The 53939-nt window shown below is 55.9% G+C and carries 65 protein-coding genes (1 of these 65 running past the window's edge); 39 read left to right on the top strand and 26 right to left on the bottom strand.

Annotated elements, in window-relative coordinates; all coding sequences use genetic code 11:
- The 11 genes from ACXWTF_RS11615 to ACXWTF_RS11565 all read left to right on the top strand — a co-directional run.
- Positions 1 to 131, top strand: the end of a protein-coding gene (locus tag ACXWTF_RS11615) for a hypothetical protein (RefSeq protein ID WP_461715151.1). It extends 268 nt beyond the left edge of the window; only the last 131 of its 399 coding nucleotides appear in the window; its start codon lies off the left edge, out of view; its stop codon occupies positions 129 to 131.
- 103 nt (positions 132 to 234) lie between these two features.
- Entirely contained in the window at positions 235 to 369 is a 135-nt protein-coding gene (gene rpmH, locus ACXWTF_RS11610) for a 50S ribosomal protein L34 (protein ID WP_231018503.1), read from the top strand.
- A gap of 11 nt (positions 370 to 380) precedes the next feature.
- Positions 381 to 698, top strand: a complete 318-nt coding sequence (gene rnpA / locus ACXWTF_RS11605) for a ribonuclease P protein component (RefSeq protein WP_461715150.1) — start codon at positions 381 to 383, stop codon at positions 696 to 698.
- The gene (gene yidD, locus ACXWTF_RS11600) at positions 695 to 1021 is read left to right on the top strand and encodes a membrane protein insertion efficiency factor YidD (RefSeq protein ID WP_461715149.1); all 327 of its coding nucleotides are present in this window, start codon (positions 695 to 697) and stop codon (positions 1019 to 1021) included. Before rnpA ends, yidD begins: the two co-directional genes overlap by 4 nt.
- 3 nt (positions 1022 to 1024) lie before the next feature.
- The gene (gene yidC, locus ACXWTF_RS11595) at positions 1025 to 2644 is read left to right on the top strand and encodes a membrane protein insertase YidC (protein ID WP_461715148.1); all 1620 of its coding nucleotides are present in this window, start codon (positions 1025 to 1027) and stop codon (positions 2642 to 2644) included.
- A gap of 2 nt (positions 2645 to 2646) precedes the next feature.
- Positions 2647 to 3426, top strand: a complete 780-nt coding sequence (locus ACXWTF_RS11590; protein ID WP_461715147.1) for a Jag N-terminal domain-containing protein — start codon at positions 2647 to 2649, stop codon at positions 3424 to 3426.
- Positions 3423 to 4772, top strand: coding sequence for a tRNA uridine-5-carboxymethylaminomethyl(34) synthesis GTPase MnmE (mnmE, locus tag ACXWTF_RS11585; RefSeq protein WP_461715316.1), 1350 nt, complete (start codon positions 3423 to 3425; stop codon positions 4770 to 4772). The genes ACXWTF_RS11590 and mnmE overlap by 4 nt, the downstream gene beginning before the upstream one ends.
- A gap of 3 nt (positions 4773 to 4775) precedes the next feature.
- Complete coding sequence (gene ruvX / locus ACXWTF_RS11580; protein ID WP_461715146.1) at positions 4776 to 5189, top strand: Holliday junction resolvase RuvX; 414 nt, start codon at positions 4776 to 4778, stop codon at positions 5187 to 5189.
- Between the two features lie 5 nt (positions 5190 to 5194).
- Positions 5195 to 5893, top strand: a complete 699-nt coding sequence (locus ACXWTF_RS11575) for an SDR family NAD(P)-dependent oxidoreductase (RefSeq protein ID WP_461715315.1) — start codon at positions 5195 to 5197, stop codon at positions 5891 to 5893.
- Between the two features lie 48 nt (positions 5894 to 5941).
- Positions 5942 to 6925 carry an SPFH domain-containing protein gene (locus ACXWTF_RS11570; RefSeq protein ID WP_461715145.1) on the top strand — a complete coding sequence of 328 codons (984 nt, stop codon included), beginning with the start codon at positions 5942 to 5944 and terminating at the stop codon, positions 6923 to 6925.
- Positions 6926 to 6932: 7 nt separating this feature from the next.
- Positions 6933 to 7577: a TFIIB-type zinc ribbon-containing protein gene (locus ACXWTF_RS11565; protein WP_461715144.1), complete on the top strand. Its 645-nt coding sequence runs from the start codon at positions 6933 to 6935 to the stop codon at positions 7575 to 7577.
- On the opposite strand, the gene ACXWTF_RS11560 is transcribed toward ACXWTF_RS11565, so the two are convergent.
- Positions 7563 to 8243 (bottom strand): hypothetical protein, encoded by a 681-nt coding sequence (locus tag ACXWTF_RS11560; RefSeq protein ID WP_461715143.1) that lies wholly within the window; start codon positions 8241 to 8243, stop codon positions 7563 to 7565. The genes ACXWTF_RS11565 and ACXWTF_RS11560 overlap by 15 nt on opposite strands.
- Before the next feature lie 194 nt (positions 8244 to 8437).
- On the opposite strand from ACXWTF_RS11560, the gene ilvC reads away from it, so the two are divergent.
- Positions 8438 to 9460, top strand: coding sequence for a ketol-acid reductoisomerase (gene ilvC, locus ACXWTF_RS11555; protein ID WP_461715142.1), 1023 nt, complete (start codon positions 8438 to 8440; stop codon positions 9458 to 9460).
- 179 nt (positions 9461 to 9639) lie between these two features.
- Positions 9640 to 10788 carry a polynucleotide adenylyltransferase gene (locus tag ACXWTF_RS11550; RefSeq protein ID WP_461715141.1) on the top strand — a complete coding sequence of 383 codons (1149 nt, stop codon included), beginning with the start codon at positions 9640 to 9642 and terminating at the stop codon, positions 10786 to 10788.
- Positions 10789 to 10807: 19 nt separating this feature from the next.
- Here ACXWTF_RS11550 and ACXWTF_RS11545 read toward each other — a convergent pair whose 3' ends face one another.
- The 3 genes from ACXWTF_RS11545 to ACXWTF_RS11535 form a co-directional block, all read right to left on the bottom strand.
- Positions 10808 to 11419 carry a transglutaminase-like domain-containing protein gene (locus ACXWTF_RS11545; protein WP_461715140.1) on the bottom strand — a complete coding sequence of 204 codons (612 nt, stop codon included), beginning with the start codon at positions 11417 to 11419 and terminating at the stop codon, positions 10808 to 10810.
- The gene (locus ACXWTF_RS11540; RefSeq protein ID WP_461715139.1) at positions 11416 to 12195 is read right to left on the bottom strand and encodes a PhzF family phenazine biosynthesis protein; all 780 of its coding nucleotides are present in this window, start codon (positions 12193 to 12195) and stop codon (positions 11416 to 11418) included. Before ACXWTF_RS11540 ends, ACXWTF_RS11545 begins: the two co-directional genes overlap by 4 nt.
- Before the next feature lie 71 nt (positions 12196 to 12266).
- Positions 12267 to 13886: a cation:proton antiporter domain-containing protein gene (locus ACXWTF_RS11535; RefSeq protein ID WP_461715138.1), complete on the bottom strand. Its 1620-nt coding sequence runs from the start codon at positions 13884 to 13886 to the stop codon at positions 12267 to 12269.
- A 211-nt stretch (positions 13887 to 14097) separates the two neighbouring features.
- Between ACXWTF_RS11535 and ACXWTF_RS11530 the strand changes: the two genes are divergently transcribed.
- The 4 genes from ACXWTF_RS11530 (at position 14098) to ACXWTF_RS11515 (ending at position 16787) form a co-directional block, all read left to right on the top strand.
- Positions 14098 to 14310 (top strand): hypothetical protein, encoded by a 213-nt coding sequence (locus tag ACXWTF_RS11530; protein WP_461715137.1) that lies wholly within the window; start codon positions 14098 to 14100, stop codon positions 14308 to 14310.
- 92 nt (positions 14311 to 14402) lie between these two features.
- Positions 14403 to 15389 carry a divergent polysaccharide deacetylase family protein gene (locus ACXWTF_RS11525; protein ID WP_461715136.1) on the top strand — a complete coding sequence of 329 codons (987 nt, stop codon included), beginning with the start codon at positions 14403 to 14405 and terminating at the stop codon, positions 15387 to 15389.
- Positions 15382 to 16155, top strand: coding sequence for a DNA-processing protein DprA (locus tag ACXWTF_RS11520; protein ID WP_461715135.1), 774 nt, complete (start codon positions 15382 to 15384; stop codon positions 16153 to 16155). The genes ACXWTF_RS11525 and ACXWTF_RS11520 overlap by 8 nt, the downstream gene beginning before the upstream one ends.
- A gap of 89 nt (positions 16156 to 16244) precedes the next feature.
- Entirely contained in the window at positions 16245 to 16787 is a 543-nt protein-coding gene (locus tag ACXWTF_RS11515) for a nitroreductase family protein (protein ID WP_461715134.1), read from the top strand.
- Between the two features lie 4 nt (positions 16788 to 16791).
- Here ACXWTF_RS11515 and ACXWTF_RS11510 read toward each other — a convergent pair whose 3' ends face one another.
- Entirely contained in the window at positions 16792 to 17331 is a 540-nt protein-coding gene (locus ACXWTF_RS11510) for a lipocalin family protein (protein WP_461715133.1), read from the bottom strand.
- A gap of 109 nt (positions 17332 to 17440) precedes the next feature.
- Here ACXWTF_RS11510 and ACXWTF_RS11505 point away from each other — a divergent pair, with 109 nt between their 5' ends.
- Entirely contained in the window at positions 17441 to 17944 is a 504-nt protein-coding gene (locus ACXWTF_RS11505; protein WP_461715132.1) for a GlcG/HbpS family heme-binding protein, read from the top strand.
- 8 nt (positions 17945 to 17952) lie between these two features.
- Here ACXWTF_RS11505 and queA read toward each other — a convergent pair whose 3' ends face one another.
- The 4 genes from queA to hemW form a co-directional block, all read right to left on the bottom strand.
- Positions 17953 to 18999 (bottom strand): tRNA preQ1(34) S-adenosylmethionine ribosyltransferase-isomerase QueA, encoded by a 1047-nt coding sequence (queA, locus tag ACXWTF_RS11500; RefSeq protein ID WP_461715131.1) that lies wholly within the window; start codon positions 18997 to 18999, stop codon positions 17953 to 17955.
- Positions 18950 to 19750 (bottom strand): twin-arginine translocase subunit TatC, encoded by an 801-nt coding sequence (gene tatC, locus ACXWTF_RS11495; RefSeq protein WP_461715130.1) that lies wholly within the window; start codon positions 19748 to 19750, stop codon positions 18950 to 18952. The genes queA and tatC overlap by 50 nt, the downstream gene beginning before the upstream one ends.
- Positions 19751 to 19753: 3 nt before the next feature.
- A complete protein-coding gene (tatB, locus tag ACXWTF_RS11490) occupies positions 19754 to 20182 on the bottom strand; it encodes a Sec-independent protein translocase protein TatB (RefSeq protein WP_461715129.1) in 429 nt (142 codons plus the stop codon).
- A 109-nt stretch (positions 20183 to 20291) separates the two neighbouring features.
- A complete protein-coding gene (gene hemW, locus ACXWTF_RS11485; protein WP_461715128.1) occupies positions 20292 to 21347 on the bottom strand; it encodes a radical SAM family heme chaperone HemW in 1056 nt (351 codons plus the stop codon).
- 172 nt (positions 21348 to 21519) lie between these two features.
- Between hemW and ACXWTF_RS11480 the strand changes: the two genes are divergently transcribed.
- Genes ACXWTF_RS11480 through ACXWTF_RS11455 form a run of 6 tightly spaced genes read left to right on the top strand, consistent with a single transcriptional unit; the run spans position 21520 to position 27113 of the window.
- Complete coding sequence (locus tag ACXWTF_RS11480) at positions 21520 to 21990, top strand: RNA pyrophosphohydrolase (RefSeq protein WP_461715127.1); 471 nt, start codon at positions 21520 to 21522, stop codon at positions 21988 to 21990.
- Between the two features lies 1 nt (position 21991).
- Positions 21992 to 23203 carry an aspartate kinase gene (locus tag ACXWTF_RS11475; RefSeq protein ID WP_461715126.1) on the top strand — a complete coding sequence of 404 codons (1212 nt, stop codon included), beginning with the start codon at positions 21992 to 21994 and terminating at the stop codon, positions 23201 to 23203.
- Between the two features lie 6 nt (positions 23204 to 23209).
- Positions 23210 to 23758, top strand: a complete 549-nt coding sequence (locus tag ACXWTF_RS11470) for a HobA family DNA replication regulator (protein ID WP_461715125.1) — start codon at positions 23210 to 23212, stop codon at positions 23756 to 23758.
- Entirely contained in the window at positions 23751 to 24374 is a 624-nt protein-coding gene (locus ACXWTF_RS11465) for a DNA polymerase III subunit delta' (RefSeq protein ID WP_461715124.1), read from the top strand. The genes ACXWTF_RS11470 and ACXWTF_RS11465 overlap by 8 nt, the downstream gene beginning before the upstream one ends.
- A complete protein-coding gene (folP, locus tag ACXWTF_RS11460; RefSeq protein ID WP_461715123.1) occupies positions 24364 to 25506 on the top strand; it encodes a dihydropteroate synthase in 1143 nt (380 codons plus the stop codon). The genes ACXWTF_RS11465 and folP overlap by 11 nt, the downstream gene beginning before the upstream one ends.
- Positions 25507 to 25526: 20 nt before the next feature.
- A complete protein-coding gene (locus ACXWTF_RS11455) occupies positions 25527 to 27113 on the top strand; it encodes an inorganic phosphate transporter (RefSeq protein ID WP_461715122.1) in 1587 nt (528 codons plus the stop codon).
- A gap of 6 nt (positions 27114 to 27119) precedes the next feature.
- Here ACXWTF_RS11455 and ACXWTF_RS11450 read toward each other — a convergent pair whose 3' ends face one another.
- Positions 27120 to 27659 carry a peptidylprolyl isomerase gene (locus ACXWTF_RS11450; RefSeq protein WP_461715121.1) on the bottom strand — a complete coding sequence of 180 codons (540 nt, stop codon included), beginning with the start codon at positions 27657 to 27659 and terminating at the stop codon, positions 27120 to 27122.
- Between the two features lie 74 nt (positions 27660 to 27733).
- On the opposite strand from ACXWTF_RS11450, the gene ACXWTF_RS11445 reads away from it, so the two are divergent.
- Positions 27734 to 28240 (top strand): outer membrane beta-barrel protein, encoded by a 507-nt coding sequence (locus tag ACXWTF_RS11445; RefSeq protein ID WP_461715120.1) that lies wholly within the window; start codon positions 27734 to 27736, stop codon positions 28238 to 28240.
- Here the strand turns inward: ACXWTF_RS11445 and msrB are convergent.
- The 4 genes from msrB to ACXWTF_RS11425 form a co-directional block, all read right to left on the bottom strand.
- On the bottom strand, positions 28237 to 28635 hold the full coding sequence (msrB, locus tag ACXWTF_RS11440; RefSeq protein ID WP_461715119.1) for a peptide-methionine (R)-S-oxide reductase MsrB: 399 nt from the start codon (positions 28633 to 28635) through the stop codon (positions 28237 to 28239). The two genes, ACXWTF_RS11445 and msrB, sit on opposite strands and share 4 nt — an antisense overlap.
- 140 nt (positions 28636 to 28775) lie before the next feature.
- Positions 28776 to 29060, bottom strand: coding sequence for an HU family DNA-binding protein (locus ACXWTF_RS11435; RefSeq protein WP_416768341.1), 285 nt, complete (start codon positions 29058 to 29060; stop codon positions 28776 to 28778).
- A 335-nt stretch (positions 29061 to 29395) separates the two neighbouring features.
- Positions 29396 to 29641 (bottom strand): helix-turn-helix domain-containing protein, encoded by a 246-nt coding sequence (locus tag ACXWTF_RS11430; RefSeq protein ID WP_461715118.1) that lies wholly within the window; start codon positions 29639 to 29641, stop codon positions 29396 to 29398.
- 234 nt (positions 29642 to 29875) lie between these two features.
- Complete coding sequence (locus ACXWTF_RS11425) at positions 29876 to 30511, bottom strand: hypothetical protein (protein ID WP_461715117.1); 636 nt, start codon at positions 30509 to 30511, stop codon at positions 29876 to 29878.
- Between the two features lie 95 nt (positions 30512 to 30606).
- Here ACXWTF_RS11425 and ACXWTF_RS11420 point away from each other — a divergent pair, with 95 nt between their 5' ends.
- The 3 genes from ACXWTF_RS11420 (at position 30607) to ACXWTF_RS11410 (ending at position 32441) form a co-directional block, all read left to right on the top strand.
- Positions 30607 to 31155 carry a hypothetical protein gene (locus ACXWTF_RS11420; protein ID WP_461715116.1) on the top strand — a complete coding sequence of 183 codons (549 nt, stop codon included), beginning with the start codon at positions 30607 to 30609 and terminating at the stop codon, positions 31153 to 31155.
- A gap of 63 nt (positions 31156 to 31218) precedes the next feature.
- Positions 31219 to 31785 carry an elongation factor P gene (efp, locus tag ACXWTF_RS11415; RefSeq protein ID WP_416768338.1) on the top strand — a complete coding sequence of 189 codons (567 nt, stop codon included), beginning with the start codon at positions 31219 to 31221 and terminating at the stop codon, positions 31783 to 31785.
- Positions 31786 to 31877: 92 nt separating this feature from the next.
- Positions 31878 to 32441 (top strand): DJ-1 family glyoxalase III, encoded by a 564-nt coding sequence (locus tag ACXWTF_RS11410; protein WP_461715115.1) that lies wholly within the window; start codon positions 31878 to 31880, stop codon positions 32439 to 32441.
- Between the two features lie 6 nt (positions 32442 to 32447).
- Here the strand turns inward: ACXWTF_RS11410 and ppnP are convergent, their stop codons facing one another.
- From ppnP to ACXWTF_RS11385, 5 genes are all read right to left on the bottom strand, one after another.
- The gene (ppnP, locus tag ACXWTF_RS11405; RefSeq protein WP_461715114.1) at positions 32448 to 32765 is read right to left on the bottom strand and encodes a pyrimidine/purine nucleoside phosphorylase; all 318 of its coding nucleotides are present in this window, start codon (positions 32763 to 32765) and stop codon (positions 32448 to 32450) included.
- 48 nt (positions 32766 to 32813) lie between these two features.
- Entirely contained in the window at positions 32814 to 33935 is a 1122-nt protein-coding gene (locus ACXWTF_RS11400; protein WP_461715113.1) for a glycosyltransferase, read from the bottom strand.
- Positions 33932 to 35281 carry an FAD-dependent oxidoreductase gene (locus tag ACXWTF_RS11395; RefSeq protein WP_461715112.1) on the bottom strand — a complete coding sequence of 450 codons (1350 nt, stop codon included), beginning with the start codon at positions 35279 to 35281 and terminating at the stop codon, positions 33932 to 33934. Before ACXWTF_RS11395 ends, ACXWTF_RS11400 begins: the two co-directional genes overlap by 4 nt.
- Positions 35282 to 35361: 80 nt before the next feature.
- Positions 35362 to 36039 (bottom strand): TIGR01621 family pseudouridine synthase, encoded by a 678-nt coding sequence (locus ACXWTF_RS11390; RefSeq protein ID WP_461715111.1) that lies wholly within the window; start codon positions 36037 to 36039, stop codon positions 35362 to 35364.
- 13 nt (positions 36040 to 36052) lie between these two features.
- Positions 36053 to 36274, bottom strand: a complete 222-nt coding sequence (locus ACXWTF_RS11385) for a hypothetical protein (protein WP_461715110.1) — start codon at positions 36272 to 36274, stop codon at positions 36053 to 36055.
- 167 nt (positions 36275 to 36441) lie between these two features.
- Here ACXWTF_RS11385 and dnaE point away from each other — a divergent pair, with 167 nt between their 5' ends.
- Positions 36442 to 40062, top strand: coding sequence for a DNA polymerase III subunit alpha (gene dnaE / locus ACXWTF_RS11380; RefSeq protein ID WP_461715314.1), 3621 nt, complete (start codon positions 36442 to 36444; stop codon positions 40060 to 40062).
- A gap of 21 nt (positions 40063 to 40083) precedes the next feature.
- On the opposite strand, the gene ACXWTF_RS11375 is transcribed toward dnaE, so the two are convergent.
- Both ACXWTF_RS11375 and ACXWTF_RS11370 read right to left on the bottom strand, forming a co-directional pair.
- The gene (locus tag ACXWTF_RS11375) at positions 40084 to 40782 is read right to left on the bottom strand and encodes an SDR family oxidoreductase (RefSeq protein ID WP_461715109.1); all 699 of its coding nucleotides are present in this window, start codon (positions 40780 to 40782) and stop codon (positions 40084 to 40086) included.
- Positions 40779 to 41639 (bottom strand): NAD(P)-dependent oxidoreductase, encoded by an 861-nt coding sequence (locus ACXWTF_RS11370; protein ID WP_461715108.1) that lies wholly within the window; start codon positions 41637 to 41639, stop codon positions 40779 to 40781. The genes ACXWTF_RS11375 and ACXWTF_RS11370 overlap by 4 nt, the downstream gene beginning before the upstream one ends.
- A gap of 117 nt (positions 41640 to 41756) precedes the next feature.
- On the opposite strand from ACXWTF_RS11370, the gene ACXWTF_RS11365 reads away from it, so the two are divergent.
- Positions 41757 to 42200 carry a thioredoxin family protein gene (locus ACXWTF_RS11365; RefSeq protein ID WP_461715107.1) on the top strand — a complete coding sequence of 148 codons (444 nt, stop codon included), beginning with the start codon at positions 41757 to 41759 and terminating at the stop codon, positions 42198 to 42200.
- Between the two features lie 273 nt (positions 42201 to 42473).
- Here ACXWTF_RS11365 and ACXWTF_RS11360 read toward each other — a convergent pair whose 3' ends face one another.
- Positions 42474 to 46175 carry a tetratricopeptide repeat protein gene (locus ACXWTF_RS11360; protein ID WP_461715106.1) on the bottom strand — a complete coding sequence of 1234 codons (3702 nt, stop codon included), beginning with the start codon at positions 46173 to 46175 and terminating at the stop codon, positions 42474 to 42476.
- A gap of 468 nt (positions 46176 to 46643) precedes the next feature.
- On the opposite strand from ACXWTF_RS11360, the gene ACXWTF_RS11355 reads away from it, so the two are divergent.
- Positions 46644 to 47897 carry a M18 family aminopeptidase gene (locus ACXWTF_RS11355; RefSeq protein WP_461715105.1) on the top strand — a complete coding sequence of 418 codons (1254 nt, stop codon included), beginning with the start codon at positions 46644 to 46646 and terminating at the stop codon, positions 47895 to 47897.
- A gap of 97 nt (positions 47898 to 47994) precedes the next feature.
- Here ACXWTF_RS11355 and ACXWTF_RS11350 read toward each other — a convergent pair whose 3' ends face one another.
- Genes ACXWTF_RS11350 through ACXWTF_RS11335 form a run of 4 tightly spaced genes read right to left on the bottom strand, consistent with a single transcriptional unit; the run spans position 47995 to position 49803 of the window.
- Positions 47995 to 48501: a hypothetical protein gene (locus ACXWTF_RS11350; protein ID WP_461715104.1), complete on the bottom strand. Its 507-nt coding sequence runs from the start codon at positions 48499 to 48501 to the stop codon at positions 47995 to 47997.
- Positions 48502 to 48521: 20 nt separating this feature from the next.
- Complete coding sequence (locus ACXWTF_RS11345; RefSeq protein ID WP_461715103.1) at positions 48522 to 49166, bottom strand: hypothetical protein; 645 nt, start codon at positions 49164 to 49166, stop codon at positions 48522 to 48524.
- A gap of 3 nt (positions 49167 to 49169) precedes the next feature.
- Positions 49170 to 49415 (bottom strand): hypothetical protein, encoded by a 246-nt coding sequence (locus tag ACXWTF_RS11340; RefSeq protein WP_461715102.1) that lies wholly within the window; start codon positions 49413 to 49415, stop codon positions 49170 to 49172.
- The gene (locus ACXWTF_RS11335; RefSeq protein WP_461715101.1) at positions 49408 to 49803 is read right to left on the bottom strand and encodes a NifB/NifX family molybdenum-iron cluster-binding protein; all 396 of its coding nucleotides are present in this window, start codon (positions 49801 to 49803) and stop codon (positions 49408 to 49410) included. Before ACXWTF_RS11335 ends, ACXWTF_RS11340 begins: the two co-directional genes overlap by 8 nt.
- 80 nt (positions 49804 to 49883) lie before the next feature.
- Between ACXWTF_RS11335 and ACXWTF_RS11330 the strand changes: the two genes are divergently transcribed.
- The 8 genes from ACXWTF_RS11330 to ACXWTF_RS11295 all read left to right on the top strand — a co-directional run bounded on the left by ACXWTF_RS11330 (position 49884) and on the right by ACXWTF_RS11295 (position 53741).
- Entirely contained in the window at positions 49884 to 50783 is a 900-nt protein-coding gene (locus ACXWTF_RS11330) for a NifU family protein (RefSeq protein WP_461715100.1), read from the top strand.
- A 10-nt stretch (positions 50784 to 50793) separates the two neighbouring features.
- Positions 50794 to 51243: a TOBE domain-containing protein gene (locus ACXWTF_RS11325; protein WP_461715099.1), complete on the top strand. Its 450-nt coding sequence runs from the start codon at positions 50794 to 50796 to the stop codon at positions 51241 to 51243.
- 27 nt (positions 51244 to 51270) lie between these two features.
- The gene (locus ACXWTF_RS11320; protein ID WP_461715098.1) at positions 51271 to 51663 is read left to right on the top strand and encodes a 4Fe-4S dicluster domain-containing protein; all 393 of its coding nucleotides are present in this window, start codon (positions 51271 to 51273) and stop codon (positions 51661 to 51663) included.
- A 172-nt stretch (positions 51664 to 51835) separates the two neighbouring features.
- Entirely contained in the window at positions 51836 to 52216 is a 381-nt protein-coding gene (locus ACXWTF_RS11315; protein WP_461715097.1) for a NifB/NifX family molybdenum-iron cluster-binding protein, read from the top strand.
- 70 nt (positions 52217 to 52286) lie between these two features.
- Positions 52287 to 52679, top strand: a complete 393-nt coding sequence (locus tag ACXWTF_RS11310) for a 4Fe-4S dicluster domain-containing protein (protein WP_461715096.1) — start codon at positions 52287 to 52289, stop codon at positions 52677 to 52679.
- 10 nt (positions 52680 to 52689) lie between these two features.
- Positions 52690 to 53085 carry a 4Fe-4S dicluster domain-containing protein gene (locus tag ACXWTF_RS11305; protein WP_231018428.1) on the top strand — a complete coding sequence of 132 codons (396 nt, stop codon included), beginning with the start codon at positions 52690 to 52692 and terminating at the stop codon, positions 53083 to 53085.
- A gap of 10 nt (positions 53086 to 53095) precedes the next feature.
- Entirely contained in the window at positions 53096 to 53371 is a 276-nt protein-coding gene (locus ACXWTF_RS11300) for a hypothetical protein (protein WP_461715095.1), read from the top strand.
- A 19-nt stretch (positions 53372 to 53390) separates the two neighbouring features.
- Positions 53391 to 53741 (top strand): hypothetical protein, encoded by a 351-nt coding sequence (locus ACXWTF_RS11295; RefSeq protein WP_461715094.1) that lies wholly within the window; start codon positions 53391 to 53393, stop codon positions 53739 to 53741.
- Positions 53742 to 53939 lie beyond the last annotated feature (198 nt).

The raw sequence follows: 53939 nt of genomic DNA, 5'->3' as shown, positions 1-53939 counted from the left end.
GCGGATGCCGGGACTGCCACGTGCAGATCAAGGAGGCCCTCAGCGATATCGCAACGCCGAAGGATCAGTCGGTCATGCCGCCGCTGAAAGATCTGCTCATCCCGCCTGCCGACACGAACGGCGGCTTTTAAACCATTAAGATGGGGAAAAAAGGGAGAATTTCCCTTATCCTTAAATAAGCATTAAGTATGAATTAGGCATAATTGCGCACTAAATTTTCAGAGAGGAATGGTCATGAAAAGAACATACCAACCGCATAACACGCCTCGTAAACGTACCCACGGTTTCCGTGCACGTATGGCGACAAAAAACGGCCGCAAGATCATCAACGCACGTCGTGCCAAGGGCCGCAAGAAACTGGCCGCCTGAGTTCGTTCGCAGTGCTGAAGCACAATCGCGAGTTTCAGCTGGTCTACCGCAAGGGCAAAAGCGCACATTCACCTGCGCTTGTCCTCTTCTACCTCCCCAATACCCCTTTTGTATCCGTCGGATTCACTGCCAGTAAAAAGGTCGGAAATGCCGTCAAGCGCAACCGAGCCAAACGCCGTATGCGTGCACTTTTTTATGGACTGGAGCCCCGGCTTGCCGCCGGCAGCTATATCCTCGTCGCCAAGGCGGCGACGGTGGAGACGCCCTATGCCGTCATGGAAAAAGCGCTCGGCAAAATGGTCGAACGGGTCGGAGCGCTGAAGGCATGATCCGACGGCTGGTGCTCGCCCTCATCTGGATCTACCAGCGCAGTTTCACGCTGATCGGCCGGGGGAGCTGCCGCTACTACCCCAGCTGCTCGGAGTACACGCGCCAGCAGTTCGAACAAAATCCCCTCCTGTACGCTTTTTACTATTCGACGAAACGCATCATGACTTGCAACCAGCTGTTCCCCGGGGGAATAGATTATGTCGAGGTGTCGAAATTACGTCCGAATCCGCAAGATTTAACCATTAATAGGATAAAGTACTGGCTCGTTCCGAAAGCGGGAAACCGCTTTTATCTCATCAAGAATTTTTCGTTTAAAGGCTAACGTGTGTTTGAAAAAATGAGTCCCAACCAGCGGCTGATCCTGGCCGTGGTCCTTTCATTTGTCTTCTTTATTGTCTATACTGCGATCTTCCCGCCGGAGATGCCGGAGAGCGCAGAGCAGAACGTCACGCTCACAGAGCGGGTAGGTGCCGAGGCGGCGACCCCGGCGGTTGCTGACGGCGGTGTCGGTCATGCGGTGGCGGCCAGCGAAAAAGTGGCCAACCCCGATGCTACCAAGCTGGTCACGGTGGAGTCATCCGAGTTCACCCTCAAGATCGACACCCTCGGCCGTATCGTTTCCAAGGTGCTCAAAGACGAGAAGTACTATGTCGACGACAAGCCGACGGAACTCATTGCCCAGGAGGGCGCGCAGCCGCTCTTCATCCGTTTTGCCGACGAGGCGGTCAACGCGGAGGCGCTGAAAGTACCGTACCGCGCGGATACAAGCACGCTGACACTGGACACCGCTGGGACGAAAACCCTGACGCTCACGCAGACTCTTTCACAGCTGACGGTCACGAAAACGCTGACCTTCTACGCCGACGGCCACTACGACATCAAGGTCTCCCTCTCCAAGCCGATGCGCTACTTCCTCTATGTCGGGCAGCACGCAGAGCACAAAGGACAGATGATGATGGCCGTGCACGGCGTCATGGCCTATACGGCCGACGGTGTCTCCAATATCTTTGAAGACGGCGATGTCGAGGGACGCACCGCGCTGCGCGACGTGCAGCTGCTCTCGGCCTTTGACCAGTATTTCGCCTCCATCTTCTACGGGTTCGACCCGGAGCTGATCATCAATGTCGACCGGGACCGCAGCGACAACCCGATCGCCTATATCGAAGCCTCCGACTCCCTGAGCTTCAACGGCTTTATCGGTCCGAAGGATTACCGCCTGCTCGAATCGATCAATCCGGTGCTCGTCAACGCCATCGAGTACGGCTGGTTCACCTGGGCGGCGAAACCGCTCTTCAGCTTCCTGCTCTTCTTGCACGGTATCTTCGGCAACTGGGGCTGGGCGATCGTCGTCCTCGTGATCGCGATCCGTCTCGTGCTCTACCCGCTGACCTACAAGGGAATGGTCTCCATGCAGAAGATGAAAGACCTCGCCCCGAAAATGAAAGAGCTTCGCGAGAAGTACAAGGGTGACCCGCAGCGCATGAATGCGGCGGTGATGGAGCTCTACAAGAAAAACGGGGCCAACCCGATGGGCGGCTGTCTGCCGCTGCTGCTGCAGATCCCCGTCTTCTTCGCGATCTACCGCGTACTGCTCAATGCCGTTGAGCTTCAGGGCGCACCGTGGATGTTCTGGATCGATGACCTCTCCCGCATGGACCCGACCTACATCCTGCCGATCCTGATGGGGGCATCCATGTACTTCCAGCAGAAGATGACGCCGAACAACTTTACCGACCCGATGCAGGAGAAGATCTTCAAATACCTGCCGGTCGTCTTTACCTTCTTCTTCGTCACTTTCCCGTCGGGGCTGGTCCTTTACTGGCTGACGAACAACCTGCTCTCCATTGCACAGCAGTACATGGTGAACAAGCAGTATGCGAAGATCAAAGCGGCACGCCACGAAGCACATCTGGCGCAAAAAGAGCATCACGGGGATGAGGCCTGAACATGAAGAAGATCGAAGCGCCGACACTTGAAGCGGCGTACAGCGAGGCTTCCAAACAGTTCAGCTGCTCGGTGACGGAACTCGACATCGTCGTCGTCCAGCACCCGAGCAAGGGGTTCCTCGGTCTGCTGCGCAAGCAGGCCGTCATTGTTGCCCGCCTGAAGGCGGCCGCGGACGAAGCCGAGGATGAGACGGCGCTGCTGACGGAAGATGAAGCGCCGGAGCCGCTGGAACCGATCGCGTATCCCGAAGACGATGAAAGCGAATACGAAGAGGTCTACGCAGACGAAGAGCACTATACCGAAGGTGAGGATGACGATCTCGATGCGATCGCCGAAGAGGTCGAGACGAAACTCAATGCCCTCTTTGAGACGATCTGCTTCAAACTCGACGCTATCCATGTCTCGGTTTACGATGACAATACGCTGCTCGTGGAGTTCAACGGAGAAGACGCGGCGCTGCTGATCGGCAAAGAGGGGTACCGTTACAAGGCGCTCTCCTACATGCTCTTCAACTGGATCAATGCCGAGTACCAGCTGCAGCTGCGTCTCGAAATCGCCGAATTCCTCCAGAACCAGGAGGAGTCGGTGGCGCGCTACCTGACCGGGGTTTTTGAGAGCATCGACCGCGACGGCCATGCTCAGACACGGGTCCTGGACGGGGTGCTCGTGCAGATCGCGTTGAAGCAGCTGCGCGACCGTTACCATGACAAGTATGTTGCCATCCGGACGACCCGTGACGGCGGAAAATACATCATCATCAACGATTACCACAACTACTGATCATGAACGATACGATTGCCGCCATTGCGACCGCGCACGGGATCGGCTCCATCGCCATCATCCGCATCAGCGGTGAAGAGGCGACGGCGATCGCGTCAAAGCTGACGGGCCAGCGCCCCCTTGAAGACCGGCGCGCCCACCTCTACCCCCTCTATAATCCCCAGCACGAGCTGATCGACGAAGCAATCGTCCTCTTTTTCCGCGGTCCGCGCAGTTTCACCGGCGAGGATGTCGTCGAACTGCAGTGCCACGGCGGACAGATCGTCGCCGAAGAGGTGCTCAAAGCGGCCCTGGCCGGCGGTGCGCGCCTGGCGACGCCGGGCGAGTTCAGCCGCCGCGCCTTCCACAACGGCCGGATCGACCTGACCGAAGCGGAGGCGATCGCCCGGCTTATCGAGGCGCGGAGTGAAGATGCTGCGAAGATCCTGGCCAAGCAGATGAAGGGTTCGCTGCGCACCTTCGTCGAAGGCAACCGCGACGCCTTGCTGGAGATCCTCGCCTATTCGGAGGTCTCTATCGACTATGCCGAGGAGGACCTGCCCCAGGACCTGATCGACCAGATCGTCAAAAAGCTCGAGAGTATCGCCGCCGCCCTGCGCCGCACCCTGGCATCGAGCGAACGCCGAAGAGGGCTGATGCAGGGGTTCAAGGTCGCTATCATCGGCAAACCCAATGTCGGGAAAAGTTCGTTGCTTAACAGCCTGCTCGACTACAACCGCGCCATCGTCAGCGATATCGCCGGGACGACCCGCGACACGATCGAGGAGCAGGTGCGCATCGGCAGCCACCTGATCCGGATGGTCGACACGGCGGGGATCCGTGAGGCCGGCGACGAGATCGAGCGGATCGGGATCGAACGCTCCATCGAGGCGGTGAGCGAGAGCGACATCGTTATTGCGCTCTTTGACGGCAGTCGCGCGCTCGACGGCGAGGACAAGGCGATCCTCTCGCTGATGGAGGAGCATAAAGATGCACGCGAGTTCATTGCCGTGCTGAACAAGACCGACCTGCCGCAGCGTTTTGATGAGACGCCGCTGAAGGGGTACACCCCGCTGCGCATGAGTTGCAAGCAGGACACTTCGGTCCTGATCGAGGCGCTGCAGTCGCGGATGGACCGGCAGAACGTCTCCGAAGAGACGATGCTTATCTCCCAGCGCCAGACCGATGCCGTCAAAGGGGCGCTCATCGCGATTGAAAACGCCTTTATGCCCCTGGAGGAGCAGGAGCTGGAACTCTTCTCCTTCCACGTCGGCGAGGCGATCCAGTCCCTGGCCTCCATTACCCGCCCCTTTGACAACGAAGAGATGCTCGACAAGATGTTCGGCAGCTTCTGCCTCGGGAAATAGGGGATGGCGATCCAGTTCCCGCTTTTGGCCATCGACCTGGGGCTCAAGCGGATCGGTCTGGCCTACAGTGCGGACGGGACGCTCGTCACCCCGCTGTCGGCCGTGGAGCGCAAAAACCGGAACCAGGCGTCGCAGGCGGTACGCGACGTCATCGCGGAGTGGGGCATCAAACAGGTCATCGTCGGCATTCCCATAGGCGGCTCCAGCGAAGAGGAGATGCGGCGCCGCGTCGCGCATTTCATGAACCTCGTCGATTTCGGCGGTCCCGTCGCCTACCAGGACGAAAGCGGCAGCTCCCTGGAGGCGGAGGCGATGATGAAAGGCGAGATCCGCTACAAACGCGACGGCCGCGTCGACTCCCTCTCGGCCAAGGTAATCCTGGAGCGCTATCTTCGCGAAGGAGGCACGGCACTGTGAAGGTCATGATTACGGGCAGCAGCAGCGGACTCGGGTCAGCGCTGGCGGCGCACTATCTGCAAAAAGGGGCGGAACTCTACGGCCTCAGCCGCCGTACGCCGGAGAACGCGCACGCCTACAGCTTCGTCGCCTGTGACGTTTCCGATTTCGACGCCCTCCAAAAGGCCCTCGATACCCTCCTTGACGGTGTGACGGCGCTGGATCTCGTCTACCTCAATGCCGGCACCCTCGGGCGTATCCAGGATATGAGCCGCTGCTCCATGAAGGAGCTCAAAGCGCAGATGGATACCAACCTCTGGGCGAACAAGGTGATCCTCGACTACCTCATACAGCACAAGATCGCCGTCGGGCAGGTCGTTGCGATCTCCAGCGGTGCGAGCCAGAGCGGCAGCCTGGGGTGGAACGGCTATTCGCTTTCGAAAGCGGCGCTCAATATGATGATAAAACTCTACGCCAATGAAATGCCCCGTACCCACCTCTGCGCCCTGGCCCCGGGCCTGATTGAGACCCCGATGCTGGGCACCATCCTTTACGGTGATCACGACACCGAGCGCTACACGACGGTCGAGCGGTTGCGCCGAAGCAAAGAAGATGGGCTGGTCCTGAGCCCGGAGGCGTGCGCGGCACTGATCGACGGTGCATTGGACAAACTGACCACATTTCCCAGCGGGGAATACATCGACATACGGCACCTTCCCAACTGATTTTCACTTCGGCTGTGTTATAGTGGAACAAACTTTTCTGGGAGTGTCATGATGGGCCTTTGGGACGGTGTTAAACGGCAGCTTCGTTCGGTCATTGAGTGGGAGAATCCCGGCGAGAATGATCTCTTTTACCGTTGGTCGGATAACGGGGACGAGATCAAAAATGCGTCAAAGCTGATCGTCGGTCCGGGGCAGGGGTGTCTTTTCGTTTACGAGGGACGGGTGGTCGCCGTGCACGAAAACGAGGGGATGACGTCGCTGCGGACGGACAATATCCCCTTTTGGACAACCGTCATCAAAGTGCTGCAGGCCTTTGAAAGCGAACACAAAACCGGGTTCTATTTCTACAAACGTACCGAGATCCTGAATCAGAAGTGGGGGACCCGCTCCCCGATCAAATACAGCGACCCCGTCTACAACTTTCCCGTGGCCCTGCTGGCATTTGGGAACTGCTCGTTTCGCATCACGGACCCGAAGCGCTTCTTTGTCAATATCGTCGGGGGGAAAGCGCATTTCGGCATCGAGGCGTTCCGGGAAGCGATGGTGTCGCGGATGATCCAGCCCATCAGCGACTTCCTGGCCGAATCGCAATACTCCTATATCCAGATCGACGCCCAGCGTAACGAGATCGCACTGGCGCTGCACGGCAAGCTGAATACCGTTTTCGACGAACTCGGTTTTTTTCTCAGTGATTTCCGGATCGAGGGGACTGATTTTGACGAGGGGACCAAAGAGCGCATCGCGCGTATTGCCGATGTCGGTGCCGATGTGCATGCCGCCAAACATGCGGGGGTCTCCTATGCCGAACTGCAGCGTCTCAGCGCCATGCGCGACGCCGCTGCTAATGAGGTCGGTGCCGCGGGGGTCATGATGGGTATGGGGACGGGCATACAGCTGGCATCGGAGGCCAACGCCTCCCCGTCAGACGATATCGCTTCCAAACTGCGCCAGCTCAAACAGTTTTACGAGGAAGCCCTGATTACCGAAGAGGAGTACAGCCGAAAAAAAGCGGAACTCCTGGAGCGAATGTAACCGTATCATGCAGCGCTGCAAGAGCTGTTCGGCACCGCTTGACGGGATCTTCTGCGACTATTGCGGCAGCCGGAACAATGTTGATCTCGGGCATTTCAAACCCATAAACATCCGGCCGCACCAGCAGCGCCCCTGTCCCGTCTGCCATACCAATATGAGTACCATCGACGTCGGGAAAAAAGTGCCCTTTCTGATCGAGCGGTGCGAAAGCTGTATGGGCCTCTTCTTTGACAAGGAGGAGCTGGAATCGATGATCGACATGACGGTCAAAGGGGGGCGGAACGTCGACCTGAAACTGCTGCAGGAACTGACGGAAAATCCGCGTTACGTGGACGTCGTCGTCTACCGCCGCTGCCCGGTCTGCCGAAAGCACATGCAGCGCAAAAACTTCGGCCGGCGCAGCGGGGTCATCATGGACGAATGCGTCGAACATGGCATCTGGCTCGATCCGGGGGAGCTGCGGCAGATCATGGAGTGGGTCAAGGCCGGGGGGGTGAAGCGGGCAGATGCACTGGACCAGTCCCGTGCATCTTCTGCCGAACGTCTTGCCGCGGCCCGGCGAAAAACGAAACGTTCGCACCACTACCATGAGCGGGAGCGTGAAAACACTCCGGCGATGTGGGAGGAGCTTTTCGCGCTATTGCGCGGGTGAGCTCTCGGCGGGGAGGGCGATACCGAAGAACGCCAGCGCCTCCTCCTCGTCGTCGCTCAGCGTCGCGCCGTGGTAGCTTTCATCCTCTTGTAACAGTGTTCCGATCCTCTTGACGCAGTACGCAAAACACTGCTTCCGGGCACAGGCCATGTCGTCGATGAAGCCCATTCCGCTGAAGTGGTAGTTCTCCCCCTCGTTCTCGATACAGAAGAGGGTGCCGTCGCACTGCGTCTCGATCAGTTCGACGAGCTCCCGGTAGTTGATGCCGAACTCCGTCGCCTGCCACCCGATCTCCTCGAGTTCACTGTCGGTAAACTCGGCGACGCCGTCGCCGGTCGTATCGTCATAATCCGCATGGCGGACGTTGTAGCCGATGATCTCCTGCCAGTTGCGCGCGGCCTTGATCAGGATGCGGTCCTCGACTTCGACGACCTGCATGTTTCCGCCGAGCAGTTCGGCAAGGCTTTTGGGTTTTGTCGGCATCAGCGCGGACGGTGCAGGCCGGTCGACGCTGCCCTGGAAAATGTAGCAGCTCCGTGCATCATAGGGGGGATAGTGGATCTCCCCTTTGATCGTGATGCCGAAGGGCTTCCCGCCGTTGACGGCGGCCATCATGGCCGGTTTGTCGATCGCGATGATCTCTTTGACAAGGTTGAATTTTTTCATACGTTCTCTTCCGCAATTTTTCGGAAATTTTAGCATGCCCGGCGCGCGGGGCGATTAAGAAATCACCGTTTTCAAAGGCCTAAGCAGCACCTAAACTACTCTTTCACGACTTTTTGGTACAATGCGCAAAATTTTTGTGGTGCGGGGACCGCCTGAACGGCGGCATGATCGTCCACAATCCAAGGGATTAACTGATGGCATTGAATGTGTACTATGACAAAGACTGCGATCTCAGCATCATCAAGGGCAAAAAAGTCGCGATGATCGGTTTCGGCTCCCAGGGCCACGCACACGCGGAAAACCTCCGCGACAGCGGCGTTGAAGTGATCGTCGGTCTGCGCAAAGGCGGTTCCAGCTGGGCGAAAGCGGAAGCAAAAGGTTTCCAGGTTATGACGGTAGCGGACGCTTCTGCAGCGGCGGACGTCGTGATGATCCTTCTGCCGGACGAAAACCAGGCGGAGATCTACGCGAACGAGATCGCACCGAACCTCAAGCCGGGCGCGACGATCGCTTTCGGTCACGGTTTCTCCATCCACTACGGACGCATCAAGCCGGCAGCCGACATCAACGTCATGATGGTTGCACCGAAAGCGCCGGGCCACACGGTCCGCAGCGAGTTCGTCAAAGGCGGCGGTATCCCTGACCTGATCGCGGTCGGCCAGAACCCGTCCAACATGACCAAGGAGCTTGCACTCTCTTACGCTTCCGCGATCGGCGGCGGCCGTACGGGTATCATCGAAACGACCTTCAAAGACGAAACGGAAACAGACCTCTTCGGTGAGCAGGCTGTTCTCTGCGGCGGTGTCTCTGCACTGATCCAGGCCGGTTTCGAAACCCTGACGGAAGCGGGCTATCCGGAAGAGATGGCCTACTTCGAGTGTCTGCACGAGATGAAGCTGATCGTCGACCTGATCTTCGAAGGCGGTATCGCCGATATGCGTTACTCTATCTCCAACACGGCGGAGTACGGTGATATGGTCTCCGGCCCGCGCGTCATCAACGCCGAGTCCAAAGCAGCCATGAAACAGGTGCTCAAAGAGATCCAGAACGGCCAGTTCGCCAAAGACTTCGTCCTCGAAGGCCAGGCAGGCTATCCGCGCATGAACGCAGAGCGTAACAACCTCAAAGCGCACCCGATCGAGCAGACCGGTGCACGCCTGCGCGAAATGATGCCGTGGATCAAGGCAAACAAAATCGTCGACCAGGACAAAAACTAATACAGCGGCGCAGCTTCTGCGCCGTTGACCCTTTTATGCTTCCCCCGTACACCTTCTCGTATACCTTTTGCATCTCCATCGTTTTTTCGGTTTCTGCGCGATCTTCTATATAATGGCAGCAATCATCATGCAACGGTCATGACATACCGATGAAGTATCCGTCACTAAAGGAGCAGACAGTGCAGGAAAAGCGAATCTACCTGGTCGGCGCCGCCGTCAGGGATGCACTGATGGGCAGAGGGACAGGCGACAGAGCGTATGTCGCCGTCGGGTACTCGCCGGCCGATTTTGCCCATCTGGAGCAGGCGGAGGGGGCATTCCCGCACTATATCAGAGAAGACGGCGCCATGCTGACGCTCGCTGCACCCGGAGAGAGCATCGAGGGGGAACTGCTGCGGCGGCCCCTGACGATCGATGCCATCGCCTACGACGAGCAGGAAGCGAGCTATGTCGACCCCTGCAACGGGCGTGAGGATACCGAGAAACGGATACTGCGCCACACCTCGGAAGCGTTTACGGACGTGCCGATGAACGTGCTTCGTTTGGCGCGTCTACGCGCGACATTCGGCACCGGCTGGAACATTCATGCCACGACACGGGTCGTGATCTACCGCATGCACGGGGCGCTGAAGCAGCTGCCGCCGGAAGCGGTCTGGGAAGAGGTACAAAAGGTGCTTGCGCTCCCGGAGACCCACCTCTTTTTTGAAACCCTGTTCGAGCTGGGGGTGCTCGACGCCGTCTTCCCCTCACTCTTTGCGCTGACGACCTTCAAAGAGGGGACAAAGTACCACCGCGAGGCCTCCCTCTTCGCACATGTCATGATGGTGCTGCGCGAGCTGAAACATGAGACGCCGCTACTGAAGCTGACAGCGCTCTACCACGATATCGCCAAACCCTACTGTTTCCGGACCTATGGCAACGGTACGCGGCACGGGGAGCCCGATAAGATCGCCCCCCGGATCGACATGGCGATCCCGGAGCCGATAAAAGAACAGATCCTCTTTCTGAGCGAAATGCATACCAAGCTGCCCAAGCTCCCGGAGATGAGCGTATTTCACATTACGGACTTCTTCGAACGTTTCGGCAAGGATGAAACACTGCTTGAAGCGCTCATACGCTTCAAACGGGCTGATGACCAGGGACGGTTTACGGATGTCCCCAGGCCTGCCATTTGGGACCGGGCTATCTTGAAGACCTTTGATGCCATCAGCGCCTACAACCCCGAACCGTGGATCGCCTCCCAGGCGGAAAAACCCGACGCCAAAGCCGTCGCCCTGCATGTGCACCTGCAGAACATCGAGATAGTCAAGCGGACCTTCTTCGCATAGCGTTTCAGCCGTTTGGCATTTACTCCTGCCGGAGATCCGGGAAATGCCCGATCATCGCTTCGTAGTTTCGATAGCTCCGCAACGCGTCGACGACCTCGGGCAGGGGTTCCACAAAACGCCCCTCGACATCATACTCGTTCTCCCCCAGGGTAAAGGCCAGCTGTTCGACCGGAGGGGTGAATTGCGCATCGACACCCTCTTTGTTGCCGCGGGGATCGCAGCGGTACCAGCCGTACGTCTCCAGCCAGACGGCGTTCAGGCCGTGGAGGCAGTAGAGGCCCGGGGTGTATTCAGAACAGCTGAGCCGCTGGTAGCACAGTGCCGCCGGGATGCCGTTGGCCCGCAAAAGGGCGGCGAGGAGGTGGCTCTTCGCGTAGCACCATCCGGTTTGCTGCTCCAGAACTTCGCTTGCTTTGATCGTCGAGACGCCGCAGCCCGCATCGCCGGTATGCGGGATCTTGTCGCGGACATATGCAAAACACTGTCCGGCAATCGCCTCTTTCGTTTCCTGCCCTGCGGCCAAGACTACGGCAAGCTCCGCCACGGCCGGATGCCGGAAGTCGATCAGTGCCGACGCCTGCAAGAAGGGTGCGATGTCCGTATCGGACACCACTGCCGTTTCCCTGCTCATATGAAAATCTTCCCCTGCAGATAGGTGCGCGCCTGGCCGGAGATGAGTACCCTTGTTCCGGCCAGTTCGCACCGCAATTCGCCGCCGCGGGGTGAGACCTGCCTGGCAAGGAGCACTCTTTTGCCGAGCCGCTTGGCCCAGTAGGGGGTCAGCTGGGTATGGGCGGAGCCGGTGACGGGATCCTCGTCGATGCCGAAGTTGGGGGCAAAGAAGCGGCTGGCGAAGTCGTACCGCTCATGCCGGGCGGTAATGCAGACGCCGCGCAGGTCCAGGGCACGGAGGGCATCGAAATCGGGGGTGAGTGCGCTCAGATCCTCCCCGTCGGGAAAAACGACGATATAGTCGCTGGCCTTGAGGACTTCGACCGGCGGTTTTCCGAACGCCTTGACGATCTCCGGCGGTACGGGAACGGCGAGGGGTGCTTCGGCAGGGAAGTCGAGGGAGAGGTATGCCCCCTTTTTTGTGACATGCAGAAGTCCGCTGCGTGAATCGAAGGTGACCTTCTCCCCTTTGAAACCGAGCTGTTCGAAAAGGACATGGGCCGCCGCCAGGGTGGCATGCCCGCAGAGGTCCACCTCTGTCGTCGGGGTGAACCAGCGGATATGGAACCCCTCGCGCTCTTTGACGAAAAACGCCGTTTCGGCAAGGTTGTTCTCCGCTGCGATCCGCTGCATGGTCTCATCATCCAGCCACTGCTCCAGCGGGCAGACGGCGGCAGGATTTCCTTCGAAAATGTGTGCGGCAAACGCATCGATCTGGTAGAGAGGGAGTGTCACGGTTCTGGGCCTTTGGAATTCATGTATCCAAGATTATAAAACGAACGGACGCGCTTGTCAAAACCGGTCCGCTACTGTGTCGTACCGGATGAGGGCAAAGCGGTCGCCTGTTCGACAAGGAGGCTCGAGACCTCAAAGCTCGCATCGATGAAGCGGGCGCCGTCAATACTGCGAAGCTGCCGCCGTTCGGAGGGGGTATCGATCTTCATAATGATTTCGGGCTGGGTGGTAAAAGCGCGGACCGCTTCGCCGATCAGGCGCTTGTTGTGTTCGCTGTTGACTGTCAGAATGACGGCTTTGGCGCTGTCCACGTTGAGCGATTCGAGTACCGGGCGTTTGTTGAGGTGGCCGAAGTAGGCCATGTAGCCGAGTTTGCGCGCATGCAGAACCTGTTTGAGGTTGTCGGTGATGACGATGAAAGAGACCCCCTTGGCCTGCAGGTCCGCACAGACGATCTTGCCCAGCGTCGAAAAGCCGGCGACGACGATGTGGTCGCTGCGGCCGATCGGGGTGATGACGTCGGATTCGAAAAACTCTTTTTCAAAGTAGGAGGAGAGTTTATAGATGTTGTTGACGACGAGGGGGGTGAGAATCATGGAGATGACACTGACGAGGATCAGGAAGCTCGCGGCTTCGCTGCTGATAAGGCCCTCGCTGCCGGCCAGGGCAAAGACGGCGAAGGAGAACTCGCCGATCTGCGCGAGGGCCAGGGCACTCTTGGCCGAGGTGTTCTTGTCGTGATTGCGCCGGATGATGGCGTAGATGACGGCGGCTTTGAAGAGCATGGCGAGGACAAAGACGAAAAGGATGAGATGGATATGCTGCAGGAAATAGATCAGGTCGATCTTGGTGCCGACGCCGAAAAAGAAGATCCCCAGCAGGAGGTCCCGGTAGCTCGCGATATCCGATTCGACCTTGACGCTGTAGTCGGTGTCGGCGATGATCATCCCGGCGATGAAGGCCCCCAGCGAATAGGTAAAGCCCATCCCGTGGGCAAGCAGGGCGGTCCCGATGAGAATGGCGAAGACGGCGCCGAGAAACAGCTCATCGAGCTCTGTGCGCGCGGAGAACTTCAGCAGCGCATTGACGCTCTTGGCCCCGACAGTGAACATGAAAACGATGACGATGGCGGCCGAGACGGCCGTTTTGAGCAGCACCTCGCCCATGGAGAGGTCATGGTTGGAGAGGAAGCTGATCAGCAGCAGGATCGGGATCACCGCCAGGTCCTGGAAAATGAGGATCCCCATCGAGATCTGCCCGTAGGGGGTCAGGATGTCCTTGGACTGTTTGAGGTAGGTCAGGACGATCGCCGTCGAGGAGAGCGAAAAGGCCAGGGCGACGATAAGCGATGTATTGAAGTCCAGACCGAAGGGGAAGTAGGCGAGGGCGAAAATCACGACGACGCTCAGGCCCACCTGTAGCACGCCGTTGGTCAGCAGGAGCTCTTTCATGCTTTTGATCCGTCCCAGGCTCAGTTCAAGTCCGATGGTGAACATCAAAAAGACGATGCCGAATTCACCGACGATATCGAGGGTGAGGATACTCAGTCCGTTGAAACCGAAAAGGTAGCTGATGATCGTGCCCGTGAGGATATAGCCGATGAGGTGCGATATCCCCAGGCGTTTGAGCAGGATACTCAGTACCGCGGCGATGGCGAGGGTCAGAAAGATTGCCAGAAGTAATTGGTCCATGCTGAAAGTATAGGCTGTCCCGGTTTTTTTTGACCAAAATCTCTGTATAAAAATGGCGCATCTGCAGCTGAAACGGCGTGTGTATATGTGGAATATGGAGGACAAATATGAATAAAAGCGTGGAATAAGCGAGTTTTGCGACTAAATATTTTGATTTGTAACTCAAATTAACTATAATACACTATTGGTATGAAATGAGAAAGGGGAGCTGATGATACAAGAGCTTTATCAAAAATTGTCGGCGATTGAATGGAACTATCATGTGCTTCAAGCGCCGGATAGGGGTGTGATAATATTGAAAGCGATTTCGATGGATCCGCAGGGGGTACTGGAGGTGATGCGTATCCGTGAGATTGCCGAAGAGTTTCGGCTCTACACCAAATGGGACGGTCAGGACATAATGATCGGCCGCAGGGAGGAGTAGGGCTACTATAAAAAAGTGGCATTGTGCCCTGTTAACCGCACTGTTATACGATTCTTATTACAATGTGCCGACAAGAATCATGAGGGATCGGAATGGCGCAACAGCGGAAGAAAAGTGCTCCCAGGAAGCGGACAGTCAGGGGAAAAACCAAGCGCAAGAAAAACGCATTCACCTACGCACTGCTTAAAGGGGTGATCTTTCTGCTGATCGCTTTCATTTTGGCGGCCGGGGGGTACTTCTTCGGTTACCAGAAGGGGAAGCAGGAGCAGCGCGGTGCGCTGCTGACCGAGCGCCAGCACAGTGCCGAACTGAAAAAAGCGCTGAAAAAGGCGAAAGCGAGAACGGCCAGCCATGAATATGAAAAAGCACCGCCGAAGCCGGTGGTACGCGCTGAAAAAGCCGAGCCGGTTTCAGGGACGAAACCGATGATGGCCATCATCTTCGATGACGTCTCTTTCGCCCATGACGTCCGCAATATCAAAGCATTGAACCTTCCGGTGACCATGTCTTTCCTTCCCCCCTCAAAGCGCCATCCCGATTCGGCTGCGCTGGCGGCCAAGCAATCCTACTACATGGTCCACCTGCCGATGGAGGCGGTCTCTTTTTCGGCCGAAGAGCCTCAGACACTGCATGTCGGGGATGATGAATCGGTGATTGAGGAGCGTATTCGCCAGATCAAAAACCTGTTCCCGAAAGTCGCATTTGTCAACAACCATACGGGCAGCAAGTTCACCGCCGACCGTGATGCGATGGAGAAACTGCTGTACGCACTCGACCGCGAGGGGATCACGTTTGTCGATAGCCGTACCACGGGAAAAACGGCGGTTCCGGCCCTGATGAAAACGCTGCACCGCCCCTATATCAGCCGCGACGTTTTCCTTGACCACGACCCCGATGTCGAAGCGGTGAAAAAACAGGTGCGCCGTGCGGTGAAGATCGCCAAGAAGTACGGTTCGGTCGTGGTGATCGGCCACCCGCACAAACAGACGCTCCAGGGTCTGGCGGAGTCGAAGGCCGTGCTCGAATCGGTACAGCTGGTGCGGATCGATACGTTGGCGGCATACGAAAACCATGAGTGAGCTGCTCTACGAGAAGGTACCTGCCCTCGAGGCGATGCGCAAATACCCTGAAACGCTCTATTTCGAGGGGAATACGGCGCTGCTCTCAAAGGTGAAGCTCTCTATTGTCGGCTCCCGGCGGGCGGACGGGTACGCCCGTTTCATGACGTCGGAGCTGGCGGCGAAACTTGCACGCGCAGGGGTCTGCATCGTCAGCGGCGGTGCGATGGGGATCGATGCGACGGCCCATGCGGCGGCGGGTGCGGCCAACACCATCGCCGTACTTGGCAGCGGGATCGATGTGCGTTACCCGGCGACCAACCGCGCCCTGCTCGACAGTATTGGGCACGAGGGGCTGCTGCTCAGCCCCTTCAAAGACGGTTTTGCGGCGACCCCCTGGAGCTTTGTCGTCCGCAATGAGATCGTCGTCGCCCTGGGGGATGCCCTGATCGTGACCCAGGCCGATGAGAACAGCGGCAGCATGCGCAGTGTGGAGTATGCCCTGCGCATGGGAAAGAAGATCTATGTCCTTCCCCACCGCATCGGCGAAAGCGAGGGGACCAACCGTCTGCTCGAGGAGGGGAGAGCGGAGGCGATCTACGACATCGATGCCTTCGTGGCGCATTACGGCGCAGCCACGCGCTGTGTCGGCGATCCTTTTTTGGAGTACTGCCGGAGCGGCCCGACCTACGAGGATGCCGTACGCGACTATCCCCAGGAGGTCTTCCGCTACGAACTCGAGGGAAAGATCGCCATTACGGCGGGCCGGATCAGCGTTCTGGTGTAAACGCCGGGCAGGCGGAAGCCGTCCTCTGGAATAACATTTTTTTGATGTGTTAAGGAAAAGTTTAACCGCGATGAGCGTATGATGTGATGATGTTTCTCTCCAAAGGATGGCAGATGCGCAGCACGGAATACGGTATCGACGACCTCTTTTTGAAACGGTTCTCCCCCAAAAAGTTCCTGGACAAACCCCTGGGGGAGAAGGACCTCTGCGCCGTACTGGAAGCCGCAATGACGGCGCCGTCCTGTTTCAATGAACAGCCGTGGCGTTTCGTGCTGGGGGCGAAGGAGGAGTTTCTCGACCTGCTCAGTGCGAAAAATGCGGTGTGGGCGGCAACAGCACCCCTGCTGCTGATGGTCTGTTCGACGCAGACCTTCGCGTACAACCGGAAGCCGAACCGATGGCACGCGTTTGACAGCGGTACCGCGATGGCCTTTCTGATTGTCGAAGCCTCCCGGCGCGGTATCTCTGTTCATCCCATGGGCGGCTTCAGTGCCGAGAAGGCGAATGAGCGCTTCGGACTTATGGGGCTCGAACCCCATGCAGTGCTTGCGCTTGGCTACAGCGATGAACCCCACACCATGACGCCGCGTCTCGGGCTTGAGGAGATCGTTATCGACCGCAGGGAGACCTGAGGGCCTAGTGGTTGCACATCGCCTTGAAACCGGTCCAGTAGAGCTTGAAGGGGTCATATTTCATGGCGACGAGGCGTGAAAGAATCTGTTCGCGGTCCGTGTCGCTCAGTACCGTGTCGCGGGCAAGGATCCAGAGGTACTCGCGCTGCGGATCGCCGATAACGGCATAGCGGTAGTCGTCGGCAAGCATGATGATCCAGTAATCCCCGTAGAAGGGCCAGAAGAAAGTTACCCGGAGCTTTGCATTGCCGCTTCCATCGACGACATGGGCTTTTCCCTTTGCCTGATCCTTGAGCCTTCCGGCATCGTCATAGCAGCGGTTGATGACCTCTACATAATCATCTTTCAACCGGTAGGTGGCCGTGGCCCCTACACACCCCTCCTCAAAACGGTTTTCATAGCGTGCGATTTCATGCCAGAGCCCGCTGTAGCGCTCCAGGTCGACCTGCGCGACGGTCGGGAGGGGAACACGGGGTTTTTGCTGGCAGCCGTCCAGAAGCACGATCAGCAGCGGCAGAAAGAAAAAAATAATGGATTTGCTCATAGTCTCGCCGTTCGGTGGTGATATAGGCGCTATTTTACCACTTTTATCAACCCGCACGTCCTGGAAAGTCTCTGCTATAATCGAAGACATACTCTGAAAAGGACTGCCTATGAAACCCGTTACGCTCCTGGGGATGCTGACACTGCCTGCACTTCTGCTCACCGCCGCCGACGTCGTCAGGATAGAACGTATGGACCTCGGCCTTGCTTCGGAGATCGCCAAACGCACCGTCGAAGCCTGCCGGGAGGAGGGGTACTGGGTCAGTGCCGTCGTCGTCGACCGCAGCGCCAATGTCCAGGTCGTGATGCGCGACACCTACGCGGCGCGTTTTACCATGCAGATCGCCGAACAGAAAGCCAATGCGGTGATCATGGCGGGGACGGATACGACGACCTTCGTCGCCAACCGCAGCGATATCCGCAATGAGCTCAACAACATCGAGGGGCTGATCATGATGGAAGGAGGCCTGCCCGTAAAATCGGGGGATACCCTGATCGGTGCCGTCGGCGTCAGCGGCGCACCCGGCGGCAAGCTGGATGCCGCCTGCGCGGCGAAGGCCCTCGCATCGCTCAAAGAGCGGCTGGCGTTCGCCCTGATGGATGACGACGAGTAGGGCGGGGCCTAGAGGATGAGCATCGCGTCGCCGTAGCTGTAGAAACGGTACTGCTCCCGGATCGCTTCGGCGTAGAGTTCGTGGGTCTTTTCCAGTCCGACGAAGGAGGCGACGAGCATCAGCAGGGTTGATTTGGGCAGGTGGAAATTGGTCAGCAGGTGGTTGACGCGCTGCGGCGGGTTGCCGGGGTGCAGGAACAGGTTCGCTTCGCCCCCGGTCTCGTGGGTGCGGACATAGTACTCCACCGTACGGGTCGAGGTCGTCCCGACGCAGAGCAGGGGAAGATTGCCGTCGATGAGCGCCTTGGCTTCGCCCGGGATCTCGTAGTACTCCGAGTGCATCGGGTGGTCGGTGATGATCTCCGATTCAACGGGTTTGAAGGTCCCGGCCCCGACATGCAGGGTGACGTAGGCATGGGGGTGGTGCGCGCAGACGGAAGCGAAGAGTTCATCGGTAAAGTGCAGGGAGGCCGTCGGTGCAGCGACGGCACCTTCATTTTTTGCAAAGACCGTCTGGTACTCTACGGCGTCTTCGTCGTTGTCCTCGCGCTGGATGTAGGGGGGCAGCGGCATATGCCCGATGATGTCGATGATCGGCAGCAGGGCTTCAAAACGCAGCTTTTCACCGGCACGCTCGAATGTGACCGTGCGGCTGCCGTCCCCGTGCAGCGCCTCGACGACAGCCTCGAGCTCCTGGCCGAACATCAGACGGGTACCCGCTTTCATCTTTCCCCGGATATAGACGTTGACCCGGTAGGCGTCGAGGGGGCGGTTGATGAGGAGCTCGACCCTGCCGCCGCTCATTTTTTTCCCGAAAAGGCGGGCCTTGATCACCTTGGTGTCGTTGAAGACGATGCCGCACCCTTCAGGCAGAAAGGTCTCGATCTTGTCGAAGCGCGTGTGGGTGACGGTGTCGGTTTTACGGTCATAGACGAGCAGCCGCGCATGGTCGCGGGGTTGCGCCGGGTGGACGGCTATGAGCGCCTCGGGGAGGGTGAAGTCGTAACTAGACGTTCTGAGGGGCAACGGCCTCTTCCTCGTCCTCGTCGTCCTCATCATCGTCCTCTTCTTTCGGCGCGGGGTTGACCATTTTGACGATGAGGATGGAGAAGCCGTAGAGCACGATCAGCGGCCCGGCCATCAGCAGCTGCGTGAGGATGTCCGGCGGGGTGAGCAGGGCGGCGACGATAAAGATGATGACGATGGCGTACTTGAAGAATGCCGCCATCTGGCGGTCGTCGACGAGGCCGAGCAGCGCCAGGAAGTAGGCGAAGACCGGGAGCTCGAAGGCGAGGCCGAAGCCGAACATGATCTTCGTGAAGAAGCCGACGTAATCCTCGATGTTGATCAGCGGGGTGAACTTGAAGCTACCGAAGGTGATGAGGAAGTCGAACCCGAAGGGGGTGACGATGTAGTAGGCGAAGGCGACGCCGACGACGAACATCGTCGTTCCCCCGAAGACGAAGGGGAGGATCATCTTCTTTTCGTTCTCGTAAAGGCCCGGGGCGATGAAGAGCCAGACCTGCCACAAAATGACGGGTAGCGCGCCGAGGATTGCCGCAAAGAAGGCGACCTTCAGCGCGACGAAGAAGGCTCCTCCGACCTGGTTGGTCGTTACCATACCGTTGGCGGCGTTGACGGATTTTTTCCCGACTTCGATCAGGGCGTCGTTCAGGGGTTGGATCATCCATTCAAGGATCGGCTCGTGGAAATAGAACATGACAAAGAACATGCCGATCAGTGTCAGGACGGAGATGCCCAGGCGTTTACGTAACTCTACAAGGTGGGGACGCAGTTCGTCGAACATGGGTTAGGCTTCCTCGGTATCGTTGCCGTTGTCGGCACTTTTTTTCTTTTTGCTGAAGGTGACGACTTCCGGTTTTTTCGCATCCGGGGCGGCTTCGGCTTTGGGCTTCTGGGGGGCAGCGTCCACCTTCGGCGTATCGCCGGCCATGTCGATGACGGCGTCAAATTCGTCGGTCAGTTCGGTAAAGGCGTTTGCCTGGCTCAGTTTCTCTTTCTCTTCGAGCAGGTTGTCCTTGTAGCTGTTCACTTCCCGCTTGATGTCGTCGACATGCAGCTCCTCCTCGATGGAGGCTTTGGCCGAGGCCAGCGTCCGTTTGGCGCTGCGGAAGAAACGGGCGATATCGACCATGGTCTGGGGCAGTTTGTCCGGTCCCAGAAACAAGATAGCGATAATGGCGATGATGAGGATCTCCGAAAATCCCATTCCGAACATGGCGTTTCCCGTCAGGGCGCCGCCGCAGTTTCGCGGCGGTTCTCCCCTTAGTTAAATTTATGATCGGGATTATAGCACAGGAGGTTTAAGGGGAAGCGAATGGGCGGGCTTACCCCTGAAGGTAGAGGACGATCTCGTCGCTGAGGAGGTAGTCGGTATTGAAAAAACGGCCCCCCTCAAAACGGAGTTTTCCCTCCGCTGCCAGCCAGCGGGCGCGTTGCAGCTCCTCTGCTTCGAGAAGAGACTCGGGGATGCCGACGACGGAGCGCAGGCCGAGAAAGAGGCGTTCGGTTTTGACCGCGTCCGCATCGAGGGGCTCGGTCGTGCGGAAAAGGGGGGCGGCAATGTAGGCCTCGACGTCGCGGTGGGGGTAGTAGCGGACGGTGTCGATGCACCCCACGGCGCCGGCGCCCAGCCCGATATAGGGCTTGTACTCCCAGTAGCCGAGGTTGTGGCGGGAGCGGTAGCGGCCGAAATTGGAGATCTCGTACTGTGCGAAACCGTGCGCTTTGATGCGTTCGAAAAGCCACGAGGTGAGAGGGAGCTTTTCATCGGCGACCTCCGGGGTGGCGGAGAAGGGGGTGCCCTCTTCGATGGTGAGGGCGTAGGCACTTAAGTGGTCGACCGGGAGGGCGAAGGCCTGTTCCAGGTCGTGTTCCAGCAGGGCTCTCGCATCCCCGGCGACGCCGTAGATAAGGTCGATGGAGAGGTGCTCGAACCCGGCGCTGCGTGCCGCCGTGACGGCGCCTACCGCCTGGTCCGGGGTGTGGGCACGTCCGAGCCTTTTGAGTTTTTCCGGGTCGAAACTCTGCACACCGAAACTGATGCGGTTCACCCCCAGCGCTTTCATGCCTGCCAGCCATTCGGGTGTCGCGCTGTTGGGGTTGGCCTCGCTGGTGATCTCCGCACCGGGTTTCAGATAGGGTCGTAGGCGCGCAAAGAGCGGGGCGTAGAGCTCCGGTGCGACCGTCGAAGGGGTGCCGCCGCCGATAAAAAGGGTCTCGATACTCTCCGGTGCGGGGTTCAGCCGTTCGATCTCGCCCTCCAACTGCCGGAGGAGCGCCGCCATGTAATCGCGCCGCAGCGTGAACTTGTCGACATAGGAGTTGAAGCTGCAGTAGTGGCACTTGCTGTCGCAAAACGGGATATGAACGTATAAAAGCATGCCGCATTGTAATCCCTTGGACGTTAGGCGCCGTTGAGATGTGCGAAAAACAAGCACGATTTAACCGCGCTTGCCCTATAATACGCGCATTGAAAACAGCGGGCACTTCTCATAACCCTACCCGGGCTGCGCTGGGGTTATTAGAGGTGCTTCAAAACGAGTAAAGAGGCCCATGGAATCCGTCAAACCCTACCGTCCGAACGTCGCGGCGATCATCGTACCGCCGGAGTACCCGGAGGTGAAGCAGATCTTTATCGCCGAACGCAGCGATATCAGCGGCATCTGGCAGTTCCCGCAGGGGGGAATCGACCGGGGAGAGTCTCCCGAAGAGGCCCTGATCCGCGAGATCGAAGAGGAGATCGGTACGAAAAAGGTGGAAGTCGTCGCCGAGTACCCGGAGTGGTTGGCCTACGATTTCCCGGACCATGTGGCAGAGCGTATGCGTCCCTACTGCGGGCAGACACAGCGCTATTTTCTCGTACGGCTCAAGCCAAAAGCGAAGATCAACCTGGAAACGAAACATCCGGAGTTTATCGATTACAAGTTCATCGACATCGATGCACTGTACGACTATGTTGCACATTTCAAAAAACCGATCTATGAGAAGGTGATCGGCTATTTTCAAACAAAGGGGTATCTGTAAGATGCTGATTGTTCAAAAATACGGCGGTACGAGCGTCGGTGACCTGGAACGGATCCAGAACGTCGCCAACCGTGTTGCCAAAACGGTCAAAGAGGGGAACGACGTTGTCGTCGTCGTTTCGGCGATGAGCGGCGAGACCAACAAGCTGGTCTCCTACGCCGAACACTACAGCGACAATCCCAAGCGTGAAGAGGTGGATATGCTGTTGAGCTCCGGTGAGCGGGTGACGGCGGCGCTGCTCTCCATCGCGCTGAACGAGATGGGGCTGCCGGCAGAATCCATGAGCGGCCGCCGCGCGGGGATCGTCACCGACACGGTCCATACGAAAGCGCGGATCGAACATATCGACCCGACGCCGATGCGCCGTGCGCTGGGTGAGGGAAAAGTGGTGGTCGTCGCCGGTTTCCAGGGCGTCAACGAAGAAGGCCGTGTCACGACCCTCGGCCGCGGCGGCAGCGACCTCTCCGCCGTGGCGGTTGCCGGGGCGCTTGAAGCGGACCTCTGCGAGATCTATACCGACGTCGACGGGATCTATACGACCGACCCGCGCATTGAGCCGAAGGCGAAAAAGCTGGAGAAGATCTCCTATGACGAGATGCTGGAACTCGCGTCGCTCGGGGCGAAAGTCCTGCAGAACCGTTCGGTCGAACTGGCCAAGAAACTTAACGTCAACCTCGTTACCCGTTCGAGCTTTTCGGATGCCGAAGGGACATTGATCACAAAGGAAGAGAACATTATGGAAAAACCATTGGTTAGCGGTGTGGCGCTCGACCGTAATCAGGCGCGTATCTCACTCGGAGGCGTTGTCGACCGTCCCGGTATCGCTTCGGATATTTTCGGCAAGCTGGCATCGAACAATGTCAACATCGACATGATCATCCAGACCCTGGGGCATGACGATTCGACCAACATGGACTTCACGGTCCCGATGAACGAACTGGGTGACGCGAAAGCCGTCGTCGAAACCTTTATCGAGAGAGGGGAGATCACATCGGCCAGCTATGACGAGAACATCTGCAAGGTCTCCATCGTCGGCGTCGGGATGAAGTCGCACACGGGCGTCGCGGCGAAAGCGTTCGCCTCTATGGCGGCGGAGAACATCAACATCATGATGATCTCCACCTCCGAGATCAAGGTCTCCATGGTCATCGACGAAAAGTACGCCGAACTGGCGGTACGTGCCCTGCACAACGTTTACGAACTGGAAAAGTAAATTCCCATGCAGTCGTTCATGAAATGGATGCTCGAGACCATACGCGCCGAAGGGGCGTCGTTTAACTGGGTCGAAGAGAACCGTTTCGAATGGACGGCTTCCACGATGCTTGCGGTGTCGCAGATCATCTCGGGCAAAACGATCGTCCTGGTGACCGACCGCAAGCGCAAATGGTTCCAGCACTACATCTCCTCGACGATCAACCAGCTCTCCAACGACCGGCCGATGGTGCCGCTGATCAGCCTGGACCGGATCTACCCGGAGTTCGACGAGATGACGAGCGGCGATGCGATGGATATGCTCGCCGATATGCTCGACCTCTCCTTTGCGGGCAACTATTTCTTCTGGTACGTCGGCAAGGGGAGCGACCCCCGTTCCGAGATCGCCAAGCGTGCAGACAACAGCTGCCTCTGGCTCCTCGACGAGGAGTTCGGCCACGCAATGAAACTGCGCTCTTTCGATCCCTACCTCGATATCAAGCTCCTGCAGCTCTACCGCCTTTTCGATCTTTCGCTCAACGCGGTGCTCTTCGGGGAGGTCGATGCCGATGAGTAGTTTCGAACGCAGCCACATCATCCTCGCCGAGGAGATCGAGGAGCGCTTCGAAGCTTTCAAAAAGGCGGTGCACCCGAGCCGCGTGGTCGGCTTCGTGCGCGACGACTTCCTGATCGAGGACGCCAAAGCGGTCATTGCCGAAGCCTATATCAGCGAGGCGTCGCTGAAATACGTCGTGCTGGCGGCGAAACAGTTCAATGTCTACTCCCAGAACGCCCTGCTCAAACTCCTCGAAGAACCCCCGAACAATATCGCCCTTGTGATCATCGCCCCGAGCAAGTCCGTGCTGCTGCCGACGGTGCGTTCGCGCCTGCCGATCCTCAACGAACTCTCCGGCGAAGCGCCGCAGGGGGTGGAATTGACGCTGGGATCGCTCGATCTGGGTGCGTTGTACGGCTTCGTCACCTCGGTGGGGCGCCTCGACCGCCACGAGTCCAAGGCACTGATCGAGAAGCTCTTCTACCAGGCGAGCGTTGTGGAGAAACTTTCCCTGAGCACGGAGCAGCTCGACGCCTTTGAACGGGCGTTCCGGCTGCTGGAGGTCAACGCACGGCTGCAAAACGTCCTGTTGACGGTCCTGATGCCCTTTTTACCGGAGCAGCGGCGTGCGGGTTGAACGGCTCTCGACGCAGAATGACATCCGGACGCTGCTGGAGCGGCTCGACGTCGATGCCGGCGGCCGGAAGATCCTCGCGGCCAAGGCGGCGCTGCACTATATCTACCTCCGCGACCTGCATGTCGGCGCGGCCAATATCCTCAAGCAGGATGCCCTCTCCGTCGGGGCGGACCTGGCGGTGCCCAAGGGCACCATCGTCGCGCAGACGCCGCGGGTCGATGCCCTGCTGCTGGCGACGACGCGGCAGCTCGAAGAGCTCGCCCGCAAGGAGCTGGCCCAGCCCTTCGGTCTGAAGGAAGTGGCCCATGAACTGAAGCGTTTTGCCGGGATGAAACAGCCCGGAGCGCCGAAGATCATGGGGATCGTCAACACCAACGAGGACAGCTTCTTCTCCGGCAGCCGTTTCAAAGACAGTGCCGCGGTCGCACGGATCGAAACGATGATCGAAGAGGGGGCGGAGATCATCGACCTCGGCGGGGTCTCCTCCCGTCCGGGGTCCGCGGCGGTCCCTGCGGCCGAAGAGCTGGAACGGGTGAAGCCCGTCATCGACGCGGCCTACGCCCACCGCCTCTACGAGCGGGCGGCCTTGAGCCTTGACAGCTACGCGCCGAAGGTCATCTCCTATGCACTGGAGCGGGGCTTTACGATCGTCAACGACATTACCGGTCTGGCCGACGACGCGGTGGCGAAGCTCTGCGGCGAATACAACGCCACGGCGGTGATCATGCATATGCAGGGCACCCCGCAGACGATGCAGGCGCAGCCGCAGTACGATGACCTACTTGGGGAGCTGAGCGACTTTTTCGCAGCAAGGATTGAGAAGGCAAAGGCATACGGGGTCGAAGCGATCGTGCTCGATGTCGGCATCGGCTTCGGAAAGAGTCTGGAGCACAACCTCAAACTTGTCCGCGACCTGGCGCATTTCAGACGCTTCGGATACCCCCTGCTCGTCGGGGCCAGCCGTAAGTCGATGATTGCTAAAATTGTTCCCTCCGAACCGTCCGAACGGTTACCGGGAACGCTGGCCCTGCATCTCGAATCCGTGCGCAACGGTGCCGAGATCATACGGGTGCATGACGTCAAGGCGCATGCACAGGCGCTGAAGGTTTACGAAGCGCTTTATCATTCTTAAATATCAATTGGGGAGAAACGATGGATATTAGAACCGTCAAAAAAATGGAGAAGAAGGCTGTCAAAAGCTCGAAGAACGACTTTACGAAACTGGGGCTGGCCCTCTTTTTCATGGTCGGTGTACTCTTTTACAGCTCGGTAACGCACTCCGGCGTCACCAACAGCCTTTTCCTGGCGATCGCCGCACTCTTCGGTGCCTATATGGCATTGAACATCGGGGCGAACGATGTCGCCAACAACGTAGGACCGGCCGTAGGTTCCCGGGCATTGACCATGGGCGGTGCGATCGTTATCGCGGCCATCTTTGAAGCCAGCGGGGCACTCATTGCCGGCGGTGAGGTTGTCGGGACGATCAAGAAGGGGATCATCGATCCTTCGGCCTTCGTGGATGCTTCGCAGTTCATTTGGGCGATGACCGCGGCGCTGCTGGCCGGCGGGCTCTGGCTGAACCTGGCAACGACGATGGGGGCACCGGTCTCAACGACACACTCCATTGTTGGCGGTGTCATGGGTGCAGGGATTGCCGCATCCGGTTTCGGGGCCGTTGCCTGGGGTACCATGGGTAAAATCGCCGCCAGCTGGGTGATCTCGCCGGTGCTCGGTGGGGTGATCGCTGCGCTTTTCCTCTTTACCATCAAGAAGACGATGATCTACAAAGAGGACAAGCTCAGCGCGATGAAGAAGATGGTCCCGCTTTACGTCGCGATCATGGGATGGGCCTTTGTCACCTACCTGATGCTCAAAGGGGTCAAGCACCTTGTCAAAATCGACTTCCCGACGGCACTCGGGATCGGTTTTGCCGGCGCCGTTATCATCTACTTCACCGTCAAACCGATGGTCGTCAAGGCATCCGTCTCACTGCGTAACCACCGTGATGACGTCAACAAGCTCTTTACGATCCCCCTGATCTTCGCCGCGGCGCTGCTCAGTTTCGCCCACGGTGCGAATGATGTCGCCAACGCCGTCGGTCCGTTGGCGGGGATCGCCGATGCCGTGCAGCACAGCATTATCAGCACCAAGGCGAGCATCCCGATGTGGGTCATGCTCGTCGGTGCCATCGGGATCGCCCTGGGGCTGGCGCTCTACGGTCCGAAGCTGATCCGCACCGTCGGCAGCGAGATCACCGAGCTTGACCAGGTCCGTGCCTACAGCATCGCGATGGCGGCGGCCATTACCGTCATCGTCGCGTCACAGCTCGGCCTGCCGGTCAGCTCCACGCACATCGCCATCGGCGGTGTCTTCGGGGTCGGGTTCCTGCGCGAATTCCTCTACCATACGAAAGAGGAGGAGCTGATCCGCGTCGAGCGCCGTCAGCTGGCCGAGGATGAGAAGGTCCTGCACGCCCTGAATGCCGAGAAAGAGACGCTGGAGGCCAAAGAGGGTAAAAGCCAGGAGGATTACGAGCGTATCGTTCAGCTCTACCAGATGATCGAGGACGAAGAGGAGAAGATCCGCATCGACAAGAAGCAGCTCAAGCGTGCGGAGAAGATCAAATACGTCAAGCGCGACGCGATCAAGAAGATTATCGCGGCCTGGGTGATCACGGTCCCCGCTGCCGCCGTACTTTCCGCCGCGATCTTCTATACGATCCGCGGCATGATGCTCTAAGCGCCGCTACTTAGCGACGCTTGCCTTGAGGATCGTCTGCGACTCCAGCGGACGGTCCTGTCTGCCTGTGCGAACCCCTTCCAGTTTATACACAACATCCATCCCTTTGACGACATAGCCGAAGATCGTATAGCCGCCGTTGAGCCAGGGGGCCGCTGCCGTGGTAATGAAGAACTGGCTGCCGTTGGTATTGCGCCCGGCATTGGCCATGGCGAGGATACCCGGTTTGTCGAAGACGACATTGGGGGCGTATTCGTTTTTGAAGGGTTTGTGCCAGATGGACTCGCCGCCGCGGCCGGTACCGGTCGGGTCGCCGCCCTGGATCATGAAGCCCTTGATGATGCGGTGGAAGATGATCCCGTCGTAGTAGCCTTCTTTGACGTGGGTCAGGAAGTTCTCCGCGGCCAGGGGGGCGAGGTCTTCTCGGATCTCGAGTTCGACCGTTCCCTGGGTCGTTTTCAACAGGACATGGGGGTGTTTTCCCGCCGCGCCGAAGAGGGTGGCTGCGGTAAGAAAGAGGGTGATAAAAGCGAGAAATTTTCGCATAGGCTCTCCTTTTTTTCCGCCATTATATCTCATGGTGCTATAATGCCGCCCATTACATAGGAAAGGATAAATTGATGAAAAAAATTGTATCGATTGCGGCAGCACTGCTGCTGACATCATCAGCATATGCCCAGCAGCAGGGCAGCAACGGATTTTACGTAGGCGCGGGTATCGGTCTCGAAGCGATGCCGAAACATGTCGACGACGGTGTCGGCCTGGCGATCAAAGGCGGGGTCGAGCTCGACAACGTGCTGAAAAACCTCGGTGTGGAAGCGGAACTGAGTACGTCTCTGATCTCACCGGAGATCAGCAACAGCAACAACAAGATCGATGTCACGACCTTCGGTCTTTATGGCACCTATACGATCGACATCCCTGGCTCCGCGTTCAAAGTCCGCCCGAAATTCGGTGTCATCTTCCCGAACCTCGCCGATGAACTCCACTCTCGCGGTGACGTGACGATCTCAGGCGGCATTGCCGGGATGTACGAGCTGAACAACCAGCTGGACCTCTACGTCGAGTATGTCAACACATCCGAAGCGATGAACAACTATATGATCGGCCTCGCCGTCAACTTCTAACTTTCCGCCTCATCAAAGGTCAGGCAGACGGAGTTGATGCAGTAGCGCAGCCCCGTCGGTTCCGGACCGTCGGGAAAGACATGCCCCAGGTGGGCATCGCAGCGCGCGCACCTTACTTCCACCCTGACCATCCCGAAACTCGTATCTTTGATCTCGACCAGCGCGTCGTCGCTGTAGGGCTCGAAATAGCTCGGCCACCCCGTGCCCGAATCAAACTTCGTATCCGACGTAAAGAGCGGCGCATCGCAGCAGACGCAGCGGTAGATCCCGTCGCCTTTGTGCTGATAGAATTTCCCGCTGAAGGGCGCTTCGGTGCCGTGTTCGCGGCAGACGTGGTAGGCTTCCGGCGAGAGCTTGGCACGCCACTCCTGTTCCGTTTTGGTCACTTTTTCCATACGATGCCTTTGTAGCTATGAGTTTATGCGTATGAGTGTGCCAGAAGAATCCTGTCTGAAATCGGATGTGGAAGGATTAGACGTAGAAGTTAATGGTTGTGTGGGGAAAAGCGGCCGCGGAAGGCGGCCGGGGTGAGGAGTTATTTGCCTTCGGCAACGCGGTCTTTGAGACCTTTTCCTGCTTTGAACTTCGGAACCATTTTGTCCGCTGTAGTATAGCTTTTGTCCGTACCCGGTACTGTACCGCTTTTACCTTTTTGCAGGGCAGATGTAAAGCTACCGAAGCCAACAAGTGTGACATCTTCTTTTGCTACAAGTGCTTCTGTTACCGCATCTGTAAAGGCTTTGATCGCAGCTTCTGCTTCTGCTTTTGTTTTGTAGTCACCGTGCTTCTGAACCAGTTCGACAAACTGTGCTTTGTTCATAAAACGCTCCAAGTCATTGAAATATAACACCTCTTGGAGCACGCAATTTAGGGGATTGGCGCTCGCAAAGCTGTTCTGACGGTTACTTTATAGTCTGTTTGCTTAAATTTATCTTCAAGTGACTGAATTTGGGGGGTATTGGGGGGATTTGTCCCCCGAAAGTGCCTATTTTTGGTAGGAAACCCGTTTTTTGAACAGATGGTGGAGGCGGGATTCAACATAAAGAAAAATAATATTCTTTATGCGGCACAGTTTGGCGACCCGTGTCGGTTCGTTATCGGAAATCGAACTGAAAACGGATTGCAGATCTTCGCGTTCTTTTGGTGTCAATGTCGTCATGAGGCTTCCTCCAATCGGTTGATCTTCCGTACGACCCTGATGATGTCTTCATCTTCGAGCTTCCCCAGCATCTGCATCACCGCCCTGGCCGCCTGCGGCTTCGCATTTCCCAAGCGCCAGTCCTGATAGGTGCGCATGGAGACCCCGAGCAGCGACGCCATCTCTTTTTGGGTGATCTTCTTGCCGTTGCCCTGGGCTTCCACCGCGTTGTGCAGAATATTGAAAAGATCGGAGTGTTCCATTGCTCCATTGTAGAAGAAGGATTCTTAAATAAAGCAAAAAACCGTATATAAACTACAATAATAGTACATTTATAGAAAATAACAGTATTAAATCAGAAATTAATGATAATTTAGAGATGTTAAAACGTATATTATATACATCATTCCGTATAAGTACAGTTTCTCGATAGAGCGCAGCGGAGGGGAGTTATATCGTGGCAGACGGCAGTAAAAAGCGTTTACGGGGGGGCGGGGTCAGCGGGCGAGAAGATCGCTGTAGTCGTACTTGGAGAAATCGAGGATAAATTCGCCGTTTTGCTGGATGACGCGGATGTCGTTGCCGTACGCTTTGGCGAAACGCTTCTTGACCGTTTTGATCTCCGAGGAGGAGAAGTGTTTGGCCTCGAGGTAGCGGAAAAGCTCGATCTGTTCGGGCAGGGTCCGGGCCGCTGCGGCGTCGGTGAAGGGTGCCGTATCGGTCGCTTCGGCATGCGAAGCGAGCTTGAGCCCCTCCTGCACGAGTTTGGCATTGACCAGTTCCAGGAAGGACTTGAGCTGCTCATCCCGTGAGACATAGATCCCTTCGATGCGGTCGCGCTCTTCGCGCAGCATCTGCTCTTTGTCCCCGATGAGGCGGTCGATCTTCGCTTCGAGCTCCTCGATTTTCCGCTTGAGTTCGGCATTCTCTTTTTGGTACATCATGATGACCGCCCCGGCGGTGGTCCGCTGCGGGGTGCCCTGTTTGGGCGCGGATGCGGAAGGTGCTTCAACGGTAATGTAGGTCGTTCCGTCGATGACGGTGTGCGGCAGTCTGCCTGCGCGCAGTTTGGCGCGGATCATCTCTTTGGACATTTTGAAGCGGTGGGCATATTCATCGATCGTTATCTGCATGGGGTAAGATTTTAGCGAAAGTTGCTTGAAGGTGCGCTCTGAGGGGTGACATCACGGTTTTTCCCTGCACCGGCAGAAGTGCTATAATGCCCCCCATGAAGCGAATAATTCCTATGATGACACTCCTGGCGTTCCTGACGCTCTCAGGCTACGGCGCCGATACGAAGCAGGTGCTCGCCCTCTACCGCGACGGCGACTATCTGCAGGCCTGTAAAACGGGCCTCTCGGCCTACTATGCCGGCAGCCGCGAAGCGCACTTTGCCGCGATGGTCGGCATGGCCTGTGCCAAAAGCGACATGATCAACCCGCTGGGCGACCTGCAGCGCCCCCTGGTCAAGACCCCTGCAATGCGCAGCACGGCGACGTTCTTTGCGACGCTTCAGCTTGCCAAACGGCTGCTCTACCAGCACTTCGTCGACGGGGTGCCGATTGCGGGGTTCACCCTGCCCAAATATGACCATATTCTCAGCATCGTGTACGACCATGTCAGCCGGGGCGACTACAAGACGCTGGAGCACGGCGAGCTGCTCATTGTCAACGGTAGTCGCAACATCATTGTCTCCCTGTCGCGGGGGACACCGCCGCGGGTCCTGGTGGACGAATACGAATCGGGGCGGCGCATCCGGCGCCACTGGTACAAGTGACCGCCGCCGCTTTTTAGCGAAAATAGTGTAAAATCCCGGAAAATTATAATCTAAGGGTATATGATGGCAACAATCGGAATGGGTGACATCAAGAAAAACGTGCGCCTCGAAATCGCGGGCGTTCCTTACAAAGTCGTGGAATTCCAGCACGTCAAACCGGGCAAGGGTGCGGCATTCGTGCGTATGAAAGTGAAGAGTTTTCTCAACGGCAAAGTGATCGAGAAGACGGTCCACGCCGGTGACAAGTTCGAAGTGCCGAACATGGAACACAAAACGATGCAGTACCTTTACGACGACGGCGAAATGCTGCAGTTCATGGACAACGAAAGTTACGAGCAGCTGGGCCTGCTGTATGAGCAGTGCGAAGATGCGATGAAGTGGCTCAAAGACGGTACCAACGTCGAGATCGTTTTCCACAACGGCCAGGCGATCTCCGTTGATGCGCCGGATACGATGGAACTTGTCGTTGCCGAAACCCCGCCGAACTTCAAAGGCGACACGTCAAGCGGCTCCAAGAAGCCGGCGACACTGGAGACGGGTGCCGTCGTACAGGTCCCCTACCATGTACTCGAAGGCGATACGATCAAAGTCAACACCGTTGACGGCGAGTACGTCGAAAAAGTAAAGTAACCCCGCTTCCCCGGCAGCAGCCCGGGGCTTTTCCTCCTTTTTTTCCTTCCATGCTACAATTGTCCTCTTAGCTATCTGACGAGGAGTCTTCTATGCCGAAAAAAGTATTGGTCCCGCTGGCCGAGGGATTTGAAGAGATCGAAGCCGTTGCCGTCATCGACGTGCTGCGCCGCGGCGGTATCGACGTTCTGGTACGTTCACTGGACGGGGCGTTGGAAGTGAAAGGTGCGCACGGTCTGGTCGTCAGCGCCGAAGCGCCGATCGGGGATCTGGGCGCGGATGAGATCGACATGATCGTCCTGCCCGGCGGGGGCGGCGGTACCCAACGTCTGACAGAAGATCCCGGCGTCCAGGCGCTGCTGGGGGCGATGGATGCCAAGGGCAAGCCGATCGGCGCCATCTGCGCGGCGCCGATCGCCCTCAATGCTGCCGGGGTGCTGAAGCCGAACTATACCGCCTATCCCGGTGTGGAGAAGGAGATCCGGACAGAGGGGTTCCAGGGCGATCGCGCCGCGGTCGTGGAAGATGCGAACGTTATGACGTCGCGCGGTCCCGGTACGGCGATCTGTTTCGGTCTTGAAATCGTGAAAAAACTGGCGGGGGAATCCGCCTATGAGGGTGTAAAACGCGGCCTGCTCGCCGACTACTGCGCCTAGGCGCCGTTACGCGTCGAGGTAGGTGCAGCAGTAGTCCGTAATGCTTTTGACACGGACCTGGAATTTGGTGTCGCCGCCGACATTGAAGCTCTGGCCGCCGTGGATCGTCTGCCATGCGCTCTCGCCCGGCAGCAGGATATCGAGCTCCCCTTCGTAAATCTCCATCAGTTCAGGCTTGCCCGTCCCGAACTCATACTCGCCCGGCAGCATGATGCCGAGGGTCAGGACGCTGCCGTCGGGCAGGGTGAGCGTCCGGCTCGTGACGTTCCCTCCGAAATAGACATTGGCCTCTTTCTGAACACTGACATTTTCAAATGTAGACATGAATACTCCTTCATTTTGGCGTCATTGTAGCCAAGAATTGCTATGCAATTACTGCGCTTGGAGCGTTGTGAGGCGGCGGTAGAGCTGCTGGGCCATCACGTCATAGGCGCGTCCCGCCCCGAGCAGCCGTTTAAGCCCCTGTTCGCGGACCGTTGAGAGGTGTGCGGCATCGCTGCGGATCAGGGTTTCGAGCGTCGCGGCGATGGCGGCGGCATCAAAGGCGCAGAAGAAGGCTTCGTCCCCGTCGCGCAGCCGGTCGCGGTTCTTGGGGGTGTCGGTCAGCAGGGCGGGGATACCGGCGGCGTAGTAGTCCATCACCTTGGCCGGAAGGGTCATGGCAAAGATCGGCAGGGCGGGCATCAGGGCCAGGCCGACATCGCAGGCGCTGATCTGCCGTCCCAGCTCCGTGAGGTTGGCCGCCTGCAGGATGCGGATGCGCCCGGCGAGCTCCGGGTACTCTTTAAGGATTTTTTTGAGATAGGTCGGGTCGAAGGTGGAGATATCCAGTGACCACTCCAGGTGGGTGAGCGCGGCGAAGGCGTCGAGCAGGGTCTCGAAACGGCGGAGCGGGTCAAGGGAACCGACGTAGATAAAGCGGCGCGGGGAGCTGCCGTTCTCGTTGGGTTCCACGACACGCGCCGGGTCGATACCGGCGGGCAGGGGGAGTGTCGGCAGCTGCAGATTGGGGTAGAGCCCCGAGGCCAGCATGGCCGAAGCGGGGAGGAAGAGATCGCACGCTTCGATCAGTTTCCGCTCCCGGCTGCGCTTGTATTTCAGGGCGAGAGAGGGGAGAAAAGCGCGATTGTACTTGGCCATCATGGCGGCATAGGCCGTTTCGGTCTTGGGAAAGGAGAGTCGGAAACCGACCTTGTAGCCGTAGCGCTCGCGGTGGGCGAGCACTGTACGCAGAACATCGACGCGGTTGCGCACCAGGATAAAGTCGAAGCTGCCGACGTCCACCCCCTCTTCGTCGAGGTAGCCGATGATCGATTGCAGCTTCTCCTCGGGGACGATGCAGTCATCGCCTTTGTACTGGAAACTGTCCTTGTAGCGGGTGTAGTAGACGATCGAGACCTGCAGGTACGTTTTGAGGTAGTGTCCGAAGAGCGGGGCGATGGTGCCGTGGTCGGCGTACTCCTGCTGGTCCGTGATGTAGAGCAGCTTTTTCATGGACGGTCTCCTTCGGTAAGTTCCGCGTCGAAGCGGGCGTGGTCGAAGCGGCGGCCGAGATAGGCGCAGACCGTCTCCACGTCGCGCCGGGCGTTGCCCAGACAGCTCGTCGCCCCCGGAGAGGGGGTCATGTTGAAGACGATCCCCTCCCCGGTATCGATGCTCGCTTCGCCCAGCAGCAGCTTGCGCTGTTTTTTATCGAGCACCTGGGGACGTACCCCGCCGAACCCGGAGGCGTACTCGATGTCGGAGAGCTGCAGGGAGGGGACGATCTTGCGCGCGTCCCTGACAAAAAGGCGTTTGTTCAGCCACGGTACTTCAAACAGGAAGTTGCGCAGGACGTAGTTGCGGATGTCCCGGTCTTTGAGGAGGTCATAGAAGATGCTCGCAATATTGTGGTCGAACCGGAGGGTACGGAGAAAATCGAGGTAGGTCCCCCGCTTGTAGCGTTCGAGTTTGGGCAGCATCAGGGCCGTTGGGCCGAAACGGGTGAGGCCGCCCAGCAGCAGGTCCGGGTCGCCGTGCAGCGCGGCGAAGGGAAGTTTGGGGTTCTGGACCATGTAGACCTTGCCGCTCAGGATATGCCTGGTCGAGCGGTAGAAGCTGCCCGCCATCGGCAAAATGCCGAAGTCGAGCCCGTACCCCATACGGTGGGCGAGGAAGAGACTGTGGGCCCCGGCATCGACGACGACAAAACGCGCGTAGTAGGTACGGCTGCCGCTGCGGACCTCGAAGAGCTCCCCGCGCTTGTCGATCTGCAGGACATGCTGGTTGAAAAAAACGTCGGTATGCTTGCGGCTGCCCTGCATGGCATTTTCGATGAAGGAGTCGCTGAGGCGCTTGAAGTCGACGGTGGTGTATTCCCCCTGCACGCCGACGCCGACGATGGGCTCGAGGCGCTCCTTGCCGTCGGCGTCGTAGACGACGGCGGGTTCGATCCGTTTGAGCGTTTCGCGGTCAAAGATCTTCAGGTAGGGGTAGAGGGTGCTGAACTCCTCGTGGCGCTTCGTCATAAAGTTGACTTCGTCGTACCCGACGCCCAGGGCCATCTTCTGGTGGGCATGGATGATGTCGTGCTCGTAGCCGTGCTGCAGGCAGTACTTCTCGACCATCTTGGCGGTCCGTTTGACCTTGGCCGCTTTCTCCAGCGTGTAGTTCGTCTCGATGTCGCCGCAGTGCAGGGTCTGTGAGTTGGAGGTGGCGCTGGAATTGAGCGTGGCGAGGGCGCCGTATTTTTCGAGCAGGCAGAGGCTGCCCAGATCGCTGTAGCGCTCCAGGGCATAGAGCAGCGCCGCACCGGAGATGCCGCCGCCGATAATGAGGACGTCGTAGGTTGAGGGGTTCACGTTGTCGCTCCGCTCTGACCCTTAAGGGTCGTGGTGCTTCAAGTATAACGCAAAAAAATAGTTCGAGGGTAACGGGATGCCTACTTTTTTTCGGGAAACTGCTCCCAGGGGGCCTGCCATGCCTGCAGCAGATCGGAAAACAGGGGCGAGAGAAAACGCTCCCCCTCGTCGGGGGGAAGGGTGAAACTGAAGGGCTCGCCGTTGTAGGTGAAGCGCAGGGCGTAGGCATGGAGGTAGCCGCGCGCCTCTTTCTCCGCTTCCGCCTTGTCGGCGTAGCGCACGTCGCCGGCGATGGGGGAACCGAGGCTCTTGAGCGCCACGCGGATCTGGTGGGTCTTGCCGGTGTAGGGCTTGACGAGGAAGGCGCGCTCCCCCTCGCGCAGCGGCGCGGAGATGAAGCGGGTCACCGCCGGGTTCGCTGCCGTCTTGAGCAGTTTCCAGTCGCCGCGGCGCGCTTTGGCCATGTCCCCCTTGATCCATCCCTGTTTCTTTTTCGGTTTGCGCAGGCTGAGGGCGAGGTAGTATTTTTCGACTTCGCGGTGCTCGAACAGTGCCGTAAAGGCCGCCGCCGCTGCGCTGCTTTTGGCGAGGATGACGAGTCCCGAGGTCATCTTGTCGAGGCGGTGGACGGGGTAGAGGGGGCAGCCGGTGAGTTCGGAGGCCTGCACGACGAACCCCGGCCCGGTCTCGCTGTGAAAGCTCATCCCGGCCGGTTTGGCGACAACGGCAAAATCGTGGTGGTCAAAAACAAGGATCATGCGTGCCATTATACTACCGGCTGCGGCGGCGCTGGGTATAGAAGATGAGAAGTACGAGCACGCCGGTCAATACAAGAACGGCATTGGGGCTGACGTAGATCAGCCAGCCGAAAATGAGGTAGACCAGGCCGAGCAGCAGGGTCGCGGCGAGCAGGAAAACCAGTGCATAGAACATCCAGGCAGCCCGGCCGAAGCGCCGCCCCTGCCGTACCAGGAACTGTTTGAAAGCTTCCATGATCCTCTCTTTACCCGTGTCGGGGAAATGTCATCATAGCATGTTGCGCTAACCCGACGGACACAGCCGCATTTTATCCCCCGGACCCTATAATCGTTTTTTGATTTATGGGCACCTCTAAAAACCCCGGAACGGATCTCAGAGGTGCCTTTATGCACGAGGAACCCATGAGCAAACACCCCTTTACCCACCTGCATCTGCACACCGAATACTCCCTGCTCGACGGCGCGAACAAGATCAGCAACCTGGCCAAACGCGTCAAGGAGCTGGGCATGACCTCGGTCGCGATGACCGACCACGGCAACATGTTCGGCGCCATCGATTTCTGGCACCAGATGAAAGGCGAGGGGATCAAGCCCATTATCGGGATGGAAGGCTATATTCATAACGGCGAGACCCTCGATGACAAGAGCACACGCCAGCGATTTCACATCTGCCTCTACGCGAAAAACCAGAAGGGGTACGAGAACCTGATGTACCTCTCCTCCATGGCCTATATCCACGGCTTCTACTACTTTCCCCGTATTACGAAACAGGAGCTGCGCGAGCACAGCGAGGGGCTTATCTGTACGTCAGCCTGTCTGCAGGGGGAGGTGAGCTGGCACCTCAACACCAACAGCGAGCGCAACGTCAAGTTCGGTGCGGGCGGTTACGACGAGGCGAAGCGGGTCGCATTGGAGTACAAGGAGATCTTCGGGGACGACTTCTACCTGGAGCTGATGCGTCACGGCATCGCCGACCAGCTCTTTATCGACGAACCGCTGCTCAAGCTCTCCCAGGAGACGGGGATCAAGCTTGTCGCGACGAACGACACCCACTACACCTTCCCCGACGACGCCCAGTACCACGAGGCGTTCATGTGTATCGGGATGAATAAACTTTACGACGACCCGAACCGCCTGCGCCACTCGGTGCATGAATTCTACGTCAAAAGCCCGGAGCAGATGGAGCGGCTCTACGCGGACGTCCCCGAAGCGCTGGAAGCGACCCAGGAGATCGTCGACAAATGCCAGCTTGAACTCGACCTGGGCAACCCGACGCCGCCGAACTTCAAGTTCACCCGCGAGTACGCCGCCAAAGAAGGGCTCGACATCAACCACGCCGACGATGCGCCGCTGGGGCCGGACGCGACGGCGGAGGAGAAGAAAAAGTGGATGGGCGCCGCCGATAAGAACGACGCGGAATTCTTTGTCCACCGCTGCAAGCTGGGGCTGGAGGAGCGCCTGAAACACGTGCCGCCGGAGCGCCACGAGGAGTATCGGGAGCGCCTGGAGTACGAGATGGACGTTATCAACTCCATGAAGTTCCCCGGCTACATGCTCATCGTCTGGGACTTTGTCGCCGAAGCGAAGCGGATGGGGGTCGCCGTCGGCCCGGGGCGGGGGTCTGCTGCGGGGAGCCTTGTTGCCTACGCCCTGGAGATCACCGACATCGACCCGATGAAGTACGACCTGCTGTTCGAGCGTTTCTTGAACCCCGAACGTGTATCGATGCCCGATATCGATATGGACTTCATGCAGGCGCGCCGCGGCGAGGTGATCGACTACGTCGTGCGCAAGTACGGCCGCAACCAGGTGGCGCAGATCATCACCTTCGGCTCCCTGCTGGCCAAGGGGGTCATCCGCGACGTCTCTCGCGTCCTCGATATGCCGCTGAGCCAGGCGGACAAGATGGCGAAGCTCATTCCCGAAGAGCTGGGGATCACCCTTAACGGCAAGAAGAAAGGCGACGATTTCAAACCGGGCGCCTTCCAGAAAGAGCCGAAGATCAAGGAGCTTATCGACACGGACCCGCAGGCAAAACGCGTCTGGGAGTTCAGCCTCAAGCTCGAAGGGCTCAAGCGCAACGCCGGGATGCACGCGGCGGGGGTCGTCATCAGTAACGAAGAGCTTTGGAAGAAGACGCCTATCTACAAGCCGCCGGGGGAGGAGACCTTCGTCACCCAGTATTCGCTCAACTACCTCGAGGACGTCGACCTGATCAAGTTCGACTTCCTCGGCCTCAAGACTCTCGACGTCATCGACAACGCCATCAAGCTCGTCAAGATGCGCTATGACAGGGTGATCGACTGGAACACCATCGACGTGGACGACCCGAAGGTGTACGAAGTGATCCAGAGCGGGGCGACGGTCGGGATGTTCCAGATCGAATCGAGCGGGATGCAGGACCTGAACAAGCGCCTCAAACCCTCCAACTTCGAAGACCTTATTGCGGTCCTGGCGCTCTACCGCCCGGGACCGATGGAGTCGGGGATGCTTGACGACTTTATCGAGCGCAAGCACGGGCGCAAGAAGATCTTCTACCCCTTTGAAGAGGTCAGTTTCGACATGCTCAAAGATACCCTGGAGCCGACCTACGGGATGATCGTCTACCAGGAGCAGGTCATGCAGATCGTCCAGACCGTCGGGGGCTTCAGCCTCGGCGGGGCGGACATCGTCCGCCGTGCGATGGGTAAGAAGAAAGCGGACCTGATGGAGAAGTACAATCGCGAGTTCTCCGAAGGGGCACAGAAGCAGGGACTGGATTACAAGAAAGCCTCCGCGCTCTTCGACCTGATCGAGAAGTTCGCCGGCTACGGGTTCAACAAATCCCACTCGGCGGCCTACGCGATGGTCACTTTCCAGACGGCGTGGCTCAAGACCTACTACCCGCAGGAGTTCATGGCGGCCCTGCTCACCTCGGAAAAGGATAACACCGACAAGGTCGTCAAGTACATCGATGAGGTCAAGCGGATGGGCATAGAACTGAGCCCGCCGGACATCAACGATTCGCAGCTCGAGTTCAGTGCGACCCGCAAGGATGACCAGGACCACATTCTCTTTGGGCTCGGTGCCATCAAAGGGGTCGGGACCTCCGCGGTCAAGTCGATCCTCGAAGTACGAAAAGAGGGCGAGTTCACGGACCTGCAGGACTTCGTCAACCGTATCGACCCGCAGAAGGTGAACAAGAAGGTGCTCGAATCCATCGCCAAGGCGGGGGGCTTCGACCGCTACCACTATTCGCGCCGTGCGCTGCTCGAGCAGATGGAGACGGTGATCGAGACGGCCAAGGACTCCATGCAGGCGCGCAAGAACGCCGTGGGGAGCCTCTTCGGCGACGACGCCGACGTCACCACGGTGCACCTCAAGCTTGAAAACGCGCCGGAGTTCGGGCTGAAGCAGATCCTGGAGTTCGAGAAGGAGACCCTGGGCTTCTACGTCTCGGGCCACCCGCTCGATGATTACCGCGAGGAGCTCGATCCGCTCGAATACACCCTCTCCTCAGACCTGGAGAACATTGCCGACGGCTCTTATGCCATCTTTATTGGGAAGGTCGAGGAGATTACGAAGAAGATCTCCAAGAAAGGCAACCAGTTTGGCATCGTCAACATCATGGACTTCCACGGCAACCTCGAGGTGATGCTCTTCAGCGACAAACTCGAGGAACTCGAGGCAATGAACCTCGACGAGCCTATTGCCTTCAAGGTCAAGGTGACCCACACGGAGATGTTCACCCGTACGAGTGTGACGAAGATCATGACCCTCAAAGAGGTGAAGCGGGAGAGCAAGAAGGTCAGTACAAAGATCCGCGAAGTGCCGCAGGAGCCGCTGACTCTGCGCCTGCACCTGGACAACGGCGTGGAGCGTCTCGAGGAGCTCTACCGCCTGGTGCGCCGCCACCCGGGGACGCGGCCGCTGAAGCTCAACATCGTCTCCAAGCTGCAAAATGTCGTCATCGACTCGGCCATCCGTGTCAACAACTCCATCATGGAGGAGCTGGCCGCCCTCAGCGACGTCGACGTCGCCTAGCGCTGCTGCCGGAGGGGACTGTTACCCCGGATAGATCATTTTCTTCGTCACGCCGCCGTCGATGACGAAGTTCTGGCCCGTGATGAAACGGGCCGCTCCGCTTGTCAGATACCAGACCATCTCCGCAATATCCTCCACCGTTCCGACCCGCCCGGCGGGGTGAAAAGCGTGGTCTTCGCCGCGAAGTGTGTTGGGTGCGGCGTGTTCGATCCAGCCGGGGCTGACGGCGTTGACGCGCACGGGGGCGAGGCTCATGGCCATGGCGTGGGTGAGGCTCAGCACTCCCCCTTTGCTGGCGCTGTAGGCTTCCGTATGCGGTTCGCTCATCAGGGCGCGGGTCGAGGCGATATTGACGATGCTGCCGCCGCTCGCAGCCAACAACGGCGCCGCGGAGCGGCTGAGGAGGAAGGGAGCGGTCAGGTTGACGTCGATGACCCGTTTCCACTCTGCTACAGAGAGGGTAAGCGGGTCGCCGTTGGCACTGGTTGCGGCGTTGTTGACGAGGGCGTCGAGGTGCGGCAGCGACGCTACCGTTTCTTCAATACTTTCCGGGTCGGCGAGGTCGCAGACGAGCGGTTCGAATCCCCCCTTGAGGGCTGCGGCAGCGAGACGGTCGCTCTGCACATCAAGGCCGTAGACCTTCCAGCCGCGGTCGGCAAAGAGGGTAGCCGTCCCCAACCCGATCCCCTGGGCGGCGCCGGTAATAAGGAGTGTTTTCACCCTTCATGCTTTCGGAAAAGCTTGGCGACGGAGGCGAAATCCTCGCCGCTGAACCCTTCGGCGAAGGTGCGTGCATAGAGCTCTTTGACCATACCGGCCGTGTACAAGGGCTGTTCGAGGCCGTAGGCGAGGTCCTGCAGACAGTGCAGGTCCTTGTAGATCAGGGCGTTGGAGAAGTGGGGCGTGAAGTCGTCATCGAGCAGTTTCTGGCGCTTGGCGTCGAGCACGAGCGATTTGCCGCCGCCGACGGCGAGGATATCGAGGAGCGTTTTACGCTCGATCCCGGCTGCTTCGCCGATGCCGACCGTTTCAGCCAGGACGGCCATGATGCCGCCCAGGGCAAGGTTGTTGACGAGCTTCATCTTTGTCGCACGCCCGGGTTCACGGAGGTAGAAGAGGTGCGCACCGATGGCCTCGAGGATGCCTCTTGAACGTTCAAAAACCGCTTCCTCCCCGCTGGTCAGTACGGTCAGCGCCCCGTTGGCGGCCGGGACGACGCTGCCGAGGACCGGGCACTCCAGGTAGGAAGCCCCCGCAAGGCGGCAGCGTTCGTGGAAACCCGCAACGGCGTCGAAATGGTTGGTGGTCAGGTCGATGACGGTCTTGCCGGAGACGTTGGCGCTCAGCAGGCCGTTTTCGCCGGAGAGCACTGCGTCGACCGCGTTACTGTCGAAGAGACAGAGCAGGACGACATCGCACTTTTCGATGACGTCGCAGGGATGGTCGCAAAGTTCGGCATCCAGCCCCTCCGCCCGCTGCGGCGTGCGGTTGTAGACGCTCAGCGTATGCCCGCACGCCAGCAGTCTTTCGGCGACGGCGCGGCCGAGGTGCCCGAGCCCGATAAATCCCAGATGCATGGTGACTCCTTGGTGTTGCTTTGCCGTTATTATGCCAAAGCACGGGGGGAATGGGTAAACGGCCGACGGGCACGGATTTTGCATGCCCTGCGGAACACTATATTTCCGGAGTCAAAGATGCAAACCCTCAAGATCGTCTGCCCCCACTGCCAAGTCGTCAATAACGTTGTCAACGAAGTCGAAAAAAAAGAGGTGCTCTGCAGCAGCTGCGGCAAACCCCTGACCGATACGACCCCCGTTACCTGCGATGCGGAGACGTTCAAGCTCCACATCGCCGAAAACGACATCCCCGTTATTGTCGATTTCTACTCCCCCGACTGCGGTCCCTGCATGGAGATGGCCCCCGATTTTGAAAAGGCCGCCGCCTCCTGTCCGCTGGAAGTACGCTTTTTGAAGGTCAATACTCTCACTGACGGTCCGCTGGCGCTGCAGTACGGCGTCAACGAACTGCCCACGACCATTGCCTTCAGCAAGGGGATGGAGATGAACCGTTTTACGAGCAAGCTCACCAAGGACCAGCTCAGCATGTGGGCCGAGAGCCTGATCCAGATGACGCTTTAAACGATTATTTCTTTTTAGTAAGATTGTTTTTGATGAATCACTAACGACATTATTCGTTTCGAACTGAACCGGTGTCACAAAATTGGACGGATTTGACACCTAAAAGTGCTATTGTTTTAACCTAATAAAGTTTGATAGAAAATTATGTACTGGACTTTGAGAAGAATAATTAATCTGAACTTGTCAATGTATCTTGACTTTTATTTATACTTTGTAGCTTGAGAAAATATAAGATTAATAACTCTTCCCCTTCCTTTCCTTACTCATGGAACTCTATTTCATTTGAACATTCCAAGCTTGTAATCCATCATAACTGAAGCTCAGATAGAATTCTACAGTTTTGTTCAGGTCACTTTTTGTAAATTCAGATTTAGGAATAAAATAAACATGGAGATTATTGTACAGAATTGTGCCTGCTTTTTGATTTTTTACTTCATGAATAGTTCCTTCACATTTTTCTAAATGCTTCAAACCAGGTTTTTTGAAAAATTTTTCTTCTTTATCCCACGCTAATCTAGCATCAAATCTGTGAATTATTTTTTTTATGCTCTCGGACTTATTTGAAGAAAGCCATTCTCTTGGAAATCTATTACCTTCTATGAAAACTGATTTTGATTGGAGCTGTTTAGTGAGCTGAATTAGCTCTGTTAGGAGTTCATTATTGCCATTGTAATACTGAATAAATTTTAAAATATACAAGTAAAAAATTATCAGAATATGTAGGTCTTTTTGGATTTTAGTTAATTGCTCTTCATCTTTAAGAAGTATGTCAATATGAGTCAATGAATCTAAAATTTTTAGAATATCCAAATCAATGTCTTTATGTCTAATTAGTTTTAGCCACAATAATAGATCAGCAGAGTTGAGATTCTTTAAAGAAACATTCTCAATATTTTTGTCTAGATGTGATAATAGTTGTGTGACTTTTTCTGTCGGAATACTATTGATATTCTCATTGAACTTTTTAATATTTAATCTTACGATATTTCTTCGGATAGATGGGTTGTAAAATGTATTTTTTGCCAACATATTATTAAGCATGGAAAGTGAGTTACCGATATCTCCTTGCAATTCCCATAGTTGATTTTGAATTTGTTTCATATCGTTATATTCATCTCGGCCAGAACTTACTAATTCAAAATCAGAAATTAAACTTTCTAAATTATCGATAATGTCAACAATAAAATCATCATTTTTATATTCCTGAATGAAGTTTTCAATATTCCCATATCGTTTAGTACCGTATTTCAGTAAATATAATAGCGCTCTTGCGTGACTCACAAATGGGTATTCATTGTTTGATTGGGTGTCAGATTCTCTAGAAATTATGAAGTATTCTGAGGCTTGTTTTGCTAATTCTATTATTTCATCAATATTATTTTCCATACGAATGTCATATTTCATCGCACGAAAGTAAGCCATTCCTTTTATATGATATAAAATTGAATCATTATTTCCTTGATTTTCAGCAATTTCAATTGCTTTGTTAATATACTTTAATGCTTTCGATAAATTCTGTCTATCTACACTATAAAAACGCCCCAAGTGTGCTTGTATATGACTGTTTTCTGGATACATTTCAGATAAGTATGTAAAAATTTGTTCTTTAGCATCTGTTGATAGACATTCAATTAAATCAGTATAATATCTTTGTGGCCCTTGATCTTCAGAATCATAACTAGTAACAACTCTTTTAATAAAAAGCCTATTGATGATTTCCATAATTTGATCATTGTTTTTAGTGTGAGAATGGTTTTCTTCAATAAACTTGAGAAATTCTAGTGCCATGTCAACTAATTTCTGTTGCCATGCTTTTTGTTGTTCAACTCTTGAAAAAAGTATAAGTAACTTTTCACTGATAAGATTATGAATGATTTTTATAGTGATGTCTTCATTGATTTCATTATAAATGATAAGGCTATTGATTGTATCTGTTTCGAAGAAAAGTGAATTCTTCTGTACTTTATTTGTTAAAAAATACAGACTAATTTCATCACCAGTGAAATACTGAACTAATGCTAAAAACATTAGGCGTTTCTTTTGTCTGCCTTCTAATATATCAACACGATTTTTTATGTAGTCGTCTAGTTTATTGTATTCATCCAAAAAAGTAGTAAAACAATATTTGAAAAGGGAATTTTTATACCCTATGTGAAGTCCAACTAAATCCTCTTGGCGTTCTATATTTAATTGTGCAAGTTTATTGTAAATAGCATTGGATTCTTTTTGGGAAAGCGTTTCTTCAATCTTGAATACAGAAAATCCTCCTGCTGATAATTTTCTGTATTGCTGATTCAGATCAGCACGATTTAAAAAGCGAATAACATACAAAATTACATAGGATATTGATTTTGAATTTAATTCGCTTATTAGATTTTTTACAGCATCTTCTTTAATATTATGATCAATATAAATCATAATTGGTTTACTAGTTAAGGTATACAATTTTTGTATAAATTCATATGTCCTTTTTTTCGAGTAATCTAGAATCTGCAAACTTGGAAATCTTTCCTTAGTATCCCAAGCAATACGATTAATAATCGTGCTACTACCGGCACTAGGTTCACTTAGCAAATATATTAACTTTTGATCACGTTGTTTAAGGCCCGAAATTACATCGATCTCAATTTTCCTCCCAACATCTCGCTTAATATCACATTCTTGATTCAGAAAGTTAGTATTTATTTGATTCCCTCGATAGAAGTGATTGCATTCAACAAACTCTGTTTGTATGTTTTTACTAAGTAATTGGATAGTGTCTATATACTGTAAATAATCGTTTTTAGAAATTTCAATCTCTGTTTCTTGACCTTCTATGAGAGCAGGTAAAAGTAAATCGAAATTATTGTTCAATTTTTTGTTGTTATGTAGTAAAAGACTAAAATGTCTTATTGAAAACTCATATGTATAAAATGTTCGAAAATTTTCATAATCTTTTTGTTCACTATGTATTCTATCTATGATTTTTTGCTTACTGGAACAGAAAAAAACTGTTGTTTCAGTAGAAAAGACATCATCAATGATATTGATAAAATCGATGATATATTGCAGTTTTTCAAAGTTTTCCCAAAAAACAAAAATATAAATATCAGCACTTGAGATACCACCTTTATATAAATTTTCTAAGTGATTACGAATTTTGTTACTGAAGACATATTTTTTTTGCCACAGTTTGCTATTATCAGTGATAGTACTATTATCAGACGCAAACCCATTAACAAAATCCCAAAAAACTGTATTTCTTTTATATTCGAGTGTATTGTTAATTGTAAGCCTATTAACATCTCTATATTTTTGAAGCGTATTACTTACACTTGATAATAGTCCATTGATGTCACTTTGACTATCAAAGTCTGCTACATATGACCAAGGTATATATGCTAAATGTTCAAGGTCATGACTTTGTTCTACACTATCAGATATTAATACATATCTTTGTAATGTTTCATTGAAATTTTGAGTGATATTTTTGATTTCTTCCCAAGATACTTTTTCATTTTCATTAAGTAAAGGTTCTACAAGATCTTGTTGTAGCGTTAGTATAAAAGACCTAAGTTTACTTGGTAAGGGGGTGTGTAAGTATTCTGCATACAACCATTCTGACAGAAATGCTAAATTTAAAAGCGTATATGTTTTTTCTTTTTCAGTAAGAATAGTGTGATCATCATCATGGGACGAGGGATTGCCATTGCTCTGTAGGACAAGGAGGTAAGCCTTTGGCCTTTTGTCTTGAATGAGCCCTGTCCGTCTGGACGTTCCAAAAATAATAGATTGTATTGCATTATCAAATGAATATTTGATAGTGCTGTGTGTATTTTCAAGGATTTGAGTGCCTTCGGACTCACCATATTCTTTTAAGATGACTAATTTACAGAAAGCCTCAGCAGCTTGTCTGGCTTCATTAATGTTTTTACTATCAAAAGCATTGATTGTGTGTTGCAAGAAGGTGCCAGTTTTTTCTTTAATAGTAATCATTCCGTCCTCAAATACTCTTTTTTTTGGTTTTGAATGTACCAACGATTCAGGTAGTTTAATATTTCAAATTTGATTCCGTTAGTAATGGTAATCTTACGATGTTTTTCTTAAAGGTTTAAGACAAAGGTACAAATATTTAAAAAATCAATGTCTGTAAGATTTTCTGATGCTTTAACGCTTCCATGACCTAGTAACAGATCTCGTTGATTTCGCTGATGAACGCTTTGACAAAGGCAAAAAATCTAATATTCCTGTCATGACCAGCTAATCGCAAATTCTTGGAAGAATGATGAATAGTTTAAAAAATATGTCGTAGTCATATAAGTCTACGACTAATTAGTTGTTTAAATCTTAGTGGTTGATTCATAACGAGTATAATTTATATTTGAAATAGTTTGTAAGTATCTTGAAGAACAGTGGACGCTATAATCAGAGAGTAATCAAACGACTATATAAATAGGAACATCCATGACTCGAGAAGATTTCAACGACGGACTTTTGGGCTTTCTGGATGCGTCGCCGACGCCGTTTCATGCGGTGTCGAACGTCACGGGAATGCTGGAGAATGCCGGGTTTACCTATCTGGACGAGCGCAGCGAATGGTCGCTGGAAGTCGGCAAGCGCTACTACACGACCCGCAATGCCTCTTCGGTGATCGCTTTCACCTATACGGGGGAGAGCGACTACGTCATGTTCGGGGCACACACCGATTCGCCCAACCTCAAACTGAAGCCTTCGCCGGTCCTCAAAGGAAGCGGTACGGTGCGCCTGGGGGTGGAGCCCTACGGCGGGCTGCTGATGAACCCCTGGTTCGACCGGGACCTCGGCATTGCCGGCCGGGTCGCCTACAAGACGGCATCGGGGGAGATCAAAGAGGCGAACATCGACACGGAAGACGCGGTGGCAGTGATCCCGTCGCTGGCGATCCACCTCGACCGCGAGGCGAATCAGAGCCGCACGGTCAACGCCCAGACGGACCTGCCCGCGCTCATCGGCTGCGATGAAAGCTTTGATTTCGAAGCGTGGGTCGGGAAGCAGCTCGTCGCGGCGGGGGTGGACGACTTTGACCGTCTACTCTCACACGAGCTGAGCCTGTACGATACGCAGAAGGCCTCCTATGTCGGTGTGGCCAAGGAGTTTATCGCCTCGGCGCGCCTGGATAACCTGCTGAGCTGCTACGTGGTGCTGCTCACCATCTGCAGCGTCGGCAACGACCGCCCCTACCTGATGATCCTCTCCGACCACGAAGAGGTCGGCAGCGAAAGCAGCAGCGGGGCGGCGGGCCCCTTCCTGGAGAATACGCTGCAGCGCATGACGGGGAGCTACGAAGCCTTCGTGCAGCTCTGCCAGCGCTCACTGATGGTGTCGTGCGACAACGCCCACGCGCAGCACCCCAACTACGCGCACAAGCATGACCCGGAGCACGCCCCCTACATCAACAAGGGGTTGGTACTGAAACTTAACGCCAACCAGCGCTACGCCTCGAACTCCCGGACGGTCTCGCGCTTCGTCCTCGCCTCCGAGCGTGCCGGGCACCCGCTGCAGGAGTTCGTCACCCGCAGTGACATGGGGTGCGGTTCGACCATCGGCCCCATCACCGCTACGCGGCTGGGCATCGAAACCCTCGACGTCGGGCTGCCGACCTACGCCATGCACTCCATCCGCGAACTGGCGGGCACGAAGGACGCCTTCGAACTCTACGAGATGCTGCTGGCGCTTTAGGGCGTCAATGCTAAAGAAAGGGTGAGGGGCTTTCACTGACGTAAGGAGTGAAAGGGGATGTGGTTGGGTCGCCCGGACTGCGTCCGGATGAAATGATTTAGGCCAATGCCTCTTCGATCTGGGCCAGGGCGAGCTTCTTGCCGTTCTCTTCCTCTTCCGCGCTCCACCAGTACTCGATGATCTGCTGTTCAATTGTGCCCAGCAGGTCCATCGGCAGGTTGGCAAAGACCTCGAAGGAGCTGATGTCGTCGGGGCTCACCCCCTTGGATTTTGCCAGATCGTTGATGAGTTCGCGGATCGACTTTTCGACGTCGGTGGGTTCGGGCAGCGGTGTGTCGTCGTCGGTCGGCTGCGGGATGACGCGGGCATAGTCGATCCAGGTTTTGATCTCGCCCTCGAGGTAGTCGTACCCCTGGATCTGGTAGCAGAGCACCCGGTTGTCGCCGTAGACGATCTCGTCGCTGTCGTCCAGGACATCGGAGGTCTTGGCAATGCCGTCGTGCAGGTAGACCTCGATGCGCTCGTTCTCGTGCAGGGTCGAGGCGGTTTCAAAAGCGTTGCGCGCGTGTTTGAGAAGTTCTTCTTTGATGGTGTCTTTATCCATAGGTTACCTTTCTGTTCAATTCAATTCATGTAGGGGATATCAAGGACGGCGTCGCGGTCTTCGGCGTCGTACTCGAAGGTGTCGATCCGCGCAATGTTCGCGATCTTGCCGGTGATGGCCAGGCGTTGCAGCGGATGCAGTTTACGGGATTCGACGCTCTCTCCGATGGCGTCGCAGTAGTGGTTCGTAATGATAGGGTGCCACTGCCCGTGCTGTGCCGCCACCGTTTCGGCAAAGGTTTTGAGCGCTTCGAGCTCCATGGCATCGAGGCGCGGGAGCTTGCGGACAAGGTTGCGGACGAACTGCTTGGTGAAGAAGGGTTCCCCCAGCTCCAGCAGCCGGGAAGCGGCGTCGATGCTCGCTTCGTTCTCACTGTAACTGTAGGCGTAGCGGAAGTGTTCACAGACCCACTCGATGTAGCGGGGGTAGTGCTCCAGCACCATGACGAGCTCCTGGAGGTCCTGGTCGATCAGGACCTGGAAAAGGCTCACGGTATTTTTGCTGATACGACGCCAGTGGGGTTCTTCAGGCTGGAAGTTGTCCTTGTCCAGGATGATCCGGTAGCGGTCGATCTGCGCCCCGGCGGCTCTCAGGCGGCCTTTTTCACTGTAATCAGAGGGCGCATCAGGCACGCGGGCCTTACTGGCCTTGCTGTACTCCGGCATACCTTACACTGCCTTTTGCTGTACGGCTTCGGTACGGGCGTTGTGAAAGTCCCAGAGTTGTTTGTAGTGCGAATCGAGCTGTGAGAGGACGCCGTCGACGGCGATCAGGTCCTTGAACTTGCCGAAACGTTCGTTGGGGAAGCGTTCATACCACTCCTCCATCTCTGCCTTGAGCGCATTGCGCTTGGCGACGGTCTGCGCGATCAGGCCGCGGATTTCGTGCATCTCTTTTGTTACGATCTCAGTCATGGCTGCATCCACATCCGCATGCTCCCGATGCCGTGCCCGGATCGAGGTAGGTCTGCGCGTTGGCCGAAACGACTTTGACGAAATTTTCCGTCTCCAGTCCCTCGACAATGGTTGAAAGTGCCAGCGGCTCTTTCCCCAGGTAGTACACACCGATGCCTTCCTCCTCCAGGACGCCGTAGGGGCCGTCACCCATGAAAGAGTAGACGACGGACGTCACGGAGTGGTCGGCAAGCAGTTTGGCGGTTTTGACACCGTCCCCTTTGCCGTTGTTCGGAATGAAGTGGAACGCCTTCTCATCATTATTATAAAGGGCGAATGCCTGAACATTTCCGAAGAGTTTCGATGACGTGGCATCCATCGACGCCGTGTCCACCGGTATAGCGATCATTGTCGCCTCCTTAGATGATTTTTCCTTATATTGCAAAAAATGTTCCACGCTTCTGGAACGTTCTTTGCACCAAGCCCTCTATGAAAAAGTATGCAATGGATTATTTCGGTTTTTCCAACGAGGAGGGGGACGGCTGCGTCGCCCAGTTCGTCGACTTCCCGGAGATCAAGGGGATCGGTGACTCTTTTGAGGAGGCCGAAGAAGATGCATATGAACGGCTCGAAGCCTATTTTCAAAGTCAGGAGGAGCAGAAAATGACGACATTCGAAGCGGGAGTCAGTGCCTACGAGGCAAAACAGTATAAAGAGGCGTATGACCTCTTTGTCGATTCGGCGGCAAAAGCGGATGCCAACGCCATGGTGAACCTGGGGGTCATGGCGATGCAGGGCAAAGGGTGCGGACGCGACATCGGAGCGGCCAAAACGTGGTTTACGAAGGCGGCCGAGCAGGGCAGCATGCACGCGATGATGAGCCTGGCGCAGATCTTCGAAAAAGGACTCGACGGCACCCCCAATGAGAAGGACGCACTTGCCTATTACCGCAAAGCTGCCGATATCGGGCATGTCGACGCGCAGTTCAAAGCGGGCATGATGCTCAAAGAAAGCGGCGAGAAAGCCGAAGCGATGCGTTACCTGATTACCGCCGCGCACAATAACAATGTTCGGGCGCAGGAGGTGGTCACCTATGTCAGCAACAAAGAGCTGGCGACCCTGCGCAACGAACCGTTCCGCAGCCTGCCGGTGGAAAAACAGATCACGCTGGTCATGCAGGTGATCGACCAGAAGATCCGTCCGACCCTCGAGGCCGACAGCGGCGGGATCGAACTGCTCAACTACGTCCCGGGCGAAACCCCGCAGATCTGGTTGAACTACCTGGGTGCATGCTCGGGCTGTCACCTCGGTTCCACCTCGACGGCGGATATGCTGCTCGACGCTTTCGAGGAGCTGATCGACAAAAATGTCGTCCTTTACCTGATGTAGGGAGCGCGGGATGAACAAGATTGCCGCAGTCGTCAGCGATATCGAAAGCACGGACATCGTCACGTACATCACGCTGCTGTGCAACGAGACCCAGATCCGTCTCATCAAAACCAAGACTCCGGTCTGGGCCGCGGTGGGCGAGAAGGTCTTTTTTACCTTCCAGGAGGCATCGGTCTGCGTCAGCAAAGAGTGCCCGGGGAAGGTCTCCATCGAAAACCGTATCCCCGGCACACTGAAAAAGATCCGCAGCAAGGATTCGCTCTGCGAGCTTACCTTCGACAGTGATCTGGGCACGGTCGTTTCGCTGGTCACGGAGAAAGCCTGCCACGAACTGGGGCTTGAAGTCGGCTGCGAAGCGACGATGCTGCTGCGCGGTGTCGATATCCATCTTGAACCCGATGTGGTCCCGATGACGGTCGAGAGCTTCAAGAAGCGTGCAGGAACGAAAGTTGCAAACTGAAAAGCATACTTTTTACAGGAGAAACAAATGGCAGTAATGATTACGGATGAGTGCATCAACTGTGACGCTTGTGCACCGGAATGCCCGGTCGCGGCAATTTTGAGCAACGGTGACGAAAAGAACCCCTACGACGACGAACGCTTCTATGTGAAGCCGGAAACCTGTGTCGAGTGTGTCGGTCACGCGGATACGCCGCGCTGTGCGGAAGCGTGCCCGACGGAAGGTTCCATCGTATGGGATATGCCGTATACCGTTGATTTCGAAGAGTACTACTCCGCCGGAAACGAAGATGGTACCTACAAGATCCGTGAACACAAGAAGAAAGGGCTGATGCTTCCGTCGGTCAAAGAGCAGAAGTTCATGGACGAGATCGGTATGGACGTGCGCGAAGGCCACGCCAACGTTTCTGACTCCTTCTAATTCGTAGCGTCCAAACACGACGTTAACACCGGGGTTCACCTCAGAGTGAACCTTGGTATGTTTTAGCTTTCATGTGTCAAGCACCTTTTCGGCGGGAGAGGGTGTTTGACACATGGAAGCGTACGGTGAAGCAGAACGCTTCCTGTCGCATCTAAATAAAAAGGTAGTCATCATGAGAATCGCATTTGCTTCATCCACGGGCGAAAAGATCGATCAGCACTTCGGCTGGTCCAAGACCTTCCACCTTTACGAAATCGACAAAGAGAGCGCGACCCTGCTCAAAGTGATCGACAGTTCGGAGGAGCCCGAGGAAGAAGTGGCGAAACTCAACTACAAGATCGGGACGATCGAAGAGGCGGACATCATGTACTGCACCCAGATCGGGCCGAAGGCATCGAAGATGGTACAGGCCGCGGGGATCCACCCCGTACGCGTCGCCGAAGGGGAGGACCTTCAAGGCGCGATCGACCAGATCCACGACATGCTCAATACCCAGCCGCCGATCTGGCTGCTGCGTGCATTCCACAAAGGTGCGCAGCGCGCAGCATCGTAGCGGTTGCGTTTAAAGATCTCCGGAGAGATCTTTACAGGTAACCGTTACCTAAATTTTCGGAAAGGTATTTATGGCAGTAATGATCACGGATCTTTGCATTAACTGCGATGCGTGTGTTGACGAATGTCCGGCAACGGCGATTGTCAGTGCGGATAGCTCGCCCAGGGATGACTGGGAGTATGCGTACGTCAAGCCGGAAAAGTGCATCGAATGCGTCGACGCCGCGGTACCGAAGTGTGCCGACGTCTGTCCGACGGAGGGATGCATTGTCTGGGACATGCCTTACGATACTGAATACAACGACTATTTTGTGCAGAGCGACGCGTATGTGATCCGCGTGCATAAAAAGAAAGGGCTCATGAGCCCTGAAGTCTCACCGCAGCCGTGGCGGGAGGGGATCAGCATGGCTGATCGCCAGCACCACGTCTCTGTCGGCGAAACCCTAAAACTCTATAACCCCTAAAGGAAACACAATGGCTGTAATTATCGATGACAAATGTATTACCTGTGACGCATGTCTGCAAGTCTGTCCGGTCAACGCGATCGTAGACGATTCGGATAACCCTACCGGCGAGAAGCGCTACTACGTCCAGCCTGAAAAGTGTGTCGAGTGTGTCGGGATCTACGACGATCCACAGTGCGCCGCGATCTGCCCGAGTATCGGTACGATCACCTGGGATATGCCGTTTACCCCGGAATTCGAAGAGCACTTCCTCAACGAAGAGATCTACAAGCTCGGCGAAAAGAACGGCAAGCTCAAAACGCCGTCGTTCCGCAAAAAGAAATTCCGCGAGGATATCCCGGTCGAGGACCGCGGTGTCGGCAGACTGGTCGAGGAAGAGCCCGAAGAGCTGAACGAGGCGGGCTGAGGCACTGCCGATGGCCGTCACCCCCATGCCCATGCGGGCCTTTCACCAGCGCGAAGAGCGGTATCAGGGACTGCAGATCGAATTTGACGGTTCCGATGCTGTAAAGTCACGGATCCTCGATATGATCGCCTCCGTGTCGAAGCAGCGCGGTATCTCTCCCAGCCTAAACCACTTCAGCGACGCATCGATCTATCTCGAGTTCCATGACGAGTATGACCGTGACGGCGGCGAGTTCTTCGCCGACCTGCTCGGCCGTCTGGGGATCGCAAAGTGCGAAAGCTGTTAAAGGAAGCATCGGATGCCATATGAACTTTGATAAAAACCGCCTGGCCGAAATCGCCGCAGCACTCTCGCCCTTTGAGATCGACTGCGCCATCACGGTCGCACTGAAAATCTCGGATGACACCTGCAAGATGGGTGAAGGGCAGCGTGCGCTTTTTATGGCGTTGTACGACCTGCTGCCCGATAAAAGCAGCGCGATGTTCGCCGAGGAGGTCCATGCGTTAATCGCCGAGGGGCGCTCCGCTTTGAGTGAAGAGATCGCCGCGGCGATCAAACCGCTGCGCGAATCGGCCATGGACAAAATTACACGCCCGAAAATGAAAGCCTTCAAGGCATCGATCCGCGCACGGCTCGCTTCCGACGAAGCGGCATAGGCGCATAGCGCCCTTTTAAAGGGGCCTTGCAGCCATTTTTTCTCACGACTTCTACCGCTACAGGTGCCTCTTGTCGGACGGCAAGATCCATTTATTGCCTAAAAAATAACCACCCATACCGAACAAAAAGCCGACAAAATTGTATACTATTTTCATGAAACTTCCGCAGTCAAGGCTGCGAAAAAAGGATTAACCAAT

Source organism: Thiomicrolovo sp. ZZH C-3 (assembly GCF_054862725.1).
This window is presented reverse-complemented; position numbering and strand designations above follow the sequence as displayed.

Coding starts and splice junctions, on each gene's coding strand:
- rpmH (WP_231018503.1), top strand. CDS start 235: ATGAAAAGAACATACCAACCGCATAACACGCCTCGTAAACGTACCCAC.
- yidD (WP_461715149.1), top strand. CDS start 695: ATGATCCGACGGCTGGTGCTCGCCCTCATCTGGATCTACCAGCGCAGT.
- ACXWTF_RS11590 (WP_461715147.1), top strand. CDS start 2,647: ATGAAGAAGATCGAAGCGCCGACACTTGAAGCGGCGTACAGCGAGGCT.
- ruvX (WP_461715146.1), top strand. CDS start 4,776: ATGGCGATCCAGTTCCCGCTTTTGGCCATCGACCTGGGGCTCAAGCGG.
- ACXWTF_RS11575 (WP_461715315.1), top strand. CDS start 5,195: ATGATTACGGGCAGCAGCAGCGGACTCGGGTCAGCGCTGGCGGCGCAC.
- ACXWTF_RS11570 (WP_461715145.1), top strand. CDS start 5,942: ATGATGGGCCTTTGGGACGGTGTTAAACGGCAGCTTCGTTCGGTCATT.
- ACXWTF_RS11565 (WP_461715144.1), top strand. CDS start 6,933: ATGCAGCGCTGCAAGAGCTGTTCGGCACCGCTTGACGGGATCTTCTGC.
- ACXWTF_RS11560 (WP_461715143.1), bottom strand. CDS start 8,243: ATGAAAAAATTCAACCTTGTCAAAGAGATCATCGCGATCGACAAACCG.
- ilvC (WP_461715142.1), top strand. CDS start 8,438: ATGGCATTGAATGTGTACTATGACAAAGACTGCGATCTCAGCATCATC.
- ACXWTF_RS11545 (WP_461715140.1), bottom strand. CDS start 11,419: ATGAGCAGGGAAACGGCAGTGGTGTCCGATACGGACATCGCACCCTTC.
- ACXWTF_RS11535 (WP_461715138.1), bottom strand. CDS start 13,886: ATGGACCAATTACTTCTGGCAATCTTTCTGACCCTCGCCATCGCCGCG.
- ACXWTF_RS11530 (WP_461715137.1), top strand. CDS start 14,098: ATGATACAAGAGCTTTATCAAAAATTGTCGGCGATTGAATGGAACTAT.
- ACXWTF_RS11525 (WP_461715136.1), top strand. CDS start 14,403: ATGGCGCAACAGCGGAAGAAAAGTGCTCCCAGGAAGCGGACAGTCAGG.
- ACXWTF_RS11520 (WP_461715135.1), top strand. CDS start 15,382: ATGAGTGAGCTGCTCTACGAGAAGGTACCTGCCCTCGAGGCGATGCGC.
- ACXWTF_RS11515 (WP_461715134.1), top strand. CDS start 16,245: ATGTTTCTCTCCAAAGGATGGCAGATGCGCAGCACGGAATACGGTATC.
- ACXWTF_RS11510 (WP_461715133.1), bottom strand. CDS start 17,331: ATGAGCAAATCCATTATTTTTTTCTTTCTGCCGCTGCTGATCGTGCTT.
- ACXWTF_RS11505 (WP_461715132.1), top strand. CDS start 17,441: ATGAAACCCGTTACGCTCCTGGGGATGCTGACACTGCCTGCACTTCTG.
- queA (WP_461715131.1), bottom strand. CDS start 18,999: ATGAGGACGACGAGGACGAGGAAGAGGCCGTTGCCCCTCAGAACGTCT.
- tatC (WP_461715130.1), bottom strand. CDS start 19,750: ATGTTCGACGAACTGCGTCCCCACCTTGTAGAGTTACGTAAACGCCTG.
- tatB (WP_461715129.1), bottom strand. CDS start 20,182: ATGTTCGGAATGGGATTTTCGGAGATCCTCATCATCGCCATTATCGCT.
- hemW (WP_461715128.1), bottom strand. CDS start 21,347: ATGCTTTTATACGTTCATATCCCGTTTTGCGACAGCAAGTGCCACTAC.
- ACXWTF_RS11480 (WP_461715127.1), top strand. CDS start 21,520: ATGGAATCCGTCAAACCCTACCGTCCGAACGTCGCGGCGATCATCGTA.
- ACXWTF_RS11475 (WP_461715126.1), top strand. CDS start 21,992: ATGCTGATTGTTCAAAAATACGGCGGTACGAGCGTCGGTGACCTGGAA.
- ACXWTF_RS11470 (WP_461715125.1), top strand. CDS start 23,210: ATGCAGTCGTTCATGAAATGGATGCTCGAGACCATACGCGCCGAAGGG.
- ACXWTF_RS11465 (WP_461715124.1), top strand. CDS start 23,751: ATGAGTAGTTTCGAACGCAGCCACATCATCCTCGCCGAGGAGATCGAG.
- ACXWTF_RS11455 (WP_461715122.1), top strand. CDS start 25,527: ATGGATATTAGAACCGTCAAAAAAATGGAGAAGAAGGCTGTCAAAAGC.
- ACXWTF_RS11450 (WP_461715121.1), bottom strand. CDS start 27,659: ATGCGAAAATTTCTCGCTTTTATCACCCTCTTTCTTACCGCAGCCACC.
- ACXWTF_RS11445 (WP_461715120.1), top strand. CDS start 27,734: ATGAAAAAAATTGTATCGATTGCGGCAGCACTGCTGCTGACATCATCA.
- msrB (WP_461715119.1), bottom strand. CDS start 28,635: ATGGAAAAAGTGACCAAAACGGAACAGGAGTGGCGTGCCAAGCTCTCG.
- ACXWTF_RS11435 (WP_416768341.1), bottom strand. CDS start 29,060: ATGAACAAAGCACAGTTTGTCGAACTGGTTCAGAAGCACGGTGACTAC.
- ACXWTF_RS11430 (WP_461715118.1), bottom strand. CDS start 29,641: ATGGAACACTCCGATCTTTTCAATATTCTGCACAACGCGGTGGAAGCC.
- ACXWTF_RS11425 (WP_461715117.1), bottom strand. CDS start 30,511: ATGCAGATAACGATCGATGAATATGCCCACCGCTTCAAAATGTCCAAA.
- ACXWTF_RS11420 (WP_461715116.1), top strand. CDS start 30,607: ATGAAGCGAATAATTCCTATGATGACACTCCTGGCGTTCCTGACGCTC.
- efp (WP_416768338.1), top strand. CDS start 31,219: ATGGCAACAATCGGAATGGGTGACATCAAGAAAAACGTGCGCCTCGAA.
- ACXWTF_RS11410 (WP_461715115.1), top strand. CDS start 31,878: ATGCCGAAAAAAGTATTGGTCCCGCTGGCCGAGGGATTTGAAGAGATC.
- ppnP (WP_461715114.1), bottom strand. CDS start 32,765: ATGTCTACATTTGAAAATGTCAGTGTTCAGAAAGAGGCCAATGTCTAT.
- ACXWTF_RS11400 (WP_461715113.1), bottom strand. CDS start 33,935: ATGAAAAAGCTGCTCTACATCACGGACCAGCAGGAGTACGCCGACCAC.
- ACXWTF_RS11390 (WP_461715111.1), bottom strand. CDS start 36,039: ATGATCCTTGTTTTTGACCACCACGATTTTGCCGTTGTCGCCAAACCG.
- ACXWTF_RS11385 (WP_461715110.1), bottom strand. CDS start 36,274: ATGGAAGCTTTCAAACAGTTCCTGGTACGGCAGGGGCGGCGCTTCGGC.
- dnaE (WP_461715314.1), top strand. CDS start 36,442: ATGAGCAAACACCCCTTTACCCACCTGCATCTGCACACCGAATACTCC.
- ACXWTF_RS11370 (WP_461715108.1), bottom strand. CDS start 41,639: ATGCATCTGGGATTTATCGGGCTCGGGCACCTCGGCCGCGCCGTCGCC.
- ACXWTF_RS11365 (WP_461715107.1), top strand. CDS start 41,757: ATGCAAACCCTCAAGATCGTCTGCCCCCACTGCCAAGTCGTCAATAAC.
- ACXWTF_RS11360 (WP_461715106.1), bottom strand. CDS start 46,175: ATGATTACTATTAAAGAAAAAACTGGCACCTTCTTGCAACACACAATC.
- ACXWTF_RS11355 (WP_461715105.1), top strand. CDS start 46,644: ATGACTCGAGAAGATTTCAACGACGGACTTTTGGGCTTTCTGGATGCG.
- ACXWTF_RS11350 (WP_461715104.1), bottom strand. CDS start 48,501: ATGGATAAAGACACCATCAAAGAAGAACTTCTCAAACACGCGCGCAAC.
- ACXWTF_RS11345 (WP_461715103.1), bottom strand. CDS start 49,166: ATGCCGGAGTACAGCAAGGCCAGTAAGGCCCGCGTGCCTGATGCGCCC.
- ACXWTF_RS11340 (WP_461715102.1), bottom strand. CDS start 49,415: ATGACTGAGATCGTAACAAAAGAGATGCACGAAATCCGCGGCCTGATC.
- ACXWTF_RS11335 (WP_461715101.1), bottom strand. CDS start 49,803: ATGATCGCTATACCGGTGGACACGGCGTCGATGGATGCCACGTCATCG.
- ACXWTF_RS11330 (WP_461715100.1), top strand. CDS start 49,884: ATGAAAAAGTATGCAATGGATTATTTCGGTTTTTCCAACGAGGAGGGG.
- ACXWTF_RS11325 (WP_461715099.1), top strand. CDS start 50,794: ATGAACAAGATTGCCGCAGTCGTCAGCGATATCGAAAGCACGGACATC.
- ACXWTF_RS11320 (WP_461715098.1), top strand. CDS start 51,271: ATGGCAGTAATGATTACGGATGAGTGCATCAACTGTGACGCTTGTGCA.
- ACXWTF_RS11315 (WP_461715097.1), top strand. CDS start 51,836: ATGAGAATCGCATTTGCTTCATCCACGGGCGAAAAGATCGATCAGCAC.
- ACXWTF_RS11310 (WP_461715096.1), top strand. CDS start 52,287: ATGGCAGTAATGATCACGGATCTTTGCATTAACTGCGATGCGTGTGTT.
- ACXWTF_RS11305 (WP_231018428.1), top strand. CDS start 52,690: ATGGCTGTAATTATCGATGACAAATGTATTACCTGTGACGCATGTCTG.
- ACXWTF_RS11300 (WP_461715095.1), top strand. CDS start 53,096: ATGGCCGTCACCCCCATGCCCATGCGGGCCTTTCACCAGCGCGAAGAG.
- ACXWTF_RS11295 (WP_461715094.1), top strand. CDS start 53,391: ATGAACTTTGATAAAAACCGCCTGGCCGAAATCGCCGCAGCACTCTCG.